At 58.4% G+C, this 57671-nt stretch carries 50 protein-coding genes and 3 pseudogenes (1 of these 53 running past the window's edge); 20 read left to right on the plus strand and 33 right to left on the minus strand.

Annotated elements, in window-relative coordinates; all coding sequences use genetic code 11:
• The 3 genes from tnpC to tnpA all read right to left on the minus strand — a co-directional run.
• Window positions 1-1577 (minus strand): IS66 family transposase gene (gene tnpC / locus ACVJGD_RS41160; protein WP_456639451.1). Its coding sequence is split into 2 segments (ribosomal slippage): window positions 1-36 and window positions 39-1577, totalling 1743 coding nucleotides (it extends 168 nt beyond the left edge of the window); the frame shifts between segments, so codons are not numbered across the junction.
• Between the two features lie 44 nt (window positions 1578-1621).
• Window positions 1622-1969: an IS66 family insertion sequence element accessory protein TnpB gene (gene tnpB / locus ACVJGD_RS41165; protein WP_456632751.1), complete on the minus strand. Its 348-nt coding sequence runs from the start codon at window positions 1967-1969 to the stop codon at window positions 1622-1624.
• Window positions 1966-2388 carry an IS66-like element accessory protein TnpA gene (gene tnpA / locus ACVJGD_RS41170; RefSeq protein WP_456636252.1) on the minus strand — a complete coding sequence of 141 codons (423 nt, stop codon included), beginning with the start codon at window positions 2386-2388 and terminating at the stop codon, window positions 1966-1968. The genes tnpB and tnpA overlap by 4 nt, the downstream gene beginning before the upstream one ends.
• 61 nt (window positions 2389-2449) lie before the next feature.
• Between tnpA and ACVJGD_RS41175 the strand changes: the two are divergent.
• Both ACVJGD_RS41175 and ACVJGD_RS41180 read left to right on the plus strand, forming a co-directional pair.
• Window positions 2450-2698: pseudogene (locus tag ACVJGD_RS41175) on the plus strand (IS66 family transposase); the annotation flags it as partial.
• Window positions 2681-2896: a transposase domain-containing protein gene (locus ACVJGD_RS41180; protein ID WP_456640550.1), complete on the plus strand. Its 216-nt coding sequence runs from the start codon at window positions 2681-2683 to the stop codon at window positions 2894-2896. The pseudogene ACVJGD_RS41175 and the gene ACVJGD_RS41180, both read left to right, overlap by 18 nt.
• Here ACVJGD_RS41180 and ACVJGD_RS41185 read toward each other — a convergent pair whose 3' ends face one another.
• From ACVJGD_RS41185 to ACVJGD_RS41250, 14 genes and pseudogenes are all read right to left on the minus strand, one after another.
• Entirely contained in the window at window positions 2897-3334 is a 438-nt protein-coding gene (locus ACVJGD_RS41185; RefSeq protein ID WP_456639453.1) for a hypothetical protein, read from the minus strand.
• Between the two features lie 814 nt (window positions 3335-4148).
• Complete coding sequence (locus ACVJGD_RS41190) at window positions 4149-5465, minus strand: preATP grasp domain-containing protein (protein ID WP_456639454.1); 1317 nt, start codon at window positions 5463-5465, stop codon at window positions 4149-4151.
• Window positions 5466-5632: 167 nt separating this feature from the next.
• Complete coding sequence (locus tag ACVJGD_RS41195; protein ID WP_456640551.1) at window positions 5633-7168, minus strand: class I adenylate-forming enzyme family protein; 1536 nt, start codon at window positions 7166-7168, stop codon at window positions 5633-5635.
• 1879 nt (window positions 7169-9047) lie between these two features.
• Window positions 9048-9461, minus strand: coding sequence for a flavin reductase family protein (locus tag ACVJGD_RS41200; RefSeq protein WP_456639455.1), 414 nt, complete (start codon window positions 9459-9461; stop codon window positions 9048-9050).
• Window positions 9462-9763: 302 nt separating this feature from the next.
• Entirely contained in the window at window positions 9764-10006 is a 243-nt protein-coding gene (locus tag ACVJGD_RS41205; RefSeq protein ID WP_456639456.1) for a hypothetical protein, read from the minus strand.
• Between the two features lie 506 nt (window positions 10007-10512).
• A pseudogene (gene trpC, locus ACVJGD_RS41210) lies at window positions 10513-11332 on the minus strand (indole-3-glycerol phosphate synthase TrpC).
• 16 nt (window positions 11333-11348) lie between these two features.
• Window positions 11349-12362: an anthranilate phosphoribosyltransferase gene (gene trpD / locus ACVJGD_RS41215; protein ID WP_456639457.1), complete on the minus strand. Its 1014-nt coding sequence runs from the start codon at window positions 12360-12362 to the stop codon at window positions 11349-11351.
• A 1811-nt stretch (window positions 12363-14173) separates the two neighbouring features.
• Window positions 14174-14368 (minus strand): hypothetical protein, encoded by a 195-nt coding sequence (locus ACVJGD_RS41220; RefSeq protein WP_456639458.1) that lies wholly within the window; start codon window positions 14366-14368, stop codon window positions 14174-14176.
• A 207-nt stretch (window positions 14369-14575) separates the two neighbouring features.
• Window positions 14576-16183, minus strand: a complete 1608-nt coding sequence (locus tag ACVJGD_RS41225; RefSeq protein WP_456639459.1) for an acyl-CoA carboxylase subunit beta — start codon at window positions 16181-16183, stop codon at window positions 14576-14578.
• Between the two features lies 1 nt (window position 16184).
• Entirely contained in the window at window positions 16185-16688 is a 504-nt protein-coding gene (locus ACVJGD_RS41230) for an acetyl-CoA carboxylase biotin carboxyl carrier protein subunit (RefSeq protein WP_456639460.1), read from the minus strand.
• A gap of 1 nt (window position 16689) precedes the next feature.
• Entirely contained in the window at window positions 16690-18048 is a 1359-nt protein-coding gene (locus tag ACVJGD_RS41235; protein WP_456639461.1) for an acetyl-CoA carboxylase biotin carboxylase subunit, read from the minus strand.
• Between the two features lie 40 nt (window positions 18049-18088).
• Window positions 18089-18166, minus strand: a pseudogene (locus ACVJGD_RS41240) (biotin carboxylase N-terminal domain-containing protein); the annotation flags it as partial.
• Between the two features lie 1933 nt (window positions 18167-20099).
• Window positions 20100-21224 carry a type III polyketide synthase gene (locus ACVJGD_RS41245; protein WP_456639462.1) on the minus strand — a complete coding sequence of 375 codons (1125 nt, stop codon included), beginning with the start codon at window positions 21222-21224 and terminating at the stop codon, window positions 20100-20102.
• 13 nt (window positions 21225-21237) lie between these two features.
• On the minus strand, window positions 21238-21954 hold the full coding sequence (locus ACVJGD_RS41250) for an outer membrane protein (RefSeq protein WP_456639463.1): 717 nt from the start codon (window positions 21952-21954) through the stop codon (window positions 21238-21240).
• A 166-nt stretch (window positions 21955-22120) separates the two neighbouring features.
• Here ACVJGD_RS41250 and ACVJGD_RS41255 point away from each other — a divergent pair, with 166 nt between their 5' ends.
• Complete coding sequence (locus ACVJGD_RS41255; protein WP_456639464.1) at window positions 22121-23386, plus strand: IS256 family transposase; 1266 nt, start codon at window positions 22121-22123, stop codon at window positions 23384-23386.
• A 2115-nt stretch (window positions 23387-25501) separates the two neighbouring features.
• Here ACVJGD_RS41255 and modA read toward each other — a convergent pair.
• Window positions 25502-26254, minus strand: a complete 753-nt coding sequence (modA, locus tag ACVJGD_RS41260) for a molybdate ABC transporter substrate-binding protein (protein WP_456639465.1) — start codon at window positions 26252-26254, stop codon at window positions 25502-25504.
• On the opposite strand from modA, the gene ACVJGD_RS41265 reads away from it, so the two are divergent.
• From ACVJGD_RS41265 to ACVJGD_RS41280, 4 genes are all read left to right on the plus strand, one after another.
• A complete protein-coding gene (locus ACVJGD_RS41265; protein ID WP_456639466.1) occupies window positions 26238-26639 on the plus strand; it encodes a hypothetical protein in 402 nt (133 codons plus the stop codon). The two genes, modA and ACVJGD_RS41265, sit on opposite strands and share 17 nt — an antisense overlap.
• Before the next feature lie 74 nt (window positions 26640-26713).
• Complete coding sequence (locus tag ACVJGD_RS41270) at window positions 26714-26920, plus strand: cold-shock protein (protein ID WP_456639467.1); 207 nt, start codon at window positions 26714-26716, stop codon at window positions 26918-26920.
• Between the two features lie 1346 nt (window positions 26921-28266).
• Entirely contained in the window at window positions 28267-28443 is a 177-nt protein-coding gene (locus ACVJGD_RS41275) for a hypothetical protein (RefSeq protein ID WP_456639468.1), read from the plus strand.
• 115 nt (window positions 28444-28558) lie between these two features.
• Window positions 28559-28843, plus strand: a complete 285-nt coding sequence (locus tag ACVJGD_RS41280; RefSeq protein ID WP_456639469.1) for a DUF7694 domain-containing protein — start codon at window positions 28559-28561, stop codon at window positions 28841-28843.
• Between the two features lie 1420 nt (window positions 28844-30263).
• On the opposite strand, the gene ACVJGD_RS41285 is transcribed toward ACVJGD_RS41280, so the two are convergent.
• The 9 genes from ACVJGD_RS41285 to ACVJGD_RS41325 form a co-directional block, all read right to left on the minus strand.
• Window positions 30264-30920 (minus strand): effector protein NopP, encoded by a 657-nt coding sequence (locus tag ACVJGD_RS41285; RefSeq protein WP_456639470.1) that lies wholly within the window; start codon window positions 30918-30920, stop codon window positions 30264-30266.
• Window positions 30921-31246: 326 nt separating this feature from the next.
• Window positions 31247-31705 carry a tetratricopeptide repeat protein gene (locus ACVJGD_RS41290; protein WP_456639471.1) on the minus strand — a complete coding sequence of 153 codons (459 nt, stop codon included), beginning with the start codon at window positions 31703-31705 and terminating at the stop codon, window positions 31247-31249.
• Between the two features lie 159 nt (window positions 31706-31864).
• Window positions 31865-33982, minus strand: a complete 2118-nt coding sequence (gene sctV, locus ACVJGD_RS41295; protein WP_456639472.1) for a type III secretion system export apparatus subunit SctV — start codon at window positions 33980-33982, stop codon at window positions 31865-31867.
• A complete protein-coding gene (gene sctY, locus ACVJGD_RS41300) occupies window positions 33979-34422 on the minus strand; it encodes a type III secretion apparatus assembly chaperone SctY (protein WP_456639473.1) in 444 nt (147 codons plus the stop codon). Before sctY ends, sctV begins: the two co-directional genes overlap by 4 nt.
• A gap of 2 nt (window positions 34423-34424) precedes the next feature.
• Window positions 34425-34961 carry a hypothetical protein gene (locus ACVJGD_RS41305; protein WP_456639474.1) on the minus strand — a complete coding sequence of 179 codons (537 nt, stop codon included), beginning with the start codon at window positions 34959-34961 and terminating at the stop codon, window positions 34425-34427.
• A gap of 37 nt (window positions 34962-34998) precedes the next feature.
• Entirely contained in the window at window positions 34999-35895 is an 897-nt protein-coding gene (locus tag ACVJGD_RS41310) for a SctD/MshK family protein (protein WP_456639475.1), read from the minus strand.
• Window positions 35896-36021: 126 nt separating this feature from the next.
• Window positions 36022-36315, minus strand: coding sequence for a hypothetical protein (locus ACVJGD_RS41315; protein ID WP_456639476.1), 294 nt, complete (start codon window positions 36313-36315; stop codon window positions 36022-36024).
• Window positions 36293-36478: a hypothetical protein gene (locus ACVJGD_RS41320; RefSeq protein ID WP_456639477.1), complete on the minus strand. Its 186-nt coding sequence runs from the start codon at window positions 36476-36478 to the stop codon at window positions 36293-36295. Before ACVJGD_RS41320 ends, ACVJGD_RS41315 begins: the two co-directional genes overlap by 23 nt.
• A 474-nt stretch (window positions 36479-36952) precedes the next feature.
• On the minus strand, window positions 36953-37129 hold the full coding sequence (locus ACVJGD_RS41325; protein WP_456639478.1) for a hypothetical protein: 177 nt from the start codon (window positions 37127-37129) through the stop codon (window positions 36953-36955).
• A 1133-nt stretch (window positions 37130-38262) separates the two neighbouring features.
• Here ACVJGD_RS41325 and ACVJGD_RS41330 point away from each other — a divergent pair.
• Entirely contained in the window at window positions 38263-38778 is a 516-nt protein-coding gene (locus ACVJGD_RS41330; protein WP_456639479.1) for a hypothetical protein, read from the plus strand.
• A 1479-nt stretch (window positions 38779-40257) separates the two neighbouring features.
• Here ACVJGD_RS41330 and ACVJGD_RS41335 read toward each other — a convergent pair.
• Window positions 40258-40932 carry a secretin N-terminal domain-containing protein gene (locus tag ACVJGD_RS41335; RefSeq protein WP_456640552.1) on the minus strand — a complete coding sequence of 225 codons (675 nt, stop codon included), beginning with the start codon at window positions 40930-40932 and terminating at the stop codon, window positions 40258-40260.
• 209 nt (window positions 40933-41141) lie between these two features.
• Here ACVJGD_RS41335 and ACVJGD_RS41340 point away from each other — a divergent pair, with 209 nt between their 5' ends.
• The 11 genes from ACVJGD_RS41340 (at window position 41142) to ACVJGD_RS41390 (ending at window position 49570) form a co-directional block, all read left to right on the plus strand.
• The gene (locus ACVJGD_RS41340) at window positions 41142-41642 is read left to right on the plus strand and encodes a nodulation protein NolB (RefSeq protein WP_456640553.1); all 501 of its coding nucleotides are present in this window, start codon (window positions 41142-41144) and stop codon (window positions 41640-41642) included.
• A 22-nt stretch (window positions 41643-41664) separates the two neighbouring features.
• A complete protein-coding gene (gene sctJ, locus ACVJGD_RS41345; protein WP_456639480.1) occupies window positions 41665-42522 on the plus strand; it encodes a type III secretion system inner membrane ring lipoprotein SctJ in 858 nt (285 codons plus the stop codon).
• A 71-nt stretch (window positions 42523-42593) separates the two neighbouring features.
• On the plus strand, window positions 42594-43166 hold the full coding sequence (locus ACVJGD_RS41350) for a nodulation protein NolU (RefSeq protein ID WP_456639481.1): 573 nt from the start codon (window positions 42594-42596) through the stop codon (window positions 43164-43166).
• Window positions 43163-43786, plus strand: coding sequence for a type III secretion system stator protein SctL (gene sctL / locus ACVJGD_RS41355; protein ID WP_456639482.1), 624 nt, complete (start codon window positions 43163-43165; stop codon window positions 43784-43786). Before ACVJGD_RS41350 ends, sctL begins: the two co-directional genes overlap by 4 nt.
• On the plus strand, window positions 43783-45141 hold the full coding sequence (sctN, locus tag ACVJGD_RS41360) for a type III secretion system ATPase SctN (protein ID WP_456639483.1): 1359 nt from the start codon (window positions 43783-43785) through the stop codon (window positions 45139-45141). The genes sctL and sctN overlap by 4 nt, the downstream gene beginning before the upstream one ends.
• Window positions 45117-45656, plus strand: coding sequence for a hypothetical protein (locus tag ACVJGD_RS41365; RefSeq protein ID WP_456639484.1), 540 nt, complete (start codon window positions 45117-45119; stop codon window positions 45654-45656). The genes sctN and ACVJGD_RS41365 overlap by 25 nt, the downstream gene beginning before the upstream one ends.
• Window positions 45626-46768, plus strand: a complete 1143-nt coding sequence (gene sctQ, locus ACVJGD_RS41370) for a type III secretion system cytoplasmic ring protein SctQ (RefSeq protein WP_456639485.1) — start codon at window positions 45626-45628, stop codon at window positions 46766-46768. The genes ACVJGD_RS41365 and sctQ overlap by 31 nt, the downstream gene beginning before the upstream one ends.
• A complete protein-coding gene (gene sctR, locus ACVJGD_RS41375) occupies window positions 46761-47426 on the plus strand; it encodes a type III secretion system export apparatus subunit SctR (RefSeq protein ID WP_456639486.1) in 666 nt (221 codons plus the stop codon). The genes sctQ and sctR overlap by 8 nt, the downstream gene beginning before the upstream one ends.
• Before the next feature lie 2 nt (window positions 47427-47428).
• Window positions 47429-47704, plus strand: a complete 276-nt coding sequence (locus tag ACVJGD_RS41380; RefSeq protein ID WP_456639487.1) for an EscS/YscS/HrcS family type III secretion system export apparatus protein — start codon at window positions 47429-47431, stop codon at window positions 47702-47704.
• Window positions 47705-47714: 10 nt separating this feature from the next.
• The gene (gene sctT / locus ACVJGD_RS41385) at window positions 47715-48536 is read left to right on the plus strand and encodes a type III secretion system export apparatus subunit SctT (RefSeq protein WP_456639488.1); all 822 of its coding nucleotides are present in this window, start codon (window positions 47715-47717) and stop codon (window positions 48534-48536) included.
• Window positions 48533-49570, plus strand: a complete 1038-nt coding sequence (locus ACVJGD_RS41390; protein ID WP_456639489.1) for an EscU/YscU/HrcU family type III secretion system export apparatus switch protein — start codon at window positions 48533-48535, stop codon at window positions 49568-49570. Before sctT ends, ACVJGD_RS41390 begins: the two co-directional genes overlap by 4 nt.
• Before the next feature lie 125 nt (window positions 49571-49695).
• Here ACVJGD_RS41390 and ACVJGD_RS41395 read toward each other — a convergent pair whose 3' ends face one another.
• The 3 genes from ACVJGD_RS41395 to ACVJGD_RS41405 are packed head-to-tail and all read right to left on the minus strand — an operon-like array spanning window position 49696 to window position 52469.
• The gene (locus ACVJGD_RS41395; protein ID WP_456639490.1) at window positions 49696-50283 is read right to left on the minus strand and encodes a CpaD family pilus assembly lipoprotein; all 588 of its coding nucleotides are present in this window, start codon (window positions 50281-50283) and stop codon (window positions 49696-49698) included.
• Window positions 50284-50293: 10 nt separating this feature from the next.
• Entirely contained in the window at window positions 50294-51709 is a 1416-nt protein-coding gene (locus ACVJGD_RS41400; RefSeq protein ID WP_456640554.1) for a type II and III secretion system protein family protein, read from the minus strand.
• A 28-nt stretch (window positions 51710-51737) separates the two neighbouring features.
• The gene (locus ACVJGD_RS41405; RefSeq protein WP_456639491.1) at window positions 51738-52469 is read right to left on the minus strand and encodes a response regulator transcription factor; all 732 of its coding nucleotides are present in this window, start codon (window positions 52467-52469) and stop codon (window positions 51738-51740) included.
• A 1791-nt stretch (window positions 52470-54260) separates the two neighbouring features.
• On the opposite strand from ACVJGD_RS41405, the gene ACVJGD_RS41410 reads away from it, so the two are divergent.
• The gene (locus ACVJGD_RS41410; protein ID WP_456639492.1) at window positions 54261-55292 is read left to right on the plus strand and encodes a hypothetical protein; all 1032 of its coding nucleotides are present in this window, start codon (window positions 54261-54263) and stop codon (window positions 55290-55292) included.
• Window positions 55293-55858: 566 nt separating this feature from the next.
• Here the strand turns inward: ACVJGD_RS41410 and ACVJGD_RS41415 are convergent.
• Window positions 55859-56521 (minus strand): hypothetical protein, encoded by a 663-nt coding sequence (locus ACVJGD_RS41415; RefSeq protein WP_456640555.1) that lies wholly within the window; start codon window positions 56519-56521, stop codon window positions 55859-55861.
• 60 nt (window positions 56522-56581) lie between these two features.
• Window positions 56582-57331, minus strand: a complete 750-nt coding sequence (locus ACVJGD_RS41420; RefSeq protein ID WP_456640556.1) for a hypothetical protein — start codon at window positions 57329-57331, stop codon at window positions 56582-56584.
• Window positions 57332-57671 lie beyond the last annotated feature (340 nt).

Below are 57671 nucleotides of genomic sequence, written 5' to 3' on the forward strand. Positions count from 1 at the left end.
GAGTGTCAGCATGACGGCGGCACGGTCAGCACCGCGCGCTGAGAGCCGGCAAAGGTCCAGTTACGTCGTCCAAGAGCGATACCACGCAGCGCTCTTTCCGCCGCGTTGTTGGTCAGGCAGATTCTGCCGTCATCGAGGAAGCGGGCGAAGTCGGTCCAGCGCTTGAGCATGTAATCGATCGGCCCGCGGACCTCGGAGGCGCGAGAGAGAGTAGCGCGTTCCGTGGTCAACCACTCGTGCATCTCATCGAACAGCGGCTTGCTCTTTTGCTGTCGCACGGCAACTCGCTCGGCGGCGGTCAGGCCGTTGATCTCGCGCTCGATGGCGAAGAGTGCATCGAGGCGCTTGACGGCCTCCAGCGCCATCGGGGAGATCGGCTTGCCTTTCTTGCCCTCCCGCGCATTTTTTCCGATGTCGGCCAGCTCGAAGAACTTCCGTCTCGCATGCGCAAGGCAAAATCCCGGCGTGATCGGCAACACTTTTTTCTTCGGATCGAACAGTGGCTCGAAGCCGTTATAGCAATCCGCCTGCAGGATGCCGTTGAACAGCGCCAGATGTTTCTGCGGGTGCTCACCCCGCCGGTCGCCGGAGGCGTAATAGACCGCCGCCGGCGGCGCGGTGCCACCGAAGGGACGATCGTCACGCACGTAGGTCCAGATCCGTCCGGTCGTGCACTTGCTCTTCGCCAGAATGCGGATGGTGGTGTCCTCACCGTGAAGCCGCTCGGCGGCGAACACATGGCTCTTGATCAGCTCGAAGAGCGGCATGACGGCGAAGGTTCCGTAGCCGACCTGATCGGCCAGCGTTTGCGTCGACAGGTCGATCCCTTCGCACTTGAAGCGCGTGCTCTGACGATTGAGTGGCAGATGCTGGTTAAATTTATCGACGAGGATCATCGCCAACAGACTGGGACCGATGAAGCCGCGCGGCGTGGCGTGGAACGGCGCCGGCGGCTGCGTGATCGCCTCGCAATCCCGACAGGTGAACTTCTCGCGCACCGTCTCGATCAGCTTGTAACGGCGCGGGATCGCTTCCAATGTCCGGGTCACATCCTCGCCCAGCTTCGACAGCCGCGATCCGCCGCAGCAGGCGCAGGCGGCCGGGGGATCGATGACGACGCGCTCGCGTTCGATGTCATCCGGCCAGGGCTTGCGGATCGGTCGCTTGCGCGTGAAGGCGCGCACGGTCTGGGTTTTCGCCGCCGCGGCCTGTGCTGCGAGCTCATCCTCGGTCGCTGACGTCACCAGGTCTTCCAGCTGCAGCTCCAGCTGCTCGATCAGCCGTGCCGTGCGTTCGGAGCGCGGCCCGTGCAACTCTCGTTTCAGCTTCTCGATCGTGAGCTGCAGATGCGCGATCAACGCTTCGGTGTCGGACAGCTTCGCCTGCGCACTGGCGGCTTCGACCTGCCAATTGATGGCCTCGACCTGTACCTTGGCGGCTTGGGCCACGGCCGCATCGCGCTCAACCTCAACCTTCAGCCGCGCTTCGCGTTCAGCCCGCAACGATTCACGTTCGACCAGCAGTGCGGCCTGGGCGCTGGCAAGGTCCAAGGGAAGATCATCCGGCTTCAGACTCATGAAGCCAATGAATCATATTTGCTGGCAAGTTCAACCGCAAATCGCTATCCAACTCGCGTTGGACGCCACGTTTCTTGAGGATTGCGCCAGTCGATTCCGGACAAGAGATAGCTCAATTGCGCCGGAGAGATCGTCACTGCTTCGCCTGCCACCGAAGGCCAGACGAACCTTCCTCTCTCGAGTCTTTTTGTAAACAGACATGCCCCCTGGCCATCGTGCCAAATGACCTTCAAAAGATCGCCGCGCTTCCCCCTGAAGCAAAAAAGATTCCCGCCGAGCGGATTTTGCTTGAGCACTTCCTGCACGCGGAGAGCCAAACTCGGAAAGCCGCACCGCATGTCGGTGTAGCCGGTGGCAAGCCAGACACGAACGCCCGTCGGAATCGGGATCATCGCCCCTCCAGCACTCTCAAGACGCGCGACAAAGCGGCGGTATCGACATCCACGCCAACGATCAGACGAACACCGCTGCCGAGCACGATCTCCATCCGTCCAACAGTCTGCTCGCAGCGAGCGTCGTCACGGCTCCCTTCGCTTCTCGTTGGCTCCGGCTCAATCAGCGCCGCGACAAACCCGTAATCGCCATCTTTGGCGTTCAGCGCTGCAAGAGTGCCCTGCCGCGCCAGGCGTCGCCACCCGAACAGTTGACCAGGAAAAAGTCCGTGGCGGCGAGCAACGACAGAAACAGGATCGCCACAGCAATAACTCTCCTCCACAATCCGCTGCTTCGCTTCAATGCTGAACCGTCGGCGCCGTCCTGTGTCGACGATCTCCATAACTTTCGCATTATTGGCAGTCGATATGGTGTCCATACTGCCTGTAATCATGCGATAGCCAACCTCTGCAAGGCGGCCGCCCTCGGATGAGTACCAGCGGGCTGCGGTTCGGCAAACCGAAACCAGGCCGCTGATCGAGCACCTCAAGGCCTGGCTTGAGGCACGACTGCTGGAAGTCTCGAAGAAGTCTGGCCTTGGCAAAGCCATTCGCTACACCCTCAACCATTGGGAAGGCCTGACGCGCTTCATCGATGACGGGTGCATCGAGATCGACAACCATACGGTCGAACGCACCATCAAGCCGATAGGGTTAGGAAAGAAGAACTATTTGTTTGCGGGCAGTGAAGGCGGCGCCGAGACCTGGGCCATTCTCGCGTCGATCATCAACTCGGCCAAGCTGCAAGACATCGACCCGCGGCATTATCTGACCGACGTTCTCGAGCGCATCGTCTCCGGACGCACCAAGATCAATCAGCTGCACACATTGCTGCTGTGGACATGGAGGGCCGAGCGCGATGGTCTGGAGACAAAGCTCGCCGCCTGATCAATTTGACGGCAGGGCGTCGGGAACTTCCTGCGCGTCGCTGGTGTCGTCATAGATCTCTTCGCGGATCACGCGCAGCGTCACCTCGTGCAGATAGACTTGCAGCGCCCTCTCCAGCTCGGTGAACTCCGGCAGCAGGATCTTGTCAACGAAGCCCCGTGACGCGCGGATCATCACCGTGTTGCGTCGCTGGCGGTGGTAACGAAACGGCCGCAGCCCGTATCGACGGCAAAGCGCCAGAAACAGTTGCCGCGACCATTGGTCGGGAAGTGAGAACTGCTGCTCGATCGGTGGATCGTGGCGCGCGAGCTCCTCGACCCGGGCACGCACCCGCTGCAGTGCGGCTTCCGCCGCCAAGCGCTCACCAGCAGTTCCTGCACCCGCGAACAACGCCTCGATCTTCCGAAGCTTCTCGCGCAGCTGCGACTCGCTGGTCATTGTGATCCCCGTCGCCCCCTTCAAACCGGGAGCATCCAATCATCGCCCAGCGGCAGCGTCAATCACCCCGATCGGGCAATCCAAAGCATTCCGCACGCCAGCACCCGGACTGGATAAAACCTGGGGGCAAGGTCAGCACGCGCAGTTTCGGGGCGCTTCAACCGGGCGAGTTGTTCCTATTCAAACTGCATGCACCAAACAAGTTCATCATTGGCGGTGGCATTTTCGGTCACGCATCAATCGCGCCGCTTTCATTGGCCTGGGGTGCCTTTGGCCTGAAGAACGGCGCCTCCAGCCGATCTGAAATGCGGGCACGAATCGCGAGCTATCGTCGCGACGCGTTCGCTCTGGGCGACCGACAGGATCGCGTCATTTGGCTGCCGAATTCCATCCCAGCCGTTCTTCTGGCCGAGGGACCTCTGGCTGTCCGTCCCAGAGCGCTGGTCGCCCGTCGACGACAACGGGGCCTCGAGGTAAGGGTGTCTCCGTGAGCCGCTGCCTCGGCTAGGCATGAAGTTTAGGATTTCAGAATGCGGGCGCCGCCTGGGCGTGGTGCTCTCGCAGCCGCGCGACCAGGCAACTGCCATCCGACAGGGGCAGAAGGAGCTCATCCTTCGATGCGTCCTTTAGCTTGACAGGGCCCTGATCCATCTCCAGCAGACATTTGTTCGACCACGGCCGGGCGACAACTAGTATCCGTTTGCCAGATTGCAAGCGCATCGTCGGGAATAGCGAGGCTCAAGTTCGTAACTCTAAATCAATGGGCTGAAGAAGCATCTATCTTGGAGAGGCTCAACCTTGCGCTCTGATCGAATCAGAGCATCCTCAACAGTCGATGCTCCAAACTTCGGGCCGCCAGCCTGTCGCGCGTGATGAGGGCACACTCTGCTGTGCCTGCCTCTTCATCGGCGGCAAGCGGTATCACCCCATCCTTGTGTCCTCTATCGAATAGAACTCCTTCATTGGCGAAATGATCGATCGCTGATCGGAGCGAGTTTACCCGGACATTCCGGACAGATGAGATCACATAAGAATTGGAATAGTCGGGTCCCAGCAAGCGTACAGCAATGCTGTGTAGGACGGAACCGCCTCCCCACCGACCGTTCGCTTCATTGAACAGCAGGCGTCCGTCGGTGGTGACAATGGCGTCGATATTGATCATTCCGCGGTATCCCAACGTCCGCGCCAGCTCTACAAATCGATAGGCGTATGCGTAGGCGGTCGAGTGCTCCTCGTTGCTCAGGTCGCTTGGAAGCTCTAATCCAGTCCAGACGAGAGCTCTTTCGAATCGATCTTCGCTCCGACGCAGACGTATGTTCCCACTGTTGACGTATGCAATTGAACCGTTTTCCTCGATCTCAAACTCAAGGTAGAATAGAGAACGAGCCAGGTGGTACGATTCGACGACCACCGCTTTACATGAAGGGGTTGTTATCTCCGACCAAAGCGCATCAGGATCGAACGCCGTCCAAAGGACTCGCCGGGTTTCTCTTGCCCCAGGTAGGGGAACGCTCTCCTTGCCGGTTAGTATAATATTTCCAACTCCGCCCGCTCCATTGTCCAGCTTGACAATTACCCTGCCGGTTTCGGACCTCAGGGAACTGATCGCTCTAAATAGCTCGTCCGAGCTTGTTGCTACGCATCCACTGGGCAGTGGAAGTGCCGCACTGGTTGCCAATTGGCGGAAATGGCTCTTGCGGTTCAATAGATCAGGCCCTCGCTGTAGAGCGAACTCGTATCCCGCCAGCGGTATGCCGAGCATCGCGGCTAAGCGCGCAACGCCTTCGCTAAAATAGCAAGGACACAGTCTCCAATCTGTTTTCGAAATGATATGGCGGCCGATTCGTCCAGCGGTTGTATTGGACTGCAAAGCGGAATCACTAAGGACCGTTGCATCGTGAGCTTTTTCGGGCGCGTGGACTACTAGGGTCGAAGGGTCAAACCTAAGGGTCGCTCCAACGAAGGATAGCAGGTCCGTTGGGATGGCCACCGGAGAGACTATTAGATCACCCTCTTGTGCAAACCAGACGGAGCGCCAAGCCGACTTGGCAGCAAGCGAAAGTTGAATTGCGGTCAGATCGGCGCCCGACATTTGGGCGGTACCGGCATTCATAATGAGGATCCGCGGCATCAACGACCTCCGAGGTATTTGGCGTTATTGGACGGAAGGCGCCATCCCCACAACTCGCAGGAGCGTGTTCATGTAGAGGAGTTGACCGAAGGGACTTTCGTGGCCTTGAGATGCAAGATCCCTTGCGGCCGGCAAGCGAATTGCTGTCAACGCCCAATCCGCGACGTTCAATTGCTGGCTCCTTGCTGGATTGATCGCGCATCGAGCTCTTTCAGCATAAAATGCTGGATCTTGCCCAACGCCGTTCGCGGCAATTCTTCCGTGAAGATGATTTCGCGGGGCGCTTTAAAGCGCGCGAGCTGCAACTGCACATGTGCCGTCAACGCTTCCGCTTCAATCCGAGCCCCGGACCGCGTGATCACATAGGCGATCGGCACTTCATCCCAACGCGCATCGGGCCTTCCGACGACGGCGCATTCCGCGACATCGGGGTGCTCCATAAGCACACGCTCGATTTCCGCCGGATAGATGTTTTCTCCGCCGGAAATGATCAGGTTCTTCTTGCGATCATAGACCCAAAAATATCCATCTGCATCGCGGCGTCCGATATCGCCAGTGCGATACCATCCGTTATGCAGCGCCTCGCGCGTCGCTTGTTGATTGCCCCAATATTCGTAGAAAAGATTGGGTCCGCGCACCGCAATCTCGCCTGGGTCGCCTGGCGGAAGCTCGTCACCGGCATCGTTGATAATTGTCGCTTCACAGCACAGGCCGGGCAGCCCGGTCGTACCCTCGCGCGAGTGATCGCCGCCGAGTCTCGTATAGATGGCAATTGGGCAGGTCTCCGTGGAACCATAAACCTGCAGAACTGATACGCCGCGAGCGGTCAAGCGTTCGATCAGGTGCTGCGGCACCATAGTCGACCCAGTGGAGATCGCCTTCAGCGAGGATAGGTCGGTCGTCGGCCACCCTGGATGGTCAGTCAGGGCTTGGATCGTGGCGGGCACCAATACGGCCAGCGTTGGCCGGTCGCGCTCGAACGCTGCAAGCGTCGCCCCTGGCGCAAACCGCGCGTGCATGGTGACCGTCGCGCCATAATGCAAGGCTGGCGTGGTCTGGATATTGAGGCCGCCGACGTGGAACAGCGGCAACACTGTCAAGACATGATCGGCCGAGGTGAGACCATGCATGTGCTGACTCATAACACCATTCCACAGCAAGGCCTCCTGGCGCAGCACAGCGCCTTTCGGCCGCCCTGTGGTGCCAGAGGTGTAGACGATCAGAAGCGGGCAGGACAGGTCGATGTGCGGATTGCGACCGTCGCCGCAGCCTCGGTCTAGCAGGCAATCCCACTTGCTTCCGCCCAGAGGCGCAAAATCGAAGCCGAGGACGAAGGTATCAGGCAGTTGCTCCGCCAGCTCCGGCAGGAGTGCCTCGAAGGTTCGCTCAAGCACCAGCACCTTGGCGCCGGCGTCGGACAGGATGAAAAGCTGCTCGGCGACAGCAAGCCTCCAGTTCAATGGCACGAGCATTGCGCCGAGCCGTGCGCAGGCATAGAGCAGCACCAGATAGTCAGGCCGGTTGAGGCTGAGGATCGCCACGCGATCGCCTCTCTGAACTCCGAGTTGGCTCTTTAGGGTGCGGGCGACCTGCTCGATCCGTCGATTGAAGACAGCATAGCTTAGAGTCTCGCCCTCGAAATGAATCGCTGGCTTGTCGGGAGCGAACGCCGCGTTGCGCTCAATCAGCGTGCAGAGATCCACCATCAGTCTTCCGCTTTCCCTGGCTGGGACGGTACCTGCCTCCCGATGCGATCAAGGGCAGAGCTCCTCAACCTCACTCGGAAGGTGTCGATTACGATTCAATTGCGCAAAGTGGTTTTCATGCGCGGGCGATCGTCACGCCGGTAACTCACTTTAGCTCGACGGAGGCTTGGTGCATCCGACGATGGTGATAAGCGCACCATGACGATATTTTCTTCGGTCTTCTCACTACCGGCTCGCCGCACATATAGGCAACTCTGGGATCTCCATGTTTGAAGCCAACAATGGCCCGGCATTGGCCTTCAGTATGATCGACCAGCAAGACCTTCTTGGAACCGTCGGGTCTTTTCACGTTGCCGCTCCGAGGTACCAGGCAATCTCTTGCAATGTCACTGCGGCCGTGGCGACGACAGTTGCCGACAAAGCCGAATCGAACGTTGTGCGTTTATGCAATTTTGCTGCCATACCGGCTCTCAGCGATCTATCCGGACAGGACAGAACCACGTTTTCGGACTGGGCGCAGTCGTGTGTTGGCCAGGGCAGGGCTAGCTGTCACACGCGGAAAACAGGGTCCTTGCCCAAGCGCTCGGGATTAACTCTGCTTTGACCTCCCTCTGACTTGACCGCCTCCGTGGCAATCCGGATCAGAACGGAAGTGTAACGCCGTTTGGGCGTCTACATCGCAGAGCCTTCATAGTCGCTCGCCACCCGCATCTGCGCGATGAAGAGTCGACAGAAGTGGTGTCGAAAACCGCCTTACGCTGCGCACGGGATTTTCGTTTGCTTGAAGACCCTATTCTTGAGGTCAACCGCGATGCGTTGGAACAACTCCAAAAGTTCCCGGTTCTTGGCGCAAACAGCTGTGCACCAAACCGTCCGGAATGCCCGCCATCCTTTCGAACTCAAACCGAGCGCCGTTTCCCATCCGGTAACGGCGATGCGAAGACAATTGTCCCTCATGTCGAATTCCTCGTGCGGCTCAGGTAACAAGTGCGCAGGCGAAGACGCTCCATCCTGGCGTATAGGCCGCTTCGAGTGCCAGTCTTCGTGGGACTGATCGTGCGATGTGAATCTAACGGATCGAGACACTCGCAATCCCCCTCTTCTTTAGTTACCCTTGAAACGGCCGAAAAACCGGCGCCACCAGCGATTATACAATTTGACGCTACGTGCGATTCAAGCCCCTTTGGGGCTCATCGTGTGAATGCGTCCAATCTTCTGGGCCTCCAAAGGCAGCGACGAAACGAAAACTGAAAAATGCAGCGCAACTGCTCAAAGCATCTGACCGAAGACGGGACGCTAGCGTGGGTCGTGCCAAGAGCTTAAGGCGGGCCTGTGTGAGCGACACAGCTAACACGCGTCGGGTTTTCCTCTCTGGGCTGATCTGCTCGCTGCGATGATGCTGTTCGCCTCTGGGCAAGAAGAAGCGAGCTGCCACAGGAGTGGCTATCGAGACGGTTAGGGGCTACGTGTCACCTGCATGCAGGGCGCCAACTTCAGAACTGTCTTTCGACGTGCGCGCGAATCGCATTTGCCTTGGCGTCAATCCAGCCGCACTTCCAGGCGCTTGCGACCATCTTCGAATAGGTTGCTTCCAGGTTTGGTCATCCTTGGGGCGTCCAGGCAAGGTAGGCACTAGATCAATAGGGACCAGGGCAATGTCCTGCTCAAGGAGCGCGATCCCTCTCAAGGCTGGAGAATTTACGGTAATTGCGCCTTTCAAGACGATCTTGAACCTGGAAAAATCGAAGGGGGCCTCCAGGTGCAACCCCCTTTCGGGCGAGTATTCTATGATCATGACTCGATTCCATATTCGTGAATCGGAAGATGAGCCCAGCAGTAGTTCGCTCCTGGCAACCGCGTGGCAAGGAAGCTGCACTTAGCCGTGCGGTAACGTTCGAAGCTCGTCTCGGAGATTGCGCTTTGCAGAACCGGGACGTCGAGGACACCCGTGATCCCACGGCGCTGTATCGAAACGGTGCACACCCTTGGCGCCATGCCGGACGGCCAACCGCAGCGCGAGGTCCTGCTGATCACCGAGAAGACTCACGCCAAAAGTGCCGTTGGCGAGTATCGCGCTGTAACTCTCGGAACCTGCATTGATGCCGACCAGAAAGGAGGGCGGCTCCATGCAGATCGACGCAATAGGACTGGCCGTTAGCCCACGCCGTTCGGCAGCCGTACCGGTGGCTACAATGGCGACGCCGCTCGCCAGATTTCGCATGGCTTGGCAAAACTCGATTGCCTCAATGGATGGAATATCGCTCATCGGGTAAGGCAATTGGCAGCTCATAGCCCAGTTCCGGGCAGGCACTTGACTTGGAACGCTTTCGTTATACGGAGATCGCTTGGGTTCTCAGATCTCGAATTTGCGCACGCGCAGTTTACGTTTGATCGCAGGAATAATCAGACTGCTCTATACTGCGATTTGGCGATGCAGCTCACCACAATCGGAAGCTCCGATCGGATGGCAAAGTTCAGCGTGCCTCCGCATCGGATCGCATCCGTTCCGCGTCCTCGTCGCGTAGCAACAGCTATGGCAAAGGCGGCCGTACGTCTGAATGGCAGGTGGTCCGTGATCTGTCTGACCTTGCGTCAGTCACTGCGAACTGTTCCTCGGTGTGAAATGGGCGTCGCCGTCGCGCCGTTTTGCTTTCCAATACTGTTGAAAAGGCGCTCTTTCGCAAAGAGAAGACGCCTATCCAGCGTCGCGTGCAACGAACCCCGCAGCTCGGGCGGGATCGAGTCGTCCTTGTCGATCACTTCCCGAAACTTCCGAAACATGTGTTCGATCTTCGCGATCGATCCGAGTACCGTGATCTTCTGCCAGGACATCATTGCTAGTCTCCTTGCCGCAATAGCGCAAATGCGCCAATCCCTGAACCTGCTTGCCTTTCGACGATCTCGGCAGGTCACTTCGCACGGCTCCCGCGATCTAAGCAGCGGTCGGTCCGGCAGGCGCTGCCTCGGCCTGGACCAGCTCGGCAAGGTTGCTATGGTACGCATCCTGCAGCCTGAGACACGTGCCGTTCCGGGCATATACGCCTCATCTGACGAAGCTCCGCCTTCGATTTCCGAAAACCGTGCCATCATTGCTCTTACCGTTTTAGCTAATGCAGGGTCATTCCGGGTAAACGCTGCATTTCTCACATCATCACCGGCCCGCGCTTCTCGGCCGTCGTCAAATGCAGGAGAGCACTGCCTCGGTCCTGAAGCGATTGAGTTCCGCGAAGCTCTAAATGCTGATGTAGCAGCCAGGGTCCAACAGCGGCAACACCTCAATGACATTTGCGGCGAGCCGCATTCGAAGCGAGGCCAGCTCGGCAGGGAGGCTTTGCGCGCCATCACTGCGCTCCAGTCGCAGCTGCCGCCCCGCGCCAAAGCGGCGCACGGGTCGCCGCCGTCACATCGGCCCGCCGCATCAAGCTTTCGCCGACCAGCAAGGTCGAAAATGCCGGCGCGCGAAAGCAGCAAGAGATCGGCGGGGGCGAAGATGCTGCTTTCGCAAACAACCAGCGGCCTTTTGGGAACGAGGGGCGCCAGCGTCTCTCTGGTCGCAAGTGTCGTCTCGAAGGTGTGCAGGCTACCGTTCTTGATGCCGATCATTGGCGAGCGAAGAGTGGGGGCTCGATCGAGTTCCGCGCAGTCATGGATCTCGATTAGCACGTCCATGTCGTGTGCCAAGGCAACAGCCTCGATGTCGCGGGTAGCGCCATCGTCCAGCGCCGTCACGATGATCAGAATACAGTCGGCGCCATGGGCGCGCGCCTCGGCTACCTGATAGGTGTCGAACATGAAATCCTTGCGCAACACCGGCAGATTTGTGGCCGCGCGCGCCGCCACCATGAAATCGAGATGTCCCAAAAAGGAAGGCTTGTCCGTCAAGACCGAAAGACAGATGGCGCCGCCCGCCTCATAGGCTTTCGCAAGCGAAGGCAGATCGAAGTCGGTGCGAATGTGACCCTTGGAGGGTGAGGCTTTCTTGATCTCGGCGATGAGGGCATCCTCGCCTGCACCGTGCCTGTTGCCGATCGCGCTGACGAAGCCGCGCGGAGGCGGCGCACGCCGCGCGAGCGCCTCGAGGTCTGAAAGCGGTAGCGCGCGCTTGGCGGCTGCGATCTCTTCGCGCTTATAGGTTTCGATCTTGGTCGGAATGTCGGACATTGGCCGGCTCGGCGGCTCAAGCGTTGGAGATTGCGATCAGGTGTTGCAATCGGGCCGCCGCGGCACCGCTATCAAGCGATTTCTGGCCGAGAGCGACGCCTTCCTTCAAGGTCTTGGCACGGCCGGCCACGATCAATGCCGCGGCCGCGTTGAGAAGCGCGATATCGCGATACGGACTTGGTCCACCGTTGAGCACGTTTTGCAGCGCAACGGCATTGGCATCGGCATCGCCGCCCTTCAGCTCCTCGCTGCTGCAGCGGGGCAGGCCGGCTTCTTCAGGGGTTACTTCGAAGGTGCGGATCTCGCTCATCTCGAGCGCGGCAACAAAGGTCGGGCCGGTGAGGGTGATCTCATCGAGTCCGTCCGAGCCGTGCACCACCCACACTGATTCAGCGCCAAGGTTCTTCAACACCCGCACCAAAGGGAGCACCCACTGCCGCGAAAACACCCCGACCATCTGTCGCTTGACGCAGGCCGGATTGCACAGCGGTCCGAGCAGATTGAAAATGGTGCGGGTGGCAAGCTCAACCCGGGTCGCGCGGACGTGGTTCATGGCGGGATGATGGGCCGGCGCAAACATGAAGCCGATGCCGGCTTCGTGCACACAGCGACCAACATCTTCAGGGGCAACGTCGATCCTCACGCCGAGGGATGCCAAGACGTCGGCCGCGCCCGAGCGCGAGGACAGCGCGCGATTGCCATGTTTGGCCACTTGCACGCCAGCGCCGGCGACGATGAAAGCCGCGCAAGTCGAGACGTTGACCGAGCCAGAAGCATCGCCGCCCGTGCCGACAATGTCGACGGAATCATGCGGCGCACTGACTCGCAGCATTTTACGCCGCATCGCGGAAGCCGCGCCGGTGATCTCTTCCACTGTCTCGCCGCGCACCCGCAGCGCCATGAGAAGTCCTCCCATCTGCGAGGGCGTGGCCTCGCCCGACATCATGCTGTCGAAGGCGCACGCCGCTTCCTCGCGAGTCAGCGTGGCGCCTGTGGCGACTTTGCCAATGATCGACTTGAAGGCGTCCATCGTGCTTCCGAAGGGGCTTACTCGTTGCTATCGGCGCCGGTTACCTGGGCGAAGGCAGCTTCCTTGAGTGGTGAGCCGAACTCTTTTGTAACTTGGTGACAAGGGCCGCGAGTCGTGCGCAAAACGTGCTTTGCGGCGCTATTTCAGCTGTTTGGTCCCGTCTGATGCAACTCGACGGGCGGCACGATGATCTCGGTGACCCGAACGCGCCCCGCGCGGTGTCACTGTTGCCCTCGGCCTATCCAATGCCGTCCTTGGTCCGGTGGACCTCGGCGAATGGGCCCGCGGGCAGGCCAAGGTTGCATTTGGGCCTTGACGTCCCGCATCGGCATCCACGTTCCACATGAGATCTTGACATTTCTGAATTTCGCATTCTCCGCGCATAATCAGCGCGAGGTCCGATTCGGAGACGCTTCACTTCCATATTTTGCATCCATGCGCTCGGCAATCGGGCTGGCGGCTCAGCCGGTGACTATCGAGGCTTGGAAGGTGCGGTTTGGTCATAAACGGTTTTCAGCCTACAACCTGACGCAACGTAAGATTCAACCCCTTTCGGTGGGACAGCTGAACGTTATTCCATTCTATTGGCCGCCAACGTGCATCTCTCGCATACCTGAGGCACGAGGATACAAGCTGCCAAGTGCAGGCCGAAGCCATCGTGGAAACCAGACTGACTGATTTTCAGAACGCTTGCTGCGAGCGTTTCAGGGCGACACGCTGAAGATCCTTATGCCCGGCGAAAAGAAGAAAAATGCAATGCAAAACGGTGGACGACGTGCCCCTGCCGACTTATGCCGCCGAACGGCGACTCCCATTGTATACTGCCGACGCGCGCGGTGAGGTGGTCGGAGCCGACATCGCGATTCTGCGGACGATCCCAGTACCACGTCCGGCAGCACCCAGTTGATCGCGCTGCGCGGCTCGGTGGACGCAGGCGGGCCTGGGTGACGACCAGCGGATCTTCGACTATAGCGATCTAATCCGAACCCAGCGTTGTCATGTCACTCTTGAAGTAAAAGATCGTCGCGAAGAACAACAACGACCGAGCGCAAAGACGGTACAAAGGCACGCTCGGCTCGGTCCATGTTTTTCGATTCGAGCCAGATCTCCATGCACCAAGACGCGATTGCAATCGCAGCGAGGACAGAAATCATCACAAGGGCTCTCAACATTTGAGGAGAGGCCACAGGAACAGAACCGCAATCGCAACGGCGAGCAAAACAGAGGCGATCCATATCGCGCAGAAGGCCGTCGTTAACGATAACCCGGCGCGATGCAGAGTTCGAGCGTGACGCAGTTGATTATCATTAAATCCGCGCTCGGCGAGCTGGTGCTCGGCATACTCGCCGCAGACATTGCAGGAGATTACCCATCCGCTGCTCCACGCGTCCCGCGATGCAATTTCGCACCAGTCGTCGGCATTACATTTTGAGCACTGCATGGGCGGCTCTTCCTGTGGGCTAAGTCCTGTCCTTAAGCATTGGTTATTTCTTGGAGTTGTTCATTGGGCGGGCTCCTGGGCCGATTGGGGCACGAGAGCAGTCGAGGGGCGGGATGTGGAGTTGACGCGCTTGCGGGACGAAAGTTAACCTCGCCTCCAAAAGCTATAGCGCGCTTGCGCTTCAAGAGCGCTGATCGAGTTTGCTCAACGACATATCGGCATCGGAAACTCGTAGATCACCAGTTGCGTAATGACGTCGTGCTGGCGCTCAATCGTGACCGTTCGGCCGTGTTGCGTCAGAACCTCGTTGTTAGGCATTGGCCGCTCACTGGTGCCTACTGGAGCCGAGCCGGCTTAATCCCAATGTCTTCTAGCTGCTTCGGGAGTTTCGACGCTGGGCACATTGCAACCGCATCCGGCTGTCGTCGGCTGAACTGACGACAACACCGCGACCGTTGCGAATAAAGGCGTTGAGAGCGACCCAAACGGCGCGCTGTTTTTCGCTGATCGTGGCCATCAATACCTCGCCCGATAAATCGCCGACGGAAAGCGAGCGCTCTTTCATAGGCCCAGCGGCTTTGTATTGAAATTATGTCGGAAGCACCCGTCGATCTCAGCAGCGCGATCGATATCGCCGGTCAAGACCAGCGCTAAGGTTTGAGCTGCTCCATTCAAAGGGATGTGGACCTTGCTATCTGCAAACTGGGCTTCTGACAGGACGGATGGCATTCAATCTCTGCCTTTAAGCGCGTCTCCGCGTCTGATCCGACTGTTACATTCTGAAAACGCCGTAATGGGGCGTCTCGATGGGAGCATTGAGCGAAGCGCTCAGAACGATTGCCAGCGCGTTTCTGGTATCGATGGGATCAAGAATGCCGTCGTCCCAGACTTCGGAAGTTGCATAGTAGGCGCTCGATCGCTCCCGATACTCTTCGACAATGGGCTCTCGAATAGCTGCCAACTCCTGCTCTGAGAGGCGTCCACCCCTGCGGGCCAATTGTCTCGCCTTGACATGTGTGAGCACGCCTGCCGCTTGCTCCGCACCCATCGCAGAAATCTGAGAGTGCGGCCAGGTGAACATAAAGCGTGGATCGAAAGCCCGTCCTGCCATGGCGAACGTTCCCGCTCCATGTGAGCCGTTGCAAACGACTGTGAATTTAGGGACCGCCGCCCCGGAAACGGCCATGATCAGCTTGGCGCCATCTTTGGTGATGCCTCGCCGTTCGTATTCGCGGCCGACCATGAAGCCCGTAATGTTTTGCAGGAAGAGCAGGGGCGTCCGGTTCTTGTCGCATAGTTGGATGAAGTGAGCGCCCTTCAGCGCACTGTCGCTGAACAGGACACCATTGTTCGCAAGAATCCCGATCTGATATCCATGAAGCCGCGCGAAGCCGCACACCAGAGACTCGCCATAACGTGGCTGGTATTCGTGGAATCGGCTGCCATCGACCAGACGGGCGATAATCTCCCGCATGTCGAAACGCACTCGAGGATCCCTGGGAATGAGGCCGTACAGTTCGGACGCATCATGGGCGGGCGGCTCCGGAGCGGCTCGATCGATCGAGGCTTTCGTAGGACGATTGAAGCGAGCGACGACGTCGCGGGTAATGGCGATCGCATGCATCTCGGAGCTCGCGAAATAGTCACTCGTGCCCGACACGCTGGTATGCATATGAGCGCCGCCAAGCTCTTCGACGGATACCTTCTCGCCCGTCGCGGCTTTCACGACTGGAGGGCCGCCGAGAAAAATCGCTCCCGTACCCTCCACGATGATGTTGTAGTCGCTAAGCGCCGGTACGTACGCCCCTCCGGCGGTACAATGGCCCATTGCGATGGCGACCTGCGGCACTCCTATCTTCGAGAGAATGGACTGGTTGCGGAAGATTCGACCCGCGTGGTAGCGATCCGCGAAGAACTCCGCCTGCAAAGGCAGGAATCCGCCGGCACAGTCGCACAAATGAACCACGGGCAGACGGTTCTCGATCGCTATGTCCAAGGCCCGCACGATCTTCTTGACAGAGAGTGGATACCATGCGCCACCCTTCACGCTAGCGTCATCCGCGTGAATAATCACCTCCCGACCCGCTACGATGCCGATACCGACGACCTGCGCCGCCCCAGGCACCTCGCCGTCGTATGCCTTGTTAGCGGCCAGTGTCGAAAGCTCGAGGAACGGAGTTTCTGGATCCAGCACAGCCTCGATGCGATCACGAACAAACAGCTTGTTCTGCTGACGCAGGCGTTCAAGATCCCGCTCGGGACGGTTGAAGCGGGCAGCATATTGCCGCTCCTTCAATTTGGCCGCAAGTCGTCTGTTGTGGACCTCGTTGAGACGAAATTCTTGCGATTTGACATCCACCACAGAAGCGATCCGCTGCATTTCAACGGCCTTCCGCGCAGAGCGTAACCAACACAGCACCTCGCTCGAAGTGCTCGCCCTCTTTGAAGTGAATTCGGTCGACCACGCCGTCCTGTGGAGAATGTATGACGGTTTCCAATTTCATGCTCTCGATCGTCATTAAGGCCATGCCTGCGGAAACGGGTTGACCAGGTGAAACGCTGGTCGTCACGACCAGGCCCGGCATTGGCGCGCGGGCCACGAGATGATCCGCCTCATCATTCGCGCAAGCGAGCGTTCGCAACGGGTCGCGGTAATGCAAAATGCGCGTCCTGCCGCGGGTATGCACGTGAATGACCTCGCCGTCGATGGCGAACCTGACCGGTTCGCTTTCGCCAGCGATGGTAAGGACGCCACGACCTTCGCCTTGCTGGAAGAACGCGACCGGGGCAATCACTTTGTTACGCAAGCGAAGGCGATAGCCCTGCTGGCAGCGTGAAAGCGATAACTGATAGTCTACGCCGTCAACTTCGAAAGAGTGTTTCACGTTAGTTTCTCCAGCTGCCCAGCGCCGCGTGAAGCTCGGGCACAGCATCCGCCGATTCGCGGACCGGTCCTATCAGGAGAGCGGCTGTTGCGAGGAAAGCCGACAAGTCGGACGCGGCCTTGCCGGCGGCAATGTGCGGATTTTCCTCGAGATAGCCCGTATGGACGTGTCCGCTCAGAAATGCCTCGTCGGTGAGGATACGCGCGAGAAAGCTCGCGTTTGTCTCGCAGCCGAGAAGAACCAGCTCGCGCATTGCGCGATGAGCCTTCCGCGTAGCCTCAATGCGCGTGGGCGAATGCACGATGATCTTTGCGAGCATGGGATCGAACGCTGTCGTGATCTGCTGGCCTTGCAAGATGCCACTGTCGATCCGTACGCCGTCGCCGTCCGGGTACTCGAGAACAAGTACCTTGCCGGTCGTCGGAACATATCCGCGTTCCGGGGCTTCCGCATACAGCCTGGCCTCGATCGCGTGTCCTTTCGAGACGATATCGGATTGCGAAAATCCAAGCGCGCGGCCCGCGGCGACATAGATCTGTCGAGCAACAAGATCGATGCCGGTGATCATCTCGGTTATGGTGTGCTCGACCTGCAGACGCGTATTCATCTCGAGGAAATAGAACTCCTCCCCACCCAAGATGAATTCGACCGTGCCTGCGTTTCGATAATTGGCCGCGCGCGCGATGCCGACGGCAGTTTCGCAGATCCGCTTCCGCAACCCTGGCGACAGCGCTGGCGAGGGCGCCTCCTCGACGATCTTCTGGAACCGACGCTGCACCGAGCACTCCCGCTCGAAGAGGTGCACCACATTTCCGAAGGAGTCGCCGAGCACCTGCACTTCGATGTGCCGCGGGTTCTCGACATATCGTTCGACGTAAAGCCGACCATCCCCGAAGTATCGCTGCGCCTCATTGCGAGCTAGCGCAATCGCGTCCTCCAACATGTCAATGTCGCGCACAATCCGCATGCCCTTGCCGCCACCGCCCGCTGATGGTTTGACCAGCAAAGGAGCTCCAATGGCCCGCGCCCTGAATACGAACGTCGCTGGCTCGTCTTCTTCGATCGCCGAAGCGGCGATCGGAAACCCGTTCCGCTGAACGAAGTTGCGCGCCCGGATTTTGTCGCCCATCAGTTCTATGCTTTCGGGAGCGGGCCCGATGAACGCAATGCCGGCCTCTATCACCGCCCTGGCGAACTCCGCATTCTCCGATAAAAATCCATAGCCCGGATGGAGCGCAGCTGCGTTCGCCTCGCGGGCGGCAGCAATGATCTGCGGGATATCGAGATAAGCTGCGATCGGCGTGTGACCGCTGATGGCAATCGACTTGTCGGCCATCGAGACGGCCGCGCGTCTCCGCATCGACATCGTGGTAGACAATTGCAGAGCGAAGCCCCAGCGTGCGCAACGTTTTGATGATTCGTACGGCGATCTCGCCTCTATTGGCGATCAGAACGGTGTCGAAGGGTAATTCACGCATTCGCCTATTTGTCCAAACAAGTGCCGGAGGTCGGGAAGTTCGTCATTCGCGAGCGGTTGGTGCTGGGCTCAATTGCCGCATCCGGTCGCCTATCTCCATGGGAGATCCGGCGTTGCCACCCCTGCAGATCAGGCTGCGAACGCGGGCCGATCGAAAGCTCCGGCCTATCGGCCGTGGCTCATTTCGAGGCCCCTTTCCCTTTGGCAGGGTCTCGATCTGACATCACGTAGCGACATTGCTTGCTTAAGCTTTCGAACTTGGCTCGGAGACAAGCAGTGATAGCGTCGACATGTGGTATGTGGCTGCTACAAAGACGAAACACGTCCGGTTTGCAAGCCTCTTGCTCCTCCACTGTCGCCGAGCGATCTCGCGCGCCCGCCCGTTCGGTGCATAGAGCTGTTGTCATCGCAACAACAATAACGAGTGCTGTTGCACAGCGGTGTGCTTTGAAGAGCCAAGACCCATGCGTTCGCTGCTTTCGATTCACGATTATCCTCTTCAAATTGGTACATCCCGCGGTATTGTTCTTCCGGCCCGTCTATCGGGAAACAGGCCGAAATCATTCAAGGCATTGATGCCTAGCAAGTGCTTTTGCATATGTGCAGCACGTATCTTAGTGGTGCTTCGGTCATCAGTCCTCCAACGGCAATTTCACCATCGGCAGCGGTTGGAGCCAAAGCTAAGGCCAGGCACACGAGAGGCTGGCTGCGCTGCAGCTGAATTGCACGAGCAATTGACATTGTGAGTCCCCGATGTTGGCCTGAGTCTGCGGTCGGTCTTGCTATGCCCTGGACCGTCTGAGGCATCGCTTAGTCATGCCATACCCCAACCTTCGGGCGCATGAAGGTAGTTCAGAAACCCGCCAACCGGCCGATGCCCCAGAGCAGTCAGCGCAGGACGAAACAACCATTGCGGCCCGAGTAAACGAAAGACGTGGCGATAGCGGTAGGATATGCGCCGAACGTGAGCAATGCCGGCATACAGTTAACTCGAACGCGCCCCCGAGGCTGCGCTCGATCAGCGAGAGTAGGCCATTGCCGGGTCCGTGCCGCTGGGGTCATCACCCATGTGGCTGGTGCAGTCCACAACCAGCATTCCACCCCTTGTGAGGAGCGGCGCGCGGAACATCGGAGACGCGAGGGCATCCCGCTCTGATCTCAAAATGCTCATCTTTTTCTGGTTGTAACTGAACCCGTACGTCATGCGGCGCATAGACACTTCGCCTTCGAGGGAGTGCTCGAGGACCGTGACGGACTTTTGCGGTCTGCGGTTGAGAGTTTGAGACATTCGCAATTCTCATTACGTGTCAAGAAGCGTTTAAGCGGCCGGAAGTGGTCGCCACCCTGCATTAGGATCGTACAATCTAACGCCACGTACGATTCAAGCCCCTAGGCGAACTTCTTGTGTGAATATAATCAGAACCCGCATGGATCAAAACCCATTTGGTACGAACCAGAGGCGGACCCTTCACTCCCTCTCAGGTCATTCTCGTCTAGATGAAAAAGGCCTAGCTAATTAGCTAGTCGTACTGAGTCAGAGTGGCGCGGCCTTTCGTCGACAGGAAGCATAGATCTGAGAAGTCTCACTTTTAGGTGTTCGGAGGCTGAGATGGGTCCGACAGAATCGGGGGACGCTGGTCGAGGTTTTCGGCGTATGTTGAGAGTCTAACGAGCGTGATCGGGCACGCCGACCGAGCCAAACCGCCTGCAAGTTAGACAGACTGAATCACTGATCTCTCTGCGTCGCAACAGTTGCCTTTTTCAGTTCCCACGTCGGGAAGGTTGTCGATCGAAACGCACAAATCTCTGCAGCATTCTTTGCTGGCGAGAACTTCCGGTTGCCTCCAAGCGTCGCTTCCTCGAACACGCGCGCCTGGAGCTGGAATAGGGTCACCGGCCAAAGTGAGACGTTTCTTCGGATAGCTCAACGCACCTTACCGTCCCGACCTGCTACCACCGACCGGCCGCTCGTCCTCAACCCATTTCAATAGCGACAGTTCGGCCGAGAACCCTGGTCCGAACGCAGCCAAGATTCCGTATGATCCTGGCGCCTGCCTCTCATGCTCAAGCACGTGATCTAAAACGAACAAGACAGTTGCGCTGGACATATTTCCATGACGTCGAAGAGTCTCATAGCTGGAGACGAAGTCCTTAGACGATCTCCCAAGGCTCTGCTCAAAAACCTCCAATACTCTTCTCCCGCCTGGATGAAAGACTAAACTCTTCACCTGGTTAAGATGAATGCTATCGTTCGCTAGCAACGATCGCAGTGCATGCGGCATCAATTCGCTTATCATTGATGGAATGCGCTCTGAGACTACGACTTCAAATCCGGAATCGCCGAAATGCCAGCCCATTAGAGAAGTCGTGTCCGGGTAAAGCAAACTCGTACTTCTCACGATATCCAATATGCCTGAGCCGCTTTCAGCCGGGCCAATTAGGAGCGCGGCAGCGCCATCCCCAAAAAGGCTTGTAGCGACAACGTTCTTAGGGGTGAGATCATTCGGCTGGAATGTAAGGGACGTCAGCTCCACAGCAACGAGTAGAATGCGTTCGTTCGTTGCGCGGCAAATCGCTCCTGCCAAACTAACTCCCGATGCTCCCCCCGCACATCCGAGGCCAAATATGGGCGTCCGTCTTACATCTGTTCGCAATCCGGCCTTCATGATCAGATCCACGTCCAGACTAGGGGTAGCTATCCCGCTTGATGAGACGAATATAATCCGATCGACTTGCTCGGGCTTCACGCCGGCTCTGTTGAGACAGCGCACTGTCGCTTTGCACGCGAGCTCCTTTGCCCACTCCAAGTATATTTGGTTTGTCTCACTTATACGATGCTCGCCGAGAAACCATTCGGGCGTAACACAAAAGAAACGCTGATCGACTAGCGCATGATCAAATACTGTAAGATACCTCTTAAGCGTCTTTGTTCTAGATCCGAAGTGGCGACCCGCTAGTACCTTGGCGTCGGTCTGCGAAAGTCGGAATGGCGGCAATGCCGTCCCAACAGCCAAAATCCTGGACATCAGTTCCTCTTGTTGTTCGGCGGCGCCGCTCAAACCAAAGTGAAGATCAGTATTTCACGACGTCCGCGCCACTCCAGCGGTAGTTCACAGGGACCAAACCGATTCCGACGTCCTGCCCAACACGGGCAGTTCCTGCGAGAGGACCCGCTGGAACGCCCGCGGTGCCGGTTGAAAAGAAGTTCACGTCCCGATGGCCCATGAACAGGTAATCGCACTCAACGCCGACGGACCGGTTGGGCGCGAAGCCAAACTCAAGGCCCGTCCCTGCCGCCCCAGCGCGTTTCGCTACCGTCGGCGATGAGCGACCACCTTTCACATACAGCAGCACGTTATTCCAGGCGTAGCCAACCTGGCCCGTGAACAGGCCGAATGCATCAATCTTGGTTTCGTCTTGGAGGCCTGCGAAAGCGAGGTTGGTGTTGGAGCCCTTGAAATCAGCCCAGTTGCCCTGCGCCTCGAGGCCGAACACCGAGTTGGCTATCTGCCAGCGGTAGCCTGTTTCGCCGCCGAGCGTGCCTCCTGTCGCACTATGGCATCCCATGGCAAGGGGCGGAGCGAAGACCACACCGCCAGCATTGACCAGATCCCAGCACTGATGCGCGGAGCCGCCGCCGCCATTCATATCTATGTAGAAGCCGCTCCAATCGTAGATCAGAGCGACCATCGGGGGCGTTTTGGCGTAGGGCCATACGGCCAGATCAGCGGCACAGGCGGGAGCAGCCAGCGCGATGAGGGCTATCGTGCCCAGCAGGACTTTTTTCACTCTTTGTGACCCAGTTCCGAAGCGACTTTCTTGACGGTTTGTGGATTACGGTTGCCATGTGTCTGCCTTGAGCTATGCGGGAAAGTGGGTGATGACGGGTTGAGAGAGGCGGCGTATCGAGGCGGGTGTCGAGCCTGCCAGAACCTCTCGAGGAGAGCGATACGCCATGAACGAGACTACCAACATCCTGGCCTTCCGTCAGCCGTCTGCGGTTGACGATCCACTGACAGAAATCCTGCGCAATGGAGCCCGTGACCTGCTCGCCAGGGCGGTCGAAATCGAACTGCAGACGTTTCTGGAGACGACGGCTGAGTTGAAGCTGCCGGATGGCCGCGCCCGGGTGGTCCGGCATGGCCATGGCCCAGCGCGCCAGATTGCCACCGGGATCGGCGCGGTGGAGGTCGCCCGGCCCAAGGTGAGGGACCGCGGCGCGACCGGGGCCGACCGGATCCGCTTCACTTCGGCGATCCTGCCGCTGTGGGCGCGGCGGACGAAGAGCCTTGATGCCCTGCTGCCGATCCTCTATCTGCGCGGCATCTCGACCGGCGATTTCCAGGAGGCGCTCTCGGCGCTGCTCGGCAAGGATGCGCCGAACCTGTCGCCGTCGGTGATATCGGGCCTGAAGGCGCAATGGCAGGGCGAGTACGAGCGCTGGCAGAAGCGCGATCTGTCGGCACGGCACTATGTCTACGTCTGGGCCGACGGCGTATTCCTGCAGGCCCGGATGGAGGACCACAGCGAGTGCATGCTGGTTTTGATCGGCGCGACGCCCGAGGGCAAGAAAGAACTGATCGGCTTTCAGGTCGGCGTCCGCGAAAGCGCCCAGAGCTGGCGCGAACTTCTGATCGACATTCGCCGGCGCGGACTGCAGATCGCGCCTGAGCTTGCGGTCGGCGACGGTGCCCTTGGCTTCTGGAAGGCGCTGGACGAAGTCTTCCCCGGCACGCGGCGGCAGCGCTGCTGGCAACACAAGACAGTCAACGTGCTCAACAAGGTTCCGAGCTCCGTGCAGAGCGGCATGAAGAAAGCCCTGCAGGACATCTCGATGGCGCCGAGCCGGGCTGTCGCGGAGCTTGCACTCCAAGCCTTCGCCGAAAAATACGGTGCCAAATATGCGCGCGCCGTGGATTGCTTGAACAAGGATCGCGACGATCTGCTGGCGTTCTATGACTTTCCTGCCGAGCACTGGGTCCACTTGCGGACCACCAATCCGATCGAGAGCGTGTTCGCCACGGTGCGGCACAGGACTGTGCGGACCAAGGGATCGTTGTCGCCGCAGACCGCCAGGCTGATGGTGTTCAAACTGATCGATGCCGCGTCCAAGACCTGGCGACGACTAAAAGGCACAAATCAGTTGCCGAAGATCATCGCTGGTGTCAGATTCGCCGACGGCATCGAGGTCGTTCCGACCCAGCAAAGCCACGCCGCCTGATCGGCCACATCACCCAAATTCAGGCATAGCTCGTCTGCCTTCTCCATCAATTGCTAAGGTTGGTAGTTGACTGGTAAGACCGTATGTCCGCCTCTGCCGATGAGGTAGCTCGCTTTACGCTGCGCGTGCGAGGGAGACAAAATTGCTCGTGAACCGTCCGAGCGCTGGTGCCGTGGCGCAAGCCGTCTTCTCAGTCTCAGATTAAACCCGGAATTTGAGCAGACCGCGCGTTCATCGTTTCACCTAGCGCAGTGTCGAAGCACTCTGTCAATTTCGTTCCGGCAAAGGCGTGGTCAGCAAGCAATTGCTCTAGCAGCAGGAGACGCACAACGCTTTTATCTATGGACCCACAGCGCTTCCCGGCCTTTCCTGGCGGAACCTTCGTTCGTGCCCCTTTTCGTGAATAAGGAAGCGAACCATCGCCCGCGCGAATCGTGAGCAGCCCGCTTTTTAGGGCCGACAGGAGGCAAGCCATTGCGGTTTGTCGATGGCCTTGTGCGCTATCGCGCGAGGAAAGAGCTATGATGTGATTTGGCAGCGTCGCGACGCGTGCGCAGCAGGTTTGCCTTCGGTCAGCGCACTCGGCTTGCCGAAGCTAAATGACCGGGACATCAGTGGGAAGACTCGAAACTAGGTCAAGATAAAGGCAATTGCGGCCGAATATGCGAATTTTGCGGGAGGGCGGCCTACCTGATTGGGGGAGAGCGCTGTCGCATTTTCTTGACGTACGAATTGCATGCTCATCTACATGAAACCAAAAGATCCGTTCTACGATCCCAAATACTGGCGAAGGCGTGCAGAAGCAACGCGGACCAAAGCGGAGTCATTCGCCGAAGGTAAATCCAGAGACAGGCTCCTCAAGATCGCCGAGGAATATGAGAAGCTAGCCCGACGCGCAGAGGAGTGGCCGACGCTCAGACAGGATGGCGACACAGAGTTTAACCATAGTGTCTGACGTCTTCACCGCCTCTCGACAAGGCTAGGTTGGTTCCTGGCTCGATGATCGGCTAATCTGTTCGGATATCGCCGTCCCGCTGGACACAGTCCGACTAAAATGAAGTCTCCCCGACGTCAAAATCCGGAGCTCGGCGGGCCGCTGAGTTAGATCCATGTTGATGACCAGCGCAAAGCAAACTACGCCCGGAGGAGATGGCCCATACGCGCGCGCCGCGCCCGCCCGCAAATGAAAATCCGTGCGGCCGTGCCACCGGCGGACGCGACGCCGATAATCGTCACCTTCCGTGCGGCATATCATTTGCAGGGATTGTCTCTGGGGGCTGGACACGGCCCGGTGCCGCGCCGTGCCCCCAACCGGCCCGACGCACCTCTTACCCGGCAGGTGCGTCGGGCTTCGTGCTGTTTCAGCGTGGGAAATCCACGCTTGGCCGCGTTCACCCGAGCTAAGTCGGGTATAGCCGTTTATCCGATCGCCGACACAGCCGCGTCATTTTCACTCGCGGGCTGGGAGCAGGGAAGAGGCTGCGCGTGAAAAGTCACATGTGGTTCTGCAGCAGCGTAGGCGACACCCTCGCCGCGTGTACGAATAGCGCGTTCATCAATCTGCACAGGCTGCATGCCAAGCCGAATTGAGATGTTCAAATTGCGGAACAGCTTGGTTGCCGCTACGTCATCTTTTCGTTCCTATACCGGATCGAGACATTTCCCATATTCGATGTCGAGACGGCCGCGCTGCTACGCGCACTCCTGGCGAAGTCTGCGAAAACCTTTCCATGCACCTCCGGACCTTGAGGCCGCGACGCGCAAAGAGATGGCGGCAGTCGACGACCTCACGTGTGTAGGAGCCCGCCATCTGGCAGCTACCTCGGCTGCTTCGGCGACGCAATCTCACTCATGAGCACGCCCAGATGGCCCAGCAGATGCCGCCCCAGAGCAGGGCGCTGACGAGGATTGCCGCAAGCGGCCAGAAATTCCACGCTGTTCGCGGTTGCGAAACATCGGGACGCGATCCGCGAATAGCCTTGCCGCCTTCAATCACACGCGGGAATGGTTTGCGCCAATGCGTCATCCGTACCCATCCTTGCGCAGCTCTCGTCGAATGGGGCCATGGCTCCTCGGCCACGGCAAAATCGAAGATAAGCCAGGTGAACGGCGTCTCTATGCCGTTGGAACACGGCTCGTGAGGCTCGCGACCCCGATCGTCGGCCTAGCCGACTGCCAGATCCCAGCTGAGAAGGTATCCATGCGGTCCAGCTCTGGCTTCGAGCGCCTTAACCGTAGTGCTCGATGATCGCGTGAGCCTCCGACCCTTTCAGAAATTTTGTAAAGCCCTGCGCCTCCTCGCCGTCGGCGCCTGCTCTTGGGCGGCGCGGCACCTTGCCGACTCGGATTGTCGAGCTCCTGCGGCATCAGCCAGCGCGAGGCGGGCTCATTGCTAAGCAATTGAGATATCGCGACAGGTGCCAGGTCATCATCGCAGCTCTCGTCGGCCGGCGTGACGTTCGCGGCCTCGGCGCCCTTCGGCTGCATACCCTCATGAACGCTGAGCGAACGCACCGCTTCCACCGCGGTTACGCGATGAAACGTCTCGGCGGGATTGCAGATCGACAATTTTGCAAAGGCCACAGCCTCGAACATCTCCGCGCCATCGACGAAGTTCGCAGGCTTCTTCCAAAGCACGAGCTCTCCGATCGTATAGATGAAGCGCTTCTTCGGTTCGGTGATTCCATGCACGACCAGCTCCCTTGATCGCGCATCGTCGGCCGAGAAAACGATCTGGAATGGCGCGCCTTGCGAGATGTGGCTGTAAGATTGTCCATTCGCGCCAAAGCTTGAGCCTGCCTCATGACCGGTCGTCCGCTTGATGGTGGCGGCTATCTCCTTGGTCGGTTCTATGAAGTCGACTGCCAAATTGGCATCTACCGGTTGTGCCGTTAAGACCAGCCTCAACGCCGTATTGATCAGGGTCAATCGAGCAAGTCTCATTGTGCTGAACTCCTCGGTCGGTGACCAGGGCGCGCCGCCTTTTACCTGCGGCGTCTATTATCTCAGCAATCGGCGTGCCGGACGAGAAGTGCTGCGGACTTCGCTCGAAAAGAAAAAAACGCGTGTTTGCCGGCAGCAGCCGCAGAATGATTTAGCTGCCGTAGTCGGGCTTCTAACATCGACGTCCTCAACCGGACACGGCTTATGCGACAACATAGAAGGCAATGTCGGCAGTGGCCTCTCGTCCGCCAAGATGGCAACAAGGCCTTGGCACTTGCGGCGGATCGACATGGCTACTACATCGATTTGATCGATTGAAGAATCGCGTTCTTCAGATCGTCCTTTATTCCTTGAGGAGATACTATTCTTAGAGGAGCTACCGACGTGGCGAAGGGAACTGTGAAGTGGTTCAACCCCACCAAAGGCTATGGCTTCATTGCGCCAGACGGCGGCGGCCCTGACGTGTTCGTGCACATCTCTGCGGTCGAAAGAGCGGGGCACACCAGCCTTCCAGAAGGAACCAAGATCAGCTACGAACCAGTAACCGGTCGCTCGGGCAAGATATCAGCCGAAAATTTGCGTATCGGTTAGCATTCGGCCTGCCAAGCTGAGGCCTGCTTGGCACCGATCGCGCGCCTAAGGCAGGGAAAGCCGTCTTGGGGCGCGCTCATACCCTGCACCTTCATAGCGCGAAGCGCGGACACGCTGCCTGCTTGCGGTATTTCGCTTAGGAGTGCGGGGTGCATCGTCGCAAAGCACTTTGTGTTACCGTTCCGGACAATTCGTCTTGAGCGCTCGATACGCGCGCAGGCACGCGAATCTCGTTGCGCTCTACTTGGGTCCACGTCCTAGTGCCTCCGTCGACTCTCAACGGCGTTTTCTCGCCTGGCGAACGCTCTTCTGAGGGGCGCTCGCGACTTCCTCCAATCCTGAAATAGCGAAGCTCCGCCACTCGGCAGATTTGCCACGCTGATGGAGGCTACCACGCGTCCCAATAGACGAATGATCGAAACTGAGACGTGGCCGCACTTCGGAAGGCGCATTCGAAAGCCGTTTTCAATGGGCTGGCTCCGCGTCAGCGCGTGGAGAAACGGAAAATGCGAGCTCCATCTACGCTCTCGATGCAAACTCGATAGTCCGGCCACATAGATGACGCATTAATACTGTTTCAGGCGCGGGAGCCGCGAAGGGCGAAGGATGAGTAGATGCGACATCGAGATGCCGCATCAGACCGGCACAATCGCCACGTTGAGACCCATCACCCACCGGGCTTGCCATTCGGCAGCCATGACGCGGAGTATGAAGCAAGATCCTCAACTCGATTACTATTGAGGATAGAGACTTTCGAGCATTGACGATGTGGAAATCTGGCACGAAGCAGCTACAGAAGCGTACCCAATGTCGTTGCACAGGCAGCTGCGATGCGCAGCTGTTTGCGGAATGGTGCTAGCTCAACGGCGCGCATCTTTTGCCTGCCGCCGTCGCGTGGCGCGTTTCGTTCGGAATTTGGGCATATGCACCAGAGATGCAGCATGTTGAGCTTGCGGCCATCGATGAGCAGCGTGTGGCTAGCTCCGGGCGCGACTTGATTTTAACGCGGTCCATTCGCGTCGAGCCGCCGCGCGCGTGGCTAAAAGAGAAGGCTCTTCCGAGCGCTGCTTTTGGACAGTCAAACGCTCTTGGCCCGTCGCGAGGCAGACCGCGCCGTACGTTGCGGGAACCTTGAGACGCAGCCGCGCGCAACCGAAAAGGAGAAAAATCTGATGCTGAAGCCAAAATTGCAGCCTGAGAAAGCCTCTTCGTGACCGGATTGAGCAGATCCGTGCGGGAGCTGACGCCTTCATTGAGGCAAAGGTGAAGCAAAGAGCGAAGGATTGTCCTGTAAACAGAGCGCCTGGCTGCATTTGCTTGCAGGCCTTGGCAGCGGAGAAAGAGAGATGATCTACATCGGCGATTTTCTTAGCGTTTTGTTCGCGATGCAGCAGATAATGTACGCTGGAGGATGGCACTGGTACATTGCGCAGCAGCGCTGGCTGGAATCGATGAACGACCCGGAGGACAACGTGGTCTACGTCGACTTCAAAGCTGTTCGCCAGGCAAAGCAGGGCGCGTGAGAGCGCGAGCTCTAGAAAGGCTCGAGGTTGGCCGCATACGATATGGCCAATTCGCTAGCGCGCTGGGATCAGGTCCTTGCGGTCTCTTCTTTGTCCACGGACTTGCTGCGGTAAAGTGAAGATCTTTGGATTCGTCCATCCGGGATGGGAGCATGTCTCCGTCTCGACACGGCGGCGTTGTCCAAACTGGGAAGAGATATGCTTCGTCAAAGGCTTGTTCTGGGATGAAGAGGAATGCGTGATGCAGCTGCATCCGCCTCATTCGCAGTACGTGAATAACGGCCGGTATTGCCTGCACCTCTGGAAGCCGACTCGTCAGGACATTCCGATGCCACCGGCAGGCTTTGTAGGCGTCGTGGGCTTGGGCCATCTGAAGCGGAAATGTTGTTTGCACAGATGAGGGCACTGTCGTGAAAGAGTGTCGGTGGCCGCGAGAGACGGCGCCGCCGTATGCATCAAGGTAGAATCGAAAACTGCGATACACAGACAACTCTCTTCAAGATGTCCAGGATCGTCGTTCGGGAGCATTTCCCGATCTCGGCCGAAATTCACGCCAATGTAGAAGTCCAACGAGATCGTTGCCTCGGAAGTTCGTCAGCTTGACGTCAGCTCGCCTCGTTAGGGTGCTGAGCCGTCAATAGGTGGCGAACGGTTAGCCTTATCACACACCGAAGGAAGAAGCGGGTCCTAGCGAGCATGTCTGGCTTTACGGAGAACACGGCACCTCTGGTGCCGTCCTGGTTGCGATCGAGCTTGGATATAGCTGCATTGTGCTGTGTGGCATGCCTCTTGATGACTGCCATTATGATGGCGAGCCTAGTCGGCGGCGTACTGCTTTTGCTTCAGATGAGTCGGCGGGCTCGGTCGGTGCAGATCGCAACGTTGATTAAAGGCGAACCAGATCGCTTTCAAACGAAAAGTGAGAAGCAGGTTGGGACGTACCAAGAAGTGGTTGGGAGACGCGACACAAACTCGGCACCCTGCTTCAAGAGATACGATCGGGGTAGAATCCCGCAGTAGTCGGCGACCTGCGGGATTCGCGGACATGAGATGCGTCCCCATCGCGGGCAACCGGCCGGGATGCTCTTGACTAGGCGATTAGGTCACGTACCGCAATCCGTTGCCCTGCATCAATGACGCGCGCGTGACGAGGGGGAGCAAACCCCACTCAAGCGAGGGTATAGCCCTCGCAGCGCGCCTCAACACGATGTACGTCGATACGAACTCAATCCGGCATACCTACCACGAGATAGCGCCTGGCTCCTTTGCGGGCGCTGCTACACGATTGAGGGTACGGGTGACCTTTACGCGGGTGTCAGTTCAGAAGTCGGGGGAAGAGTGTTACGGTGCCAGGAATCTGTCGAACCAGTGGCTGACAGTGTAAGGATTGTTGCGTAGATCGGCCACACCCTCGTGCAATCTGAGCGTGAGGGGAGCGGGTTGATATCTCACCTCGCGCGGCCGCTCCGAAGAAGCCGGGAGATCGGGGCCGGCGAGCAGAAAGCCGCTCATTCCAGGCTTAAGAACGCAGCAACAGAGTGCGCTCGGCGACCGGACGCTCGCCGAACCTGTCGCAAACTGCCGCGAAACGCTCTCGCAAGCTGGACCAGAGCCGCTCGAGTTGCCCGCGTTCGATGACAATACCGAGCGCGCTCTTTTGTCCGACCAGCACAACCAGGCGCTTGTCGCGGGTGAGGCCCGCATAGGCGATGGGTTTCTTTCACATCCTGAATTGCTGCACGGAGATGGGCATGACTTTCTGACCCACTGCCAGATCCGGTCTCTCGTTCACTACGGGACTTATTGCGGACCCTCCCGGTCTACATAAAGTCATCATCGTCCCAATCCGGCGGGGTATTTGGTGCACGCTCGGCGCCTTCCGTATCACGGCCTTCACTGTCTTCAGCTTTGGAAAGATATAATAGAGGTTTGTTTGCTCGCTGCCATTCGCCGTCACTGTTCTTTGTCCACTTGTCGGGGCGCTTGGTCGGGTCAAGCACCATCATCGAGTCACCCACTTCAACAAACCCCAACGCCGTTGCGCGGGCTTTCGCTTCGGGGTTGATAGGGTGAGAGAGGAGCAACGGTTGTTTGCCATCGAGCCGAAGCTGATGTTCCAGCAGAATATCGCCTGCGTTATCGACAAGCGGATGAGCGACCCGGAAATCTACAGTGGACGTGATTTCGGTTCGCTCGGGAAATTGTTCCCGCCACTCGTCCCCTTCAAACAGTTCACTCATGCGACCTCCGCCTTCCGTTCTTAGAAGCCCAACACTTTTGTCGCCCAGTTGATAGCTGAAGTATCGTGCGTCTTCCGAACCGGGTCTGGTGCCGAAGCGAAAGGCAACGTCTGCTGCGCGCTCGGCTTTCAGCGACACCGGACGCGAATACTGCTGCGGGTTGGCGGCGATATGCTCTATTTCATCGCCATAAAAGTCCTCCAGCTTTCTGTCGAATGATGAGCGTGAGATCTCCACCACTGGTGGCCTGGGAACGAGGGAGTACGGCCGAGTTGCCACCGAAGATGAACTATCGTAGGCACTCGACGCTGCTATGTTCATATCTGCAAACATCTCCGCGAATCTCTGGCTGTCCGCGTCAGTTTGAGCGTCGGATCCACTCGTGGATTGGATATTGGATGGGCCACTGATTCGGTTATACATGGCGGTTCGCGTTCCTATCGGCAAAGCGTTTTCGTACTGAGTTTAGCCCTGTCAGGCCTGCGGAGGTTGATAATCGGCCTAGCTTACGACAAGCTGACATGCAGGCGTTAAGTGACTGTGAGGCGATTTTGAAGGCCGCGCTATCGCGATCGTACCACCGCATGCGGCTCGTCGGACAGCGGTCGTAGGCTGGCGTTCCCGGTGTCGGCCTTCCCATCAAGTGCGAGCGACAGGTTGAGATTGTTACGCAACATCCGATTCCCGGGTTCGGTTGCCAGAGCTTGCCGATATAGCGCTTGTGCCTCGTCATGACGTCCCGCGTTATCGAGGATAACGCCTTTGGCGTTCAGTGCGCGCAGATCACCCGGGACTGCAAGTAAGACGTTGTCGAGTACCTCAAGCGCCTCATCCAGGCGTTTCTGTGCCAGCAACGCCTGCGCAAGAGGGATCGCCGCATCGACATTGCCGGATTCCTGCTGCAGCGCGTCGCGCAAAGTCTGCTCCTGAGCATCGCGACCGACGGCCTGCGCAATGCGTTTGCGCATAGCAGGATCGATATCCTTGGCGCCCAACAGCTCTGGCGTCGGCGGCTCCTGCACTGAGAGAATTGGCTTATCCCAGCTAGCGCAACCTCCGACCAGCAGAATGGCGGCTACAGCGAGAAGATATGAGCACGCCGGACGGAATGAACACAACCGCGGCCGGACTGTCTTATGCAAATTCATGCCGTCTATCTCACGACCGACCGCTGTGCTCTGCTAGCCGGTTGCGGGAAGCGGGTTACGACGTTCACCTGACAGAGTCTTATCCTTGGCAGCCGTGAGCTTGACGGATCCAACCGGCTGGACTGTGAAATCCGAGGCGAGATCCTGATACGACAGAACAGCCAAATCGATCCCGTTGCGGATGAGAAAACCGCGCACGAAGCGCCGGATATCCATTGAACCCAGGATGACGGGCTGAATCTGACCCGGTGGTATGCGAGAATGAATCTGTCGCATTTGTGACAGCAGCATCTCGCTTTGCCAGTCGTCCAGCGCGAGGTAAGGCCCGACGGCGGTATCGCGGACCGCACTCCGCATGATATCCTCAGTTTCACGTTCGATGATAAAGGCGGCCAGAACGCGGTGCGCATTGGCATAGCGGTGACAGATCTGGCGCCTCAGACCGGAGCGAACATATTCGGTGAGTAGGACGGCGTTTTGCTCACGTTCGCTCCATTCGGCCAACGCCTCCAGGACCAGCCGGGTGTTGCGGATCGGGATGCCCTCGTCCAGTAGGCGGCGCAATACATCGGCGATCCGGGGGATCGGCGTCGTGCGCAGCACCTCCTTCACTAGATCGGCATATTCCTGCTCCATCCGGCCGAGCAATTGGCGCGTCTCCTGAATGCCCACCAAGCGCTGTGCATTGCGAGTCAATGCCGAATGGACGCGCAGAGCGAGGATTTCGCTTGGACGGTGATGCCCGATGCCGGCGGCTTTGAGAGCCGGTGCATGGCTTTGCTCGACCCAGATCCGATCTGTCTCTGGGTCATGCCGAAACGGGATGCCGCTCAGTTCAATGTTCGCCAGGTCGTCGGTGATCGCGAGCTGCGCGGGGGCAACCAAAGCCCGTTCGACCGGCACGCCCTCGACATCTACCCTGTATTGCGAATCGGGCAACTGCTGGTCAACGTCGACAGGGATGCGGGGAATCGTGATGCCGAGATCAGATGAGACCAGTCCCGAAACACGTGCGATCTGCTGCTGCAATTCTTCTCGTTCGATCGCGTGTATCAGGTTCGGTGCAAGGAATAACGCGATCGGAAGCGCCTCTGCAGGTACGTTTTGCTTGGGAGGTTGTGGTGGAGCTGGAGCCGTAGCAGTGACATTGGCGCCGATCTGAGTGCCTGTCTTGGTGTGTTGCACACTGCCCTTCAGAGAGCTCGCAGCGGCGAACACTGCGGCCAGAATAAGGAAGGGGGGCAGGGGGAAACCAGGAATCAGCCCCATTACAACTAAGACGCAGGCCGACAGCCGTAACGCGCGCGTACTGCCTGTGAGTTGATTGACGATATTGGTACCAAGATTGAGCCTAGAATCTCCATTTACGCGAGTGACGATGGTTGCTGCCGTAATCGACAGCAGCAGCGCCGGAATCTGCGAAATGAGCGCATCACCTATGGTCAGCAGCGTATATTGATGCAGCGCTTCCTCGAACGACATGCCCTTGGAGAGCTGGCCGATGGAGATCCCGCCCAGCATGTTGATGCAGATGACTACGAGCCCCGCGATGGCGTCGCCCTTCACGAACTTCATGGCGCCATCCATGGCGCCATGAAGTTGGCTTTCTCGCTCCAGTGCCGCGCGCCGGCTGCGAGCTTCGTTCTGATCGATATGGCCGTTGCGTAGCTCCGCGTCAATGGCCATCTGCTTGCCGGGCAAAGCGTCGAGCGTGAAGCGCGCCGACACCTCTGCGACGCGTTCAGCGCCTTTCGCGAGAACGATGAACTGCACCATGGTCACAATCAGAAATATGACGATGCCGACAGCGATATTTCCTGATATTACGAAATCGCCGAACGTGTGGATGATGCTGCCGGCATCCCCCTCAGCCAGGATTAACCGCGTCGTTGCGATGGTCAGCGCCAGACGAAATACCGTGGAGATCAGGATGACGCCCGGCAAGGACGAAAAATCAAGTGGCGTGCTGATATAAAGGGCAACCATCAGCAGCAATATGGCGAGGCCGAGATTGAAGCCGATCAGCGTGTCAATCGCTACGCTTGGTATCGGCATGATCATCATTCCGACCGCCAGAAGCAGCATCAACGCGACCATCAAGTCCGGTTGGGCCGGCGCGCGTGCGAGGAAGTTACGCAGGGCGTTAATCATGGAGACCCTTCTGATGATTGTCTGACAAGCGCTAAGCTGCCACGCAACGAAACGTAGCTTTGGAAAACCGCACGCGCCTCCTCCGTGCGGCCGGCGTGCCGCAGCGCGTGACTGCGCAAGAGCGTCAAGGGGAGGCGCGAGGACGGCTCGTCGTCAAGGATCTCCAGTCTATCCAGTACCGCCAGTGCTTCATCCCCGAAGCCCTCCGAGATGAGAGCATAGGCAAGAATACGCAGCAGCTCGACGTCTTGTGAATTGTCGCGAGCGAGTAGCCGCAACAGAGCCAGGCTTTGTGCGCTCTGCCCACACGCAAGGTGGACATAAGAAAGTGCGCAGAGCAAATCGCGCTCCTGGCCGGAGATCAGCAAGGCGTTACCAGTTTTGGAAACGTCCGTTGGCGCGATAACGCTGAGGAGTTGTGCTCCCTCCGGGTCAACCATCGCTAGCCTTTGACCAAGCTGTTCCGGTTCTGCCGGAGCAGGATCAGCCGCCGCAGCTCCTGCTGCAGAACAACGATACCTTCACGCCTCACCGAATCCTCCGGAGCGCCCGATAGCGCGTCGGCCAAGCGTTCCAGAACAACGGCATGCTTCTCTGCGAGCAGCTCGTGCGGATGACGCAGCCGTGGTGTCACGAAGGAGAGCAGGCCATTTGCGAGATTGCAGCTATAAAGCCAGCCCAGTGCTGCGCCTGGGTCGATCTCGTCGGGCCGAGTGCGCATCTTGTCGAGACTGACGCGCGTGACTGCATCGATGTCGTTGGCCTTCACGACTTCGATGACAACGTCGGGCGGTAGAGCCTGCGTGTCCGTCTTGCGCCAGATCGATGCGTCCTTCTTGTCGCCGTTTGTCCGAGCACCATCGAGCTCCATGCCACTAGCCTGGCGGATGGCCGGGCCGATTACTGGTGCACGATCGTCGATATCGAGGCTCTGCGAAGATATCCTGGCCCCATCAGGGCGGCGGGGTAGTATGGCCATCAGACTCTCCTTATCTTCCCTCCAAGCCTGGAAAACTCTAATAGGACACAGCCGCAGCGCGGCCATTCCGGCTCAGCAGCACACGTCTCTCCTCGATTCGATCAAGCGTCCATCCATCATTCAACAGGGCGCCGACGAAGTATTTTTGACCACCGATAAGGAGATAGGGCTCATTTCCGCGCCAAACAGCTTGGACAGCGATCGAGGATGGCCCCTTTTCCTCCTTGACGATCACCCCGTTCACTAGTGTCAGCGTGCCATTTGTATAATGATCGAACCATTGCTGGACCTCCTGCCATCGCTTGACAAGGGCAGACGTAATGGTGCCCTCAGCGGTGACGACCCCCAACCCGGAACCGACTTTGATATTGAGGAGGCCCGCTCTATCAACCTCCTCTTGCAGCACTTCGGCCGCCGCGCGGGAGGTCCGATTATCGGGCCGCTGCATGGTCAGCCTGGATATAGGTTTGATGGCTGGCGGTGAATCGGGACTCGGTGCACCGACGGTGGCGCTGTAGAAGAAAATGGTTGAGAGAGTGCCAACACCGAGAAAGGCGAGCAAAGATAGAACCGCGAATGTTGAGATCGAGACACGCGATGCGCCGATCGAGCCAACTCCCGTCGCGTCCTGTAGCGACCAACGAATCGATATTGCGCCCGCATGGATGATGGCAGGAAGAGAAACAACAACGCGATCGCCTACAGCGATATTCCTCTCGCCGTCTATCCTGATTCCGCTTGCAAGGGCCTCGATCTCGATCGAATCGTTAACAAGCATGATACGAAAGTGATGCGGTTCAAGCTCCTGTTCGACGAAGACCATATCGGCATCGAGGCCGCTACCAATTAGAGTCGTTTCGAAACCCACTTTGCCGCTCAGTCCGGAGTATAGTCCCGATAGTACTTCGTAATGGAGGGAAGCGACGTCGGTCACCGATGATCTCCTGCACAGGAACAAGAGCCGCACGGCTCTTGCCGGACGGCTCATTTCGAGCTCACGTATTTATTCTTGTTTCCGCCAAGGCCGGAAAAGCGGGCAGCCGCTTGCCCGCTCCCAGGGCTACTGAACGCGCTCGTCAGCCGCCTTCTTGGTGGTCTGGAGGGAAGTCGTAATTGTGCGCAACATAATGCCACGTTCCATGGCCTTTTCAGTCTGCTCTTTCAGCTGCTCGATATTTCGGCTGAAAGCGTCTTCGTCGTTTTTGGCGTCCCCGTGGTTTCCAATGCCAAAGAAATCCTTGATACCATCAAGTACACTCATCGTTTGCTTCTCCTTCTCGAGTTTGCCGCCACTGACGGCCCTGCTTTTCCTGACGTCGAATGATTCGACCTCAGGGATCCTCTTCTGTTTCACTCATGATCTCCTCGACATTAGAAATCGCGTCGTTTGCATTTTGCATCGCAGCCGCGCTGAGAGCCATCTCGAACGCTTTGCGTCTATCGGCAGCATGCGAGTCACCACCGCCACCACCAAAGATGCCACCAACAAAATCACCAATGGCACCGAAGAAGGACATCGAAACACTCCCGCGTTCGCGTTCAATACGATCAATAAGCGACAACGCCGTCCAGCGATCCGGTTTCTGATGCTATCAGGGGGGCTTTCGAGAAGCTGACGGGAAGAGTCCGCAACGAACAAATGGTGGCTGCATTAACTCTCTCCAGGAAGAGGCGATGTTGGGGGCTCGTAGCATCGCAAAGCGAGAGAGCTTCGAACCAGGCAAGACGCTCTCGATCGTGATACGCCAGCGCAGCTGGCTCCGAATCTGCCGCTTCAACCCGTACCACCTTGAAAAGAAATGAGACGACTTCAGTCACGCAGAAGGAGCCGCAGGTGCAGTTACCGCACGGCGCCTTCCGAGTTTTCACGCCTATTCACAACGCGCTGGCCGATGAGCTGCTCCGGCCGCAGCGAACTCCAGCCGGACGGCTAGGACAGTCGACGCCGGATTGAACATCTTCAGCTTAGCCAGCCCGCGCGGCGAAAGCCTTTAACGCACCTGATCCGCCGGATCATTCTTCTCGTGCTTCAGCTTTTGGCCCTCATTCTGTATCTGTCGCGTGGCGTGCAGCATCTCGGCAATGCTCTTTTCGAAGCTCGTGAAGCCTTTAACGACCTCAGGAAGCATGGCCACACCGCCGATCGCTCCAAGAATGGGAAGAACCATATCACGTCTCCTTCTTAAATTGGCCGCCGCTTGGCGGCCTGTGCTCACTGACGACGGACCATCCGGCGTCAGGCATCCTCTTCTGTTTCGCCCATGCTCTTTGAGCTCGGCCGTGGCATCGCTGCAATTTGCGTTGCAAGCGCGCTCGGAGCCGATTCGAAAGCGTCCCGTAGAAGCGGGATCGCCGTTTAGAGATCATGCGTCCCATGCTACAGAGGATCACCTTTCGAGAACCTGACGAGTCGACAATAAGTAACGGCGAGCGCATTGATTGTTCCCAAAATTGGGCGAGTTCTCAATTTGATCTCTGGTTCCAGCCTAGGCGCAGGCACGATGCGGTCTCGACGCGGCAGGCCGGAAGAAATGCGCAGCTTGCGGTCGCCCATCGTGAGTGAGCGCTCTAGGAGCGACGAACATCAGCATCGATTCCGACGGCGGCTTCTCGGCGGCAGCTAGCCGCGCCCGTGGCTCCGCCACCGAAACGGCGAGCGTTTGCTCTAGGAGCGCGATGAACCGTGTTGGTCCGGACGCCAGAATGACCACTTCCCGGTGCCAGTCTCACGAACAGCGGTCGTGGAGGATGTTGAGTGCACGAGGGCCGCTTTGGACGCAGCCGAAGTGCACGCGGCTTGGGTCACACCGTTTCCGAACACGGCGTCCACCAGCCGCGGTTCTTGACATCCTTGTCCCGACGACGATGGCTGCGGCCAGCGCGGGCGCAAGGAGAGGACTTTTTCATAACAGCGTTTCACAGCTAGACGTCCGTCGCTGTCGTGGCGCTGTTCGATTAGTGCTTCATCTCGACCAGTGCTGCGGATCGGCGAAAGCGGCTTGACCGCACCCGGTAGGAACGACCCAGGCGCTATCCGCAAACCAAGGCGGTCTTCCAGGTCGGAGCGGCTCCTTGTCTTCAACCAGCACCAGCTTTTCTTCGGCGGACCACCGGCGCCGCACTTTCCGGAGAAAACCAATGCGGTCGCCATTGGCTCCTTGCGACACTCGTCAGCTTTTCGACAGCTGGCCCCTGCAGAATCAGGCCTGGCTCCCGCTGAAACCTCTGCCGCCGCGTACCCTGGTCCGGAGCGTAACTCCGCAGATTTGCGCAGGGCCTGTATCGTCAAGAGGAGAGCAGGATGGATCCGATCGACCCATTGTCAGCGAGCCATCACGAGGTACGGGATATCGGACCACTCATCGGTTCGGACTGGGAGCACGGCTCCCGACGGGCCTCGGACGTCCTGATCGACATACTTGATAACATAGGGCTCCTGCCGACTCACTTCGTCCCAATCACCCGTTTCTCTATCAACCGTGAGCCTTACACGGCCGAGCTGGGGCCGGAAGGGCCCCGCGACGTTCGCCTCATCTATCACGCCCAAGTTGGGCAGATGGATGAAGCTGGGCCATCATCGCCTGCCAGGCCATCCCATGAGCCGCGACTGGATTTTGCGTCTGTGATCCGCGAGGGGCGTTGGGATCACAACCGCGAACGTTTCGCCCCGCTCGAGCTCGTCCAAGCGCTGGACGATGAGGGTCTGCTGCCGAGCGCGGGCCGTCCAACGCATATTCTCATCAAAGGTGTGCCCTATAGGGCCGAATTGGAAGAAACGTGCAGAGGACCGCGCGTTGGTCTCTATCCTCTTGGCTGAACAACTCGGTTGGACTGCCCCCCGGGGCTCAGCGGGTTCGCGCGCCTGGTAGGCGTGCCACAGCCCAGCTCCCGGCAGGGGCATGCCCGCCTCACCAATTGACTTTCGAAGCGTCGCCGACGGCGCAAGGTCTCATGCCGATCGAGTTCTTACCGCCTGTGCGAGTGGCTGAAGAATTAGGATCTCAGCGCGGCTACCGGCATCAACTTCGTTTCACTCGCTGCGACGTCCGCTGGAGGTGCTTTCAAAATCCCTGCCGGTTGAGACGCGGAAAGTTGCGGGGATCATGTGGAACGTTCTCAGCCAGGATGTCGTGGCCGCGCCGACTGCCTGACCAGATCTCTGAAAAGACGCGATCGACTGGGTACAATCATCTTGGCAGGAGGCCAAGACAGCCAAGCAAGACAGCCAAGATGGTCGACGCCGGCCAGAAGGGATGTCGCCAAGTGCTCCGTCGCGACATCCCGAAAATCTATTTTAGCGGGGAGGGCATGGCCCTGCCGGGAGCTGGGCTGTGGAACGCCCTACCCGGTGCGCGAATCCTCACCCAACTGCTAAGGGCCAGGGTCCAGCGACGGGTTGAGACGAACAAAATTCGCTTCTCGCCATTCGGCTGTGTGGGGCACACCTAGGATGGAGAAAGTTGTCGGTGAGTCCTCGCTCGGCATGAGTCCGACGCTTCTTAACATGTTCATCTGAGCGTTCGAGGCCGTTTGGGGATTGAAGACCCAGTGCTCGCTGGCGCGACGCCCGTTCTCCATGACGAAATCTCCGAGTTCGCGTGGCGTGGCTCCGGCGGACGACGATGGCCCGGCCTGCGACGGCCCCGCTTGCGATGGCCCGGCCGGCAACAGCCCGGGTTCGAGCTCCCGCCAAATCTGGTGCTTATCGAAATCTGGTACCCCCGCCGGTCCGGCTCCAATCATTTGGTCATCTGGAGGGTTATGGATGAGACGAACGCGGTTGGACGGGTCCAACGCGGCCGTGTAGCGGTGACCGTGGATATCGTAGCTCATCGTCGGCTGCTCCGGGTCCGGCACCAGACCCAAATGGCTCAGTCTCTCGACCATGCGGTCCGGGGCAGGTTGGGAGCCGTGCGAAAATTCTTGAGGAACGGCCCATGAGACATCATATACCGTCTCCCCAGGCGCGGCAGACGATGATGGCCCGGCTTCATTCATGACCCGACTAAATAGATCATGGTCCTCTTGAGTCCACGCGTTGGACCCTGGGGACCTTGGCGACCCGGCACCGTCGATCGGGTTGAAATCCATACAGCTCTCCTCTCCTTATGAGAATATAGTCTCTTAATCCGCCCAGCGGATACCCTGGGTTCGGCACCAGCTCAGTCGCAGGCGGTATCGTCGTCTAGAGCCCAGGTTCTCATGCTAGGCGAGTTAGCTTTCGAGAAGCTGACGAGCGTCAGAAGGATTCACAATGAGCCAAATTTTCGCCGGAAGCTGCCGCGCATCTTCAATGTCATCTCTGGCCTTGCCCAGGCTCGCGCACGATGCTGTCCCGTTGCGGCGCGTCGGAAGAATAGGAGCCTTCCGGTCGTCCATCGCGAATGACCATGGCCGAGGAGCCACGAAACAACGTCAGCACCGACTTCCGCGGCGGCTCGACGACGGCGGCGCGCGGCCGCGCCTGCGCCACAAGGCCGTTGAGCGTCTGGTCCACGAGGGCGATGAAGCGTGGTGGACCAGAAGCCAGGACGAGGCCATTTCCAGGTGCCGGTCTCACGACATAGCGCTCGTCGGAGATGTTGAGTGCATCGAGGGCCGCTTTGAATGCATCGAAGCTGATCGGATTCAACACAAGTAGACGACTTTGCGCCTCGTTTGCAGCAGAAACGTAAAGCACAAGCCCATCGTAGTACCATTGAAGATTGTAGAGGTTGGTCAAACGGTCGAGGAACTCTCGCGGTGGAAGGTCCGGCATTCGCCCGCGAATCCGGCCCTTCACCTCGGCGCTGACGTTGACTCTGATATTGAGGTTGTTGCCGAATTCCTGCAGCGCGGCAGAGAGGTCCTGATCCAGAACCGTATAGCTATAAGGTGTCGAGGGCAGCGACAGGGGAGCGCCGAACGCTGCAAGTGTTCTGGTGGAGACGAAAAGCCCGACGCACAGAGCTCCCTGCAAAATGCACAGCATCGTAGATCGGATCTGCATTCCGAGACCCCTTTGGCCTGAGAACAAGTGGTGAGATTCGTCCCAACTTGGAAACCAAACGTGATCTTTGGATGGCGCTATTCCTGACATGTTCGTCAGCTTGTCGTCAGTTCGCCTCTCTACGGTACTGACTACGTCAATCGATTATGAACGGCCAGTCTCATCACATGAGAGCGATAAATCCTTCCATTATGTTAGGCACTGCGCCGATTTCTCCCAACCCAGCCGAATCTCCGCTCGAACACTGCTCGCCGACAGTGCTCGGCGAGCAGGCTCAGTTTCAGCAGAGTCTTACGCAAGTGGGTTCGACTCAAGATGATGCGGCCTCAGTTGGAGGTAGCGCAGCGTTCATTCCGCCGGTGTTGGAGGTTCAGCGTGCAATAACCCAGGCAAGTCCGTTGGGCGAGCGCGTCCTCCAGACTCTTTCTGCGGTGAATCGGAGCGCTACAGTACCTTCTGTGGCGGTCAGCAGTGGGTCGGCGCGTGTCCAGCCTGGGCCGGCGGTGCGGCCCGTTTTGCAGTCGGAAGGAGTGGGGGTGCCTACCGCGGGCAAGCCGGAAGGGGCGGATAGCTTCGAATCGATGGTGGTCAATCTGCGGGATGTTTATAACAACGTCATTCAGGTTTCGCTCATCTCCAAGACTGCTGGCACCCTCAGCTCATCTCTGAATAAACTGCTATCGGCGGGCTGACGGAGGTGAATGATTGGTTTTGATGCATAAAGATATCGGTCATGGTGGTCCGTCTAAACGGCGGTTTCATGTTCTTGTTGTGCTGCCGGCTCTGCTCGCGCTGACCGGCTGCAAGGCTGATCTCTACACCAAAGTTCAGGAGCGTGAGGCCAACGAGATGCTTGCCCTCCTTCTCAACAAAGGAGTCGATGCAGTCCGTGTTACCGCCAAGGATGGAACCAGTACAATTCAGGTCGAAGAAAAGCAGGTAGCCTTTTCAATCGACCTGCTGAATGCTGGGGGGTTGCCGCGCCAACCTTTCAAGAACCTCGGCGAGGTGTTCAAAGGATCGGGCCTGATTGCCTCGCCGATCGAAGAGCGGGCGCGGTATGTTTATGCCCTAAGCGAAGAATTGTCGCGCACGATCAGCGATATTGACGGCGTGGTCTCTGCGCGAGTCCATGTTGTTTTGCCGAAGAACGACCTGTTGCGACAAGACACTATGCCGTCCTCGGCATCGGTTTTCATCCGACATGACTCCAATGCGACTCTCTCAGTCTTACTGCCGCAGATTAAGACGCTCGTCGCCAACAGCATCGAAGGGTTGTCCTACGACAAGGTGGCGGTGGTCTTTGTGCCAGTCGAACGAGCTCCGTTTGAGCAACGAGCTGCGCCTGCGGCCGGGTTGGCTCAAACATCCAAGACCATTCAAACGCCGTTGCTTGCGGTTGGGATGGCGATCGCCGGCGCTGTCTTCGGTGCGCTATGCTACGTGTTGCTGAGCTTTCGTATACGTCTGCGCTGGCGATCGTCGCGCGAACCAACCAAGGTCGATGCTGGGCGTTCGGGTCTGCTCGCCGTTCAGTCCGCTGGCAAAAAGATCATCTCTGACGCGGTATAGACGGTGTGCGATTGCCAATACCGATACCATCCGCCGAACCTCATCACTCGGTTACATCGCCGTCTGTTGACTTGAGCGAGCTTGTTGCATCGATTCATCCCACTCGTCTTGCCGCACGTCTTGACGCGGTGCTGTCGGCTGCAACGTTGGTACGGTTGCAGAAGAGCTCCCGGTTGCAGATAAGACTTGCCGAATTGCTGGTTGGCAATGAAATGGATTCGAACGGAAGTGGCTTGGGGGCCGACCTTCTGCTTGGGCATGATCCGCGTCGGGCTGCTCTGCTCGCCGGCAGTATCTGGCACGCTCGTTCGCTGCTAAAGCTGATTTCAAAGCAGCATCTCTCAATTCTGATCGGACGTATCGGGGCGGAAGCGCACGCTTTCGGTATCCGGCATTTGGCCAATGCGATCGCAGCCACCTCTATTGCCGATCCGGAACAACTTTCGCAACAGATTGAAGATGATGGACATTCCTGTCTTGGCGCTTGGCTCAACGAGGCTTCAGCACGTGACCGTACCCGCGTGCTCCTACGCTTGCCCATTGGGACCGCCGCCGAGAATCCAGCGACCGAACACCACAATGCCGCAGGCCCATTGCTTTCACTGGTGATCGCCCATTTGGCGACGGAGGCGCCCACCGTATGACAGCCGATGATCCAGCATCGCCCGTTGCTCCGCAGGTGCGCCCGCTCGGGCCACTCATACCTGCCGCGGAGCTCGAGATCTGGTACGAAGCCGTACAGACGCGCGTCGCAGCAGAGCGGCATCTGCAGCGCGTTCGCAGCCGGGCACGTAAAGCTTACCAGCGGGAGCGGGCGCGCGGCCGCGCCGAGGGCCTGAAGACCGGCGCCGACGAAATGGCGCGGCTGGTTGCGCAGGCTGCCTCCGAAGTTGCCCGGCGAAAAGCCGTTCTGGAGCAGGAGTTGCCACAACTCGTCATGGAGATCGTGAGCGATTTGCTGGGCACCTTCGATCCAGGCGAGATGTTGGTGAAAACCGTCCGTCACGCGATCGAACAAAAATATGGCAGCGCGGAAGTTTGCCTTCATGTGTCTCCTCTGAAAGTCGATGCGTTGGCGCGCGAGTTCGCTGCGTGCGACGGACGCGACGGCCGGCCGAAAGTGCGGATTGATCCGGACCCGGCGCTGACGCCGGAGCAATGCGTTTTGTGGAGCGAGTTTGGCAACGTCGATCTAGGATTTGCTGCGCAGCTCCGCGCCCTGCGCCTCGGCCTTGGTTTGTCTGCTGAGGAAGGCCAATCGTGACCACGCCGCGACCAACCTATAACAATGCGGCTGGAGAGACAGCTCTGCACGCCGCGCTATCATCTCTGAAATCGACAGCAAAGCATATCGACACGCGTGCCGTACGCGGACGGATCACGCGGGCGATCGGCACGTTGCTTCATGCTGTCTTGCCAGACGCGCGTATTGGGGAACTTTGCCTCTTGCAGGATTCCCGCACTGGATGGTCGCTCGAAGCCGAGGTTATCGGTCTGTTGCAGGACGGGGTGTTACTCACGCCGATTGGTGACTTAGCAGGCTTGTCCAGTCGCGCAGAAGTCGTCGCGACCGGGCGAATGCATGAAGTGCCAGTCGGTTCCGAATTGCTTGGTCGGGTGATCGACAGCTTCGGCCGTCCACTCGACGGAAAGGACCCAATCAAAGCCGCTCAGACCCGCCCGCTGCGCGGCAGGGCTCCCAACCCAATGACAAGGCGCAGTATCGAGCGGCCTTTCCCGCTCGGTGTCCGTGTCTTGGATGGGCTTCTGACATGTGGCGAGGGCCAGCGGATCGGCATCTATGGAGACCCTGGTTGTGGCAAGTCGACCTTGCTGTCGCAGATCGTAAAGGGCGCGGCCGCCGACGTCACCGTAGTCGCGCTGATCGGTGAGCGTGGACGTGAGGTGCGTGAATTCATCGAGCGGCACCTTGGGGAGGCGGCCCTCCGCCGCACGGTCGTTGTCGTCGAGACATCCGACCGCTCGGCAATGGAGCGGGCGCAATGTGCTCATATGGCAACCGCGCTTGCCGAATATTTTCGGGATCAAGGATTGCGCGTCATACTGATGATGGATTCACTGACGCGCTTTAGTCGCGCCATGCGCGAAATCGGCCTTGCTGCAGGAGAGCCACCGACCCGGCGTGGCTTTCCGCCATCCGTCTTTGCGATGCTGCCTGGTCTACTGGAACGTGCTGGCATGGGCGAGCGCGGCTCAATCACAGCTTTCTATACCGTGCTTGTCGAGGGTGACGGCACGGGCGATCCAATCGCCGAGGAATCGCGCGGCATTCTTGATGGTCATATCGTTCTCTCACGCCTTCTGGCGGCGCGAGAGCATTTTCCCGCTATCGATGTGCTGTCGAGCCGAAGCCGTGTCATGGACGCAGTCGTATCTGTCCCGCATCGCAAGGCGGCATCCTTCTTCCGTGATCTGCTCTCGCGCTACGCCGAGGCGGAGTTCTTGCTCAAGGTCGGCGAATACAAGCAAGACAGCGATCCGCTGACTGACCGGGCAATCGCCTCGATCGATGACTTGCGGAAATTCTTGTGTCAGTGCGGAGATGAGGTCTCCAGTTTTGAGGAAACCGTCACATGGATGGCGCGTCTGACCGCATGAATAGCGTTCACGCTTCGAAGTTGCGACTTGTGAAGGATATGCGCGAGCGAAGCGCTCTGCGTGCGTTGGCCAACATGGAAGCCAAGCGCCGCATCGCGGCCCAGGCCGTGCAACAGGCGTTCCAAGATCTTGCAACTGCCGAGGGCCACCGCGCAAGAATCGAAGTAGAGGTTTACCGCCAGCTGCTGTCGTTCGATGCGACGCCCGTCGCAGAACTCGATCGCCGCTGCCACCGCGTCATGGAGCGGCTCACAGCTGAGATCGCCTTGACACGCCGGAGACTTGACGAGGCGCGCATCGCTCAAGAGCAGGCCGAGACAGCGGTTTCCGAGACGCGGGCTCTCTGGGCCAAGTGTTCGGCGGCGACCCACAAATGGCAACAGATTGAGACCGACGTTAGGCGCGCGGCCGATACCTGTTCTGCAGTCACGGCCGAGATAGATGCCGATGATGAGGTCTTACTTCGGTATGGGAGGGGTTCGTCGTGTTCCGGGATGGCAGGCGACTCAACTTGATGATTGGTGGGCTCTTCTATGGTAGCGCGAACGTGCCGGCCTGTAGAACGCATGCGACAACTGGTGTGGTCGGATACGCTACATTCAAACCGACACTAGCTCTATCCCACGCTGCGGCCTTGTGGCTCAACGAGATCGCCGCTCCCCGCATCCTGCAGAGCCGCCTTGGCGATAAGCCGCTATCCATGGGTATGGAACGGCTTGTCTGGCAGCCGGAGCCGTCTGCCATATCGATGCTCGACTGCCTTTGGGGCGTCGGAAAAGAAACGGTCATCTTGTCATTACCCCGTCCACTTGTGGAGGCACTGATCTCGACAGTGCAGAGTGGCCTTGCCTTACCCTCCGATCCTGCTCGTTCGCTCGTCCTCGAACTTGCCCTCGAACCGGTACTCGCTCGCCTGGAGACCCTGACACAGCACAGTTTCCAACTGATCTGTGTCGTAGAAGCAACGACGGCGGGCCCTTATCTGGAATTCGCAATCACCTACGGCCCGTTCACGGGCAAAGCTCGCCTGTTTCTATTTGCGCCTCTTGATGGTCCGGTACCACCCGCGTTCCGCGTGTTAGGCGAGCTGCTCGGCCAATTGCCGCGAGAGAGGCGTGAGCTTTGCCCAGAATTGCCTGTCATAGTTGCAGGAGAGATTGGCTCACTCCGCACTACGGTCGCGCTTGTTCGGAATACACGCAAAGGCGACGCTCTGCTGCCAGACGTAATAACCTTCGCCCGCGGCCAGGTCATCCTCACGGCGGGCCGGTTATGGGCCGTGGCAGATATTGCCGGCGCGCGCCTGATCCTGCGGGGGCCGTTCCGCCTGCAACCACATCCTCTGGAGTTGACACATATGATGACACAATCCGAAATGCAGCAACCGCCGTCTGAAGCCGACCTCGACAATATCGAGATCACGCTTGTATTCGAATGCGGCCGCTGGCCCATTCCGTTGGGAGCATTGAGGAATGTCAGCGAAGGGCATGTGTTCGAACTTGGCCGGCCGGTCGACGGCCCAGTCGATATCCTTGTCAACGGCCGACGTATCGGCCGTGGCGACATCATACGTATCGGCGAGGAGCTGGGGATCAGGCTCCGTGGCGGATTGGCGGTCCATGACTGACGTCCAACCAGGAATTTTGGGGCTTCTTGCGCTCACAGTTGGTCTCGGCCTGGTGACGTTCGCAGTCGTCACAACCACAGCGTTCGTAAAGGTGTCCGTCGTTCTCTTCCTCGTTCGCAATGCGCTCGGAACCCAATCGATTCCCCCGAACCTCGTTCTATATGGCGCGGCATTGATTCTTACCGTTTTCGTTAGCGCCCCCCTGATTGAGGAGACCTATAATCGCATGACCGCCCCGCAACTTCGGTATCAAACGTTCGATGACTGGGTGACCGCCGCCAAAGAGGGGAAGGAGCCGCTGCGGGGCTATCTCACGAAGTTCACCAATGAAGAGCAGCGCCGGTTCTTCCTGGCTTCGACCGAACGCATCTGGCCCGAGGAAATGCGCGGCAACGCCACAGCTGATGACCTTGTCATTCTTGTGCCATCTTTTCTAATCTCAGAGCTCAAGCGTGCCTTCGAAATCGGTTTTCTTCTCTATCTGCCCTTTATCACGATCGATCTTATCGTAACGACGATTTTGATGGCCATGGGCATGTCAATGGTGTCGCCTACGGTGATATCTGTCCCTTTCAAGCTCTTTCTGTTCGTCGCCATCGATGGCTGGTCGCGACTGATGCACGGGCTTGTACTGAGTTACACAACGCCGGGAGGTTGAGTATGGATGAAGCGAGCATCCTCAGTCACATGAGCCGATCTCTTGTGATCTTCATGATCTGGGTTCTGCCACCACTCATCGCAGCGGTGGTTGTCGGATTGGGGATCGGTATCATCCAGGCGGCAACGCAGCTCCAGGATCAAACGTTGCCACTTACCGTGAAGCTTCTGGTCGTTGTCGCGGTGATTGCCGTATTTTCTCCGCTGCTGAGCGCGCCGCTCATCAAAGAAGCCGAGCAGGTCTTCACGGAGTTTCCCGTACTCACAGCGAGGTACTAGCAGACCTTAGATGTATGGCATGTCACCCAGCGAGACGCAAACCCTGATCCAGGCGGCAACCGAATTCGTTGTTGCAGCCGGTCTTGCTGCGGCCCGCGCCCTTGGCATTATGATGGTCCTTCCTGTATTTACGCGGCCGCAGATCGGTGGCCTGATCCGCGGCTGCCTGTCAGTTGCGATTGGACTGCCATGCTTGGCGCAAATCAGCGGCGGCTTGCAGGCGCTAGATCCGAACATCCGTCTGATCGGGGTCCCGCTCCTGGCTATGAAGGAGGTGTTCATCGGCCTATTGCTCGGCGTTCTGCTCAGCATCCCGCTTTGGAGCATCCAGGCGGTCGGCGACGTCATTGACACTCAACGCGGCATTACCAGCCAGGTCGCTTCGGCCGATCCCGCGACGCGCAGTCAAGCTTCGGCGACGGGGCTCTTTCTCGGTATCACCGCGGTCACGATCTTCGTCCTGTCGGGAGGTCTGCAGACTATGATTGGGAGCCTTTATGGCAGCTACCTGATCTGGCCCGTGTATCAAGCATTTCCTAGCCTGACGACGCGAGGGGCAATGGAAGTTCTAGGGCTTCTCGACCATATCATGCGTACAACGTTGTTGGTCTCTGGGCCTGTCCTGGCTTTCCTGCTTCTGATTGATACTTCAGTCATGATGCTCGGGCGCTTTGCGCCGCAAATCAAGCTGAACGATCTCTCCCCAACCATCAAGAATGTTGCCTTTGGCATTATCATGGTCAGCTACGCCGTCTATCTGATCGAATACACGACATCGGAGATCATCCAGTCAAATAACGTGATCGAGGGGCTCGAGAAGCTCCTGAAATGAGCAAGACGAGCGAAGAAAAGAAGCTCCCTGCCAGCCCCAAGAAGCTGCAAGATGCACGCAAGAAAGGGCAGAGTCCGCGCAGCGCCGATTTGGTAAGCGCTGCCAGCGTTTGCGCCGGTTTCGGCTATCTCTGGTTAAGAGCGGGCCTGATCAAGGACGAGTGGCATGAAGCGGTGCGACTAATAGACAAATTGCAGGCTCAGCCCTTCGATAGTGCGCTCCAGCACGTGCTGAGCAGCTTGATCGAACTGTCCATGGCAACCCTCGGGCCATTCCTCGGGACTATCGTGCTCGCAGCCATTCTAGCCGGAATCCTGGCCAATGGTGGACTAATGGTTTCCTTCGAGCCGCTGAAACCAAAACTAGAAAAATTGGACCCTATCAAAGGGTTGAAGCGCATCGCGTCTCTCCGTTCGCTAATCGAGCTTTTGAAGACGCTATTTAAGGTGCTCGCCCTCGGCGCAAGCTTACTCCTTTCCGTTGTCGCCAGTTGGAAGGCGCTGGTGTATTTGCCGGCCTGCGGTATGGGCTGTATCGGCGTTGTCTTCACGGAGCTCAAACTGCTGATCGGGATGGCGGCAGCCGCTTTTCTGATCGGCGGATTGACCGATCTCCTGATCCAGCGCTGGTTGTTTTTGCAGGACATGCGCATGACGCAGACCGAGGCAAAACGCGAGTCAAAGGAACAGCAAGGCAATCCGCAGGTGAAACGTGAACACCGCCGTCTCCGTCAGGAGGCGGCCAACGAGTCTCCCGTCGGGGTCCATCGCGCCACATTGATATTGGTGGGGCGGGCAATATTGGTCGGTGTTCGCTACGTTCGTGGCGAGACCAGCGTGCCGGTCGTGGTTTGCCGCGGCGAGGGCGAAACTGCTTCACGCTTGCTTGATGAAGCGCGGGCGCTGCATCTCAGCGTCGTCGATGACCACGTCCTGGCGCATCAGCTCCTCCGCAACGCCGCGCTGGGCAATGGCATTCCGAACAAGCACTTTGATGGGGTCGCGAGAGCACTCTATGCCGCCGGCAAAGTCTAGAATCGTCGTTACGAATGGAGCTGCAATGGCGCCATTGAACGATGTTGCCGTTGAGACGGTTGACATCTCTTTGTGCCTATTCGCGGCTTTCGGCGAGGCCCCATGGGCAATCTCCATCTTCCAATTTAATGCTGCTTGTGCGCTCCGAAAGTCCTGTATGCTGCAACAGGAATGGCCGCACGATCGCCATTGGTTAGCATGATGGCGTTATTGTCCAGCAAGTCGCGCGGATCGTTGACCGTGACCGCCAAATTGTTCCGGATCGAGCAGCCAAGCGTCTGCTCGAAAGCATTGTCGTTAACTGAAGGACCAACGATCGAAAGCGACGGACAGAGTGGAGGGCGAGCTTCATAAACAATCGCCTCGATTCGCACTGCGAAGCCGATCTGCTGGTCCATGCGGGCATCGACCAGGCGGATGTTGTAAGGGGCAATGCCCATTGCGCGGGCTTCGCTGGCAACCTGCGCGCCCAGCCGGGACGAGCCCGTGATGTCGAGATGGAGCGCATCACGCCGACCGCGACTTGCACGCGCGATGAAATCCCGCAGACGATATCGCTCGGCACCACGAAGGCTCTGTAGCAGCAACACACTGTTCTCCTGCTCCACAACGATGGCTTGTGCGGTCGACCCGACATCGACAGGGGCAGCGCTTGTGCAGCCGGCTACGCCCGCCGTCAAAACGATCATGTGGCACAGGTGTCGCAAGGTCATTCGATGATCCTCATTCGATGATAAAGCCGGCACCGCCCGTTGCGCCTGGTACGCTGGTGCGGGGAGCACCGCGGCCTCGCGGCGGATTTGCCAACCTGTTCGTCAGAGTGCGGCCTATGTCGGAGGCCGGCTCGATGCGATCGGTGGGGGCGCTCATCTGGTACGGGTTAGATCCTGGTCGCACGATGTAAGGCGTGACGATAATAACCAGTTCCGTCTCCTCCTTTTGAAATGAAGACGAGCGGAACAGCGCGCCCAAGATCGGCACATCGCCGAGCCAAGGAAAGGTACGAATGTCAGTGTTGAAGTTACGTCTGATCAGCCCACCGATTGCGAAGCTTTGACCGCTGCCGAGCTCGACGACGGTGCTGGCACGCCGCGTGGAGAGGGCAGGCACCTGCATACCGTTGATAGGGATGCCACCTTGCGCCAGCTCGCTGACTTCCGGCTTCACGCGGATATTGATCTGATTGTTGTTGAGAACGGTCGGGACGAACTCCAGGCTGACTCCGAACTGGCGGAATTGGACCGAGACCTGCCGATTGTCCTGCACGACCGGAAAGGGAAATTCGCCCCCGACCAGGAAGCTCGCAGATTCACCGGACATCGCGGTGAGATTCGGCTCCGCCAGTACAGAAGCGAGTTGCTCCTTGGCAAGCGCATCAAGAACAGCGCTGACATTGATATTGCCAGCGCCGAATCCAATTCTCGCGGTACCGCCGCCCTTACCCGCGCTGACATCACCGCCACTGCCGCTCATCAAGCCGGCAAAGAAAGTGCCGTTGTTACCAAAAGCGGAGAGGTTGATGCTTAGCTCCTTCATGGCGCTGCGGGAGACCTCGGCCACGCGCACGCTCAGATTGACCTGCAACGACCCGGCCAGCTGGATCTTGTTGACGACCAACGCACCGGCACCCAGAAATTGCTCAGTAACTCTCATCGCGGTGTCGACGATCTCCGCATTGGGCGCCGTACCGCTGAGGATCGCGCCACGCGGCGTATAGCTGACTTGGATAGGATAGTCACCGACTTGGGCCTTCAACATGGCACGCAGATCCTCGATCGGTTGCGTGACGACAACACGGAACTCGGCTAGAGCCTCCCCATCGTCGTTCAAAGCGAACAAGCTGGTCCGTCCGGATTTCTTGCCAAAGACGAAGATGGTCGTGTTCGACGGTGCCTGATAATCCGCGATCGTCGGGTCAGCGACAAAGATGCTCGCCGCCGGTGCGGGGAGATGAATTGTTTTGCCGAGCGAGGAGGAAAGGTTCAGCGTCCCGTTGATGCTTTCGGGAGCCGAATGCGGCCCCCCTCTACCATCCCGCTTCACCTGAGCTGCGGCAGTATCTGGAGATAGCAGAACGACCGCGCACAAGAGGTAGGAAAGATAAGGAAGAACCGTAAACCACGGAGCGCTGGCGACGATCGAGCGTCGACCGTTGCCATAATCACGATTAAGAGCGAACTTCAAAACAGTCTTGGCTTTCAGGTTCGATCGACGCTGACGATGCGGCGCTATCCAATTCAAGGAAGTAGCCGATGCCGCGCGCGTTCTTGATCCGTAGCGTCGCACCCGACTGACTCAAATGCCCGCGTAAGCGATACATTGCGACTTCAAGTGCATTGGTCGAGACCTCATTGTCGAACGTATAGAGGCTATCCTCCAGTGACGCGCGGGACACGGTTTTGCCGCCGCGGCTGAGCAGATGCTCAAGAATGCACAGTTCGCGGCGAGCGATCTTTAGCGGTCGACCACCAACGGAAACTTGCCGACCGATCGGATCGAAGTTGAGATTGCCAAATGTCACGACGGGGGCGATCATTTGCGTTGATCGCCGCAGAATGGCTCGCATCCGGGCGATGAGTTCATCAGTAGACACGGGCTTGGGCAGGAAATCGTCCGCACCACCATTGAAAATCGCGATCCGCCTACGGAGATCGTTGAAGCTGCTCATCATCATGGCAGGCACCGAATGACCGTCACGTCTCAACTGCTTCAGCCAGTCCAAGCCGTTTCCATCCGGTAGGGCCAACTCGAGCAGGAGAATGTCATACGTTGCGTAACAAAGAGCGAGAGCCGCCTCATCCAGGGTAGGTGTCACATCAACGGCGAAACCGCAACCCAAGAGCGCTCCTTGCACGGCGCGCGCACAGTCCGCATGATGATCAACCACGAGAATTCGCATTTCATCGCCTCTTCTCAAGTCATGACAAGACACTGAGCACATCACCGTCGACCACGAAGCCCAACTAGATTGAGTACTTAGGCTTCAACCAAATGTCGAAAGCCGGGATCGCGAAGAAGAGCAATAGTGGCCGACGGCTAACTTGGTCAGGTCCCTTGTCATGCGATTGGCAATTTCGGCCTGTCTGCTGTGGATCGTATGCGTTCCTGATAGAGCTCAACGTGGTCTTGGTATCGAGAAGTAGGCCGGGATAATTCAAAGCATCGACAATCTTGGCTGCACCCTCGCGCATCTGGTCGAGGATCGCCGGCAGTGAGCCCGGTCATCGACCCGGCGAGGCCGGTATCAACGTCGATAGCGTCCGCAGTCGAAACCAAAGAAGGAAGAATGACTGGATCTGCAGTTGAACTGACACGAGAAATCAGCATTTGGAGCTCCCATGTTGGCCCGAGTGCGCAGTCGGTCCTGCCATGCCGTCGACGACCTGTGGCGTCGGTTGGTCATAACCAAAATGAAAGTTGTGAAACGGATCAAAGCAGGTCGTCCCCCGTAGCTGGCCGATCACCGCAGAGGCCGCTAACGTAGAACGAAAAAACCAATGCGCCCCCGGCTAGACAAACGGCGTCTCGATAGGCGACAAGCTACATACCCAACGCCAGCAATCCCGACATCCAGGCACGTCCAAGGCGTCACCGACGCTGTAGCCCCATCCAGCGCACCGGAGCAAGGGGAAGTCCGTTCGCGCGGATGCGTTCTCGCGACTGCGGTTTGGGCCGTTTTGCTGCCTACATTCCCGCCGCTATGACTAACGGCGGCGGAGCGATTGGATGTCGAACTTGGCTTTCTTTCTCGTTCGGCAACGGCGAGGCGAAGACAGCCAGCTTCGTCCTGTTGCAGCCGCAAAGGGTCGGCGCCGGCCCCCCGTCCAGCGCATAAAATTCCATGGACGACAGGCCTTCGGGAGAAGTGCCCGGGGAACATCAGGGAATCGCGCGGCGCGACCTTACGGGTTTGAGGCATTCGCAATTCTTGCTACCTGTCCGGAAGTGTTGGCACGACGGATTGTCGCAACATGTGTGTCGGAAATCCTACAATCTGACGCTGCGTGAGATTCAAGTCCCTTAGAGGGGTCGTTGCACAAATATCTTAAAAACTTCCAGGCCTCCTGAAGCAGCGACGATAGAAGAATTGGAGAAAAAGCACCGCAATGCCTCAAAGCAGGCATGCATCAAAGATCTCACGCGAGCCAGAGGTGGCCTTCACTGGCGCTCGGAACCACAGTCATTCTCAATTGGACGGAAGACGATCAGAGGCTGTTTCCCAGGCAAGGAAACGATATGGGTCGTGGTCGTCATCCCTATTCGGGACGTCCTCATTTTTGGGGAGTGCTCTTAAGCGTTTCGTCTTAAGTCGACGTCAAGCACCAGGACTGAGAGCGGGGGAAGTCCGATAGCCGCACGCTCTCCCACCACTGCGCGGGAAACACGCGGCAAACGCGCATGAGGGCCCGCCGCGGCGCTCGATACAGCGGATCATTCTCCCAACCTGTGCGCCGAGCGGCCACCGGCTCGATCTTCTCTGGCCACTTAGGTGTTTTTAGACGCGCCAAAGACGCGGGATTGCCCGGTGCACGCTGGTTCGCGGGATGTTCTCCTGCCCAGCGATGGCAGGCAAGCGGGGAGCGTCCGAAAAGTTTGGGCCTTGGTGGGCATTCCTTCCCTGACTCGTCAGCTTCTCGTAAGCGCCTTCGCGAAATATAGCTTGAAACAACCCATACTCGAGGAGAACAGAATGAATATCGATCCACGGAACACCACAGACGACCCCATTGAAGCTTGCGATTCTCCACGACAGCAGCAACAGCCAGGCGGCCTGAGCGCACAAACTGGCTCAACAGCACACTCGTCCGCGGATCAAGCGAACTTTGAACAGCAGCTAAGTGAGTTGCGGCCAATCCACCGAGTATCAGAGTCAGCTGCCGCTTTGACAGAGTCCGAGATTGGATCATCCTCGACTGTGACGAAGGGCAATGTGAAAGAATCCGCTATCCGGGAGGGCGAACGGTACCCAGCGTCGTCATTTGTTAAAGCGCGCGCCCAGCTTGTCGCAACGCTGGCCGGTGCGAACGCTGAAACGCTCAGGAACGAAATCGAGTCGGCTGAGCAGCGATCAGCACAGTGGTCAGCAGGGACCGGGTCTTCAGCCGACAGTGTCGACGGCGACCGCATTTTCGACGACGTGCTGGCATCGTCGTATTTAAAGCTGCGGCGTTTTCAGAACGAGGATAGCGATTGCAAGCCACGCGCGGAAGACGAGACGAGCGCAATATCGCATGTACGTAGCACGGCGCGGGAGCGTTCTTGCATTGGCGATCCTCTGGAACGATATCCTCTGGATCGGGCGCGCCAAGCTGGATGGCACATGCGCGGTCGGACCGAGTCTCCTTTTGTGTCATTGGTCGACGACGCCTCCAAACTGCTCATTTCGCGAGACCCTTGGGCGAGGGCAATCGCCAACAACGCCAGCACGCTGCACACCTACACGATACCGAGGGCCGCCATCTGGACGCCCGAAGCGATCATGAGCAGTATTGCGCTCGGGATGAACGTCGAAGATCACGACAACATTGATGCGGATGTGGAGCTCATGGCGTCGCTGGGCAGAACGCCAACCCGAGAGACGGAGCGCTTGTTTCTGGGCGGCAATCTGGATGACTATCGGACCGCCAGCGAACCGAATCCGTACAGGACGAGCGAATTGAATAGTGAGTCGTCCGGCAAGAGCCCGGGTTTCAGCTCGGGACGGGCTGAAGTCGGAGAATGAGCTGGACAAGGCTTTGGCGCAACAGGGGCTGCAGCCAGCGGAGGAGACGCTGGGAGTTGTAGCCGGCGGCGGCCAGGATGGGCATTGGCGGTATCGCCTTGGCGGTGCTAGAGATAGTTGCGGCATTCGGCTTGGACTTGAGATCGTCGATGACCGGTTCGAACGCCGAGCGGCGGCGCAGCTCGCGTTTTCATCCGCCGCTTCTGGCCTGAGGTGAACGCCCGTAATCGGGCGGCACATCGTGGCCGCGATAACCTTTGTGAAGAACCAGGCGCTCGACGATATCGCCAGTCAGCGTCTTCAGTTCCGGGATTACCGTCTTGAGTGTATGACCGTAGGGATCGCCGGGCAGCGCCTTTCACATGGGTCACATGGGTGACGAACTGACCGCCCTTGGCGTGCGCCAGCGGGGTGGCGACGGAGACCTTGACCACGAAACCACCTTGGCTAGCGGCCAATCCACCTCACCAACCGGCCGGGCATGTGGACGCGAGCGACCCGACTGAGCGTCGAAAAGCTCTCGTACCTCGGGAGCCGTCGACATGCGCGATCCAGCCTCAAGTGGATCACTGCGGCATCACGGTTAATTCGAGATCGCGGAGCATGATGTAATTCCGCTGGATCCACTGATGCAACTCGGAGGTTGGATCCTTCTCCTTGCGCAGATAGTCGGTGAACGAAAAACTCAATCGGTCGACGTAAGTTTTCAGAAACACCGGCAGCGCCGGCAAGTGCAGTACGCGGGTGCACTCCATGGCCTCGGGTAATTCGCCGCGCAGCGCGAATTCATTATGGACGGTAACCAGCGCCCTCGGTGGAATCTGCCGCCGCAGCATCTCAAAGCTGCGTGCGGAGACGCGGTCGGTACCCGCGACGAACAGGATGATCGGCGCGACATTGCGGCGCATCGCCTCCTTTATGAAGCCGATCTCTTTACACATTCTGAAGAACTCGTCGAAGGCATGGAAGCCGAGGTCGATCACCTTCGCCACCCGGTCGTGGAAGATAAGCGGGTCCATCAGCTGCATCTTGCCGTAGGTGTCGATCACGTCCGCGGTCTCAGTGATGCTAGGAAGGTAGTCGACCAGCGACGGCTCCTTTAGGTTGACGTCGAACGAGAGCGCCGTGCCGTTCTTCAACAGCAAGAACTCGCTCACGAGGCGAGCGATGAGGGTCTTACCGACCTGCGGGCTGGGAGAGCAGATGATGTAGATGGGCGTGGCTAACATCACCAGCAATATCACGCGGATTTCGTAAGCGGTTCAGCCCTTAGCTCGCCGAACGAGGCACTATTTTTCGCCGCCGCGGGTCACTGACTTGGCGCCGGCCAACTCCGTCAAGTTGATGCGGTCATACTCGTTCCAGACATTCGCAAGCCAGTGCCGGACATAGCCGCGCAGCACGAAGGAGTAGTTCGCAGCCTCGTCGTGCCGAGCTTTGTTTGCAACGAAGTCGACGAACGGAACGGAAGCGACTTCGACCTGCTCATAGGCCATCGCATTGAGCTTCGGGATGGTCAGCTCGGTCGCGTACTTGATCCGGTGAAAATAGGAGTTGTAGGTCGACTGGTCCCACTGGAAGAACTGGGTGTCGTTGATGAAGTTCTTGACCAGAAGGTACTTTGCACCACTCATGAAGTTGGCGGTCTCGGCGATCTCGTCCAGCGAAGCGATGGAGGGGCCCAAAATATGGAATACGGCAAAGGTGATCTGGCCGGACCGCGCAGCATCCAAAAAGCCGATGTCGCGCAAGGAGGCCAGCGCTGAGGACAGCAAGCCTGCGCGGGCGTCGATCACGGTGACAGATAGCCCTAAGTTCAGGGTGTCGAAAATCTTCATTTGGTCGGCAGTCGTCGTCATGTCGACAATCTCGGTGATATCGGGGTGAAAACGTTTCAGCGTTCCCCGCGGCGACTCCGTGTCGAATGCGCGTGTCTGCACGCTATTGGTGCTGAAATAGTCCAGAAGCGTTCGGGATACGGTCGTCTTGCCGACACCACCCTTGTCCGCGCCCACCACAATCACAACCGGCTTTGACATGAAATTCCCCTTCAGCACGTGCTGCCCGATCGCGAAGTGCGATCGGCAAATCGCGAACTCTGCTTTGGACTCGAACATGGCAGAAACAAGGGATAGTCCAATCTTTGCGGCGTCACCAATGCGATTGGCTGGAATTTCTCAATACAACCGTCAGGAGGGTGGGGATACGACAATGAAAAACGACTGCTGGCGCCGTTCCACGTCAGGTTTGCGACTTCGGACGAGAGTTCGCCGAAGAGCCTGCGCCAGGGAGATCTCTCTGCGATCGCCATCAGCTGTACTTCGTCGCCACGGAAACAGATGAAGCATAAACCAGCTTGAATCTCACGTAGCGTCAGGT

It is taken from the genome of Bradyrhizobium sp. USDA 10063 (assembly GCF_054063735.1).

Excerpts from the sequence above, each read along its gene's own strand:
- sctJ (WP_456639480.1), top strand. The coding sequence starts at position 41,665 with ATGCATAAAGATATCGGTCATGGTGGTCCGTCTAAACGGCGGTTTCAT.
- ACVJGD_RS41185 (WP_456639453.1), bottom strand. The coding sequence starts at position 3,334 with ATGACCAGCGAGTCGCAGCTGCGCGAGAAGCTTCGGAAGATCGAGGCG.
- ACVJGD_RS41325 (WP_456639478.1), bottom strand. The coding sequence starts at position 37,129 with ATGGTTCTTCCCATTCTTGGAGCGATCGGCGGTGTGGCCATGCTTCCT.
- ACVJGD_RS41365 (WP_456639484.1), top strand. The coding sequence starts at position 45,117 with ATGGATGGCGCGTCTGACCGCATGAATAGCGTTCACGCTTCGAAGTTG.
- sctR (WP_456639486.1), top strand. The coding sequence starts at position 46,761 with ATGACTGACGTCCAACCAGGAATTTTGGGGCTTCTTGCGCTCACAGTT.
- trpD (WP_456639457.1), bottom strand. The coding sequence starts at position 12,362 with ATGGACGCCTTCAAGTCGATCATTGGCAAAGTCGCCACAGGCGCCACG.
- ACVJGD_RS41415 (WP_456640555.1), bottom strand. The coding sequence starts at position 56,521 with ATGTTAGCCACGCCCATCTACATCATCTGCTCTCCCAGCCCGCAGGTC.
- ACVJGD_RS41380 (WP_456639487.1), top strand. The coding sequence starts at position 47,429 with ATGGATGAAGCGAGCATCCTCAGTCACATGAGCCGATCTCTTGTGATC.
- ACVJGD_RS41320 (WP_456639477.1), bottom strand. The coding sequence starts at position 36,478 with ATGTCCTTCTTCGGTGCCATTGGTGATTTTGTTGGTGGCATCTTTGGT.
- tnpB (WP_456632751.1), bottom strand. The coding sequence starts at position 1,969 with ATGATCCCGATTCCGACGGGCGTTCGTGTCTGGCTTGCCACCGGCTAC.
- sctL (WP_456639482.1), top strand. The coding sequence starts at position 43,163 with ATGACAGCCGATGATCCAGCATCGCCCGTTGCTCCGCAGGTGCGCCCG.
- ACVJGD_RS41340 (WP_456640553.1), top strand. The coding sequence starts at position 41,142 with ATGTTAGGCACTGCGCCGATTTCTCCCAACCCAGCCGAATCTCCGCTC.
- ACVJGD_RS41235 (WP_456639461.1), bottom strand. The coding sequence starts at position 18,048 with ATGCGGAGACGCGCGGCCGTCTCGATGGCCGACAAGTCGATTGCCATC.
- ACVJGD_RS41330 (WP_456639479.1), top strand. The coding sequence starts at position 38,263 with ATGGATCCGATCGACCCATTGTCAGCGAGCCATCACGAGGTACGGGAT.
- ACVJGD_RS41220 (WP_456639458.1), bottom strand. The coding sequence starts at position 14,368 with ATGAAAGAGCGCTCGCTTTCCGTCGGCGATTTATCGGGCGAGGTATTG.
- ACVJGD_RS41200 (WP_456639455.1), bottom strand. The coding sequence starts at position 9,461 with ATGAGCTGCCAATTGCCTTACCCGATGAGCGATATTCCATCCATTGAG.
- ACVJGD_RS41265 (WP_456639466.1), top strand. The coding sequence starts at position 26,238 with ATGAAGTCGACTGCCAAATTGGCATCTACCGGTTGTGCCGTTAAGACC.
- sctY (WP_456639473.1), bottom strand. The coding sequence starts at position 34,422 with ATGGTTGACCCGGAGGGAGCACAACTCCTCAGCGTTATCGCGCCAACG.
- ACVJGD_RS41335 (WP_456640552.1), bottom strand. The coding sequence starts at position 40,932 with ATGCTGTGCATTTTGCAGGGAGCTCTGTGCGTCGGGCTTTTCGTCTCC.
- sctT (WP_456639488.1), top strand. The coding sequence starts at position 47,715 with ATGTATGGCATGTCACCCAGCGAGACGCAAACCCTGATCCAGGCGGCA.
- ACVJGD_RS41410 (WP_456639492.1), top strand. The coding sequence starts at position 54,261 with ATGAATATCGATCCACGGAACACCACAGACGACCCCATTGAAGCTTGC.
- ACVJGD_RS41305 (WP_456639474.1), bottom strand. The coding sequence starts at position 34,961 with ATGGCCATACTACCCCGCCGCCCTGATGGGGCCAGGATATCTTCGCAG.
- ACVJGD_RS41275 (WP_456639468.1), top strand. The coding sequence starts at position 28,267 with ATGATCTACATCGGCGATTTTCTTAGCGTTTTGTTCGCGATGCAGCAG.
- ACVJGD_RS41255 (WP_456639464.1), top strand. The coding sequence starts at position 22,121 with ATGAACGAGACTACCAACATCCTGGCCTTCCGTCAGCCGTCTGCGGTT.
- ACVJGD_RS41225 (WP_456639459.1), bottom strand. The coding sequence starts at position 16,183 with ATGCAGCGGATCGCTTCTGTGGTGGATGTCAAATCGCAAGAATTTCGT.
- ACVJGD_RS41395 (WP_456639490.1), bottom strand. The coding sequence starts at position 50,283 with ATGACCTTGCGACACCTGTGCCACATGATCGTTTTGACGGCGGGCGTA.
- ACVJGD_RS41205 (WP_456639456.1), bottom strand. The coding sequence starts at position 10,006 with ATGATGTCCTGGCAGAAGATCACGGTACTCGGATCGATCGCGAAGATC.
- ACVJGD_RS41190 (WP_456639454.1), bottom strand. The coding sequence starts at position 5,465 with ATGCCGCGGATCCTCATTATGAATGCCGGTACCGCCCAAATGTCGGGC.
- ACVJGD_RS41405 (WP_456639491.1), bottom strand. The coding sequence starts at position 52,469 with ATGCGAATTCTCGTGGTTGATCATCATGCGGACTGTGCGCGCGCCGTG.
- sctV (WP_456639472.1), bottom strand. The coding sequence starts at position 33,982 with ATGATTAACGCCCTGCGTAACTTCCTCGCACGCGCGCCGGCCCAACCG.
- tnpA (WP_456636252.1), bottom strand. The coding sequence starts at position 2,388 with ATGGACACCATATCGACTGCCAATAATGCGAAAGTTATGGAGATCGTC.
- ACVJGD_RS41390 (WP_456639489.1), top strand. The coding sequence starts at position 48,533 with ATGAGCAAGACGAGCGAAGAAAAGAAGCTCCCTGCCAGCCCCAAGAAG.
- ACVJGD_RS41420 (WP_456640556.1), bottom strand. The coding sequence starts at position 57,331 with ATGTCAAAGCCGGTTGTGATTGTGGTGGGCGCGGACAAGGGTGGTGTC.